Annotated in this window: 47 protein-coding genes and 2 pseudogenes (1 of these 49 running past the window's edge); 20 read left to right on the forward strand and 29 right to left on the reverse strand. The window is 61.4% G+C overall.

Features of this window, described 5'->3' with window-relative positions:
* The 3 genes from AUK77_RS14105 to AUK77_RS14115 form a co-directional block, all read left to right on the forward strand.
* The coding region (locus tag AUK77_RS14105) for a dihydroxy-acid dehydratase (RefSeq protein WP_296130688.1) at positions 1–1,091 on the forward strand (1,091 nt) is incomplete at its 5' end.
* 99 nt (positions 1,092–1,190) lie between these two features.
* Complete coding sequence (locus AUK77_RS14110) at positions 1,191–2,129, forward strand: ABC transporter substrate-binding protein (protein WP_296130690.1); 939 nt, start codon at positions 1,191–1,193, stop codon at positions 2,127–2,129.
* 159 nt (positions 2,130–2,288) lie between these two features.
* Positions 2,289–5,195, forward strand: coding sequence for an ATP-binding protein (locus AUK77_RS14115; protein ID WP_296130692.1), 2,907 nt, complete (start codon positions 2,289–2,291; stop codon positions 5,193–5,195).
* Positions 5,196–5,310: 115 nt separating this feature from the next.
* Here AUK77_RS14115 and AUK77_RS14120 read toward each other — a convergent pair whose 3' ends face one another.
* The 3 genes from AUK77_RS14120 to AUK77_RS14130 all read right to left on the reverse strand — a co-directional run bounded on the left by AUK77_RS14120 (position 5,311) and on the right by AUK77_RS14130 (position 7,973).
* Positions 5,311–5,949 carry a YitT family protein gene (locus tag AUK77_RS14120; protein WP_296130693.1) on the reverse strand — a complete coding sequence of 213 codons (639 nt, stop codon included), beginning with the start codon at positions 5,947–5,949 and terminating at the stop codon, positions 5,311–5,313.
* Positions 5,950–6,265: 316 nt separating this feature from the next.
* Positions 6,266–6,739 carry a dihydrofolate reductase gene (locus AUK77_RS14125; protein WP_296130694.1) on the reverse strand — a complete coding sequence of 158 codons (474 nt, stop codon included), beginning with the start codon at positions 6,737–6,739 and terminating at the stop codon, positions 6,266–6,268.
* A gap of 40 nt (positions 6,740–6,779) precedes the next feature.
* A complete protein-coding gene (locus tag AUK77_RS14130; protein ID WP_296130696.1) occupies positions 6,780–7,973 on the reverse strand; it encodes a diguanylate cyclase in 1,194 nt (397 codons plus the stop codon).
* A 187-nt stretch (positions 7,974–8,160) separates the two neighbouring features.
* Between AUK77_RS14130 and AUK77_RS14135 the strand changes: the two are divergent.
* Together AUK77_RS14135 and AUK77_RS14140 are read left to right on the forward strand one after the other, a co-directional pair.
* Positions 8,161–9,480 (forward strand): annotated as a pseudogene (locus AUK77_RS14135) (DUF2868 domain-containing protein); the annotation flags it as partial.
* Between the two features lie 251 nt (positions 9,481–9,731).
* Positions 9,732–11,099, forward strand: a complete 1,368-nt coding sequence (locus tag AUK77_RS14140; RefSeq protein WP_296130698.1) for a GTPase/DUF3482 domain-containing protein — start codon at positions 9,732–9,734, stop codon at positions 11,097–11,099.
* A gap of 106 nt (positions 11,100–11,205) precedes the next feature.
* Here AUK77_RS14140 and AUK77_RS14145 read toward each other — a convergent pair whose 3' ends face one another.
* From AUK77_RS14145 to AUK77_RS14155, 3 genes are all read right to left on the reverse strand, one after another.
* Complete coding sequence (locus AUK77_RS14145) at positions 11,206–12,000, reverse strand: thymidylate synthase (protein WP_296130699.1); 795 nt, start codon at positions 11,998–12,000, stop codon at positions 11,206–11,208.
* The gene (gene lgt, locus AUK77_RS14150; RefSeq protein WP_296130701.1) at positions 12,000–12,800 is read right to left on the reverse strand and encodes a prolipoprotein diacylglyceryl transferase; all 801 of its coding nucleotides are present in this window, start codon (positions 12,798–12,800) and stop codon (positions 12,000–12,002) included. Before lgt ends, AUK77_RS14145 begins: the two co-directional genes overlap by 1 nt.
* Positions 12,801–12,952: 152 nt before the next feature.
* A complete protein-coding gene (locus AUK77_RS14155; RefSeq protein WP_296130702.1) occupies positions 12,953–13,735 on the reverse strand; it encodes a sulfite exporter TauE/SafE family protein in 783 nt (260 codons plus the stop codon).
* A gap of 122 nt (positions 13,736–13,857) precedes the next feature.
* Here AUK77_RS14155 and AUK77_RS14160 point away from each other — a divergent pair, with 122 nt between their 5' ends.
* Positions 13,858–14,226 carry a hypothetical protein gene (locus AUK77_RS14160; RefSeq protein ID WP_296130704.1) on the forward strand — a complete coding sequence of 123 codons (369 nt, stop codon included), beginning with the start codon at positions 13,858–13,860 and terminating at the stop codon, positions 14,224–14,226.
* Between the two features lie 3 nt (positions 14,227–14,229).
* Positions 14,230–14,976 (forward strand): NRDE family protein, encoded by a 747-nt coding sequence (locus tag AUK77_RS14165; protein ID WP_296130706.1) that lies wholly within the window; start codon positions 14,230–14,232, stop codon positions 14,974–14,976.
* Positions 14,977–14,982: 6 nt separating this feature from the next.
* On the opposite strand, the gene AUK77_RS14170 is transcribed toward AUK77_RS14165, so the two are convergent.
* Genes AUK77_RS14170 through AUK77_RS14180 form a run of 3 tightly spaced genes read right to left on the reverse strand, consistent with a single transcriptional unit; the run spans position 14,983 to position 18,643 of the window.
* Positions 14,983–15,852 (reverse strand): hypothetical protein, encoded by an 870-nt coding sequence (locus tag AUK77_RS14170; protein WP_296130708.1) that lies wholly within the window; start codon positions 15,850–15,852, stop codon positions 14,983–14,985.
* Between the two features lie 13 nt (positions 15,853–15,865).
* Positions 15,866–18,145, reverse strand: a complete 2,280-nt coding sequence (gene ptsP / locus AUK77_RS14175; RefSeq protein ID WP_296130711.1) for a phosphoenolpyruvate--protein phosphotransferase — start codon at positions 18,143–18,145, stop codon at positions 15,866–15,868.
* A gap of 18 nt (positions 18,146–18,163) precedes the next feature.
* The gene (locus AUK77_RS14180; protein WP_296130714.1) at positions 18,164–18,643 is read right to left on the reverse strand and encodes an RNA pyrophosphohydrolase; all 480 of its coding nucleotides are present in this window, start codon (positions 18,641–18,643) and stop codon (positions 18,164–18,166) included.
* 144 nt (positions 18,644–18,787) lie between these two features.
* On the opposite strand from AUK77_RS14180, the gene AUK77_RS14185 reads away from it, so the two are divergent.
* The gene (locus AUK77_RS14185; protein ID WP_296130716.1) at positions 18,788–19,441 is read left to right on the forward strand and encodes an HAD family hydrolase; all 654 of its coding nucleotides are present in this window, start codon (positions 18,788–18,790) and stop codon (positions 19,439–19,441) included.
* Between the two features lie 232 nt (positions 19,442–19,673).
* Here the strand turns inward: AUK77_RS14185 and AUK77_RS14190 are convergent, their stop codons facing one another.
* Positions 19,674–20,114: a DUF2269 family protein gene (locus AUK77_RS14190; RefSeq protein ID WP_296130720.1), complete on the reverse strand. Its 441-nt coding sequence runs from the start codon at positions 20,112–20,114 to the stop codon at positions 19,674–19,676.
* 26 nt (positions 20,115–20,140) lie between these two features.
* Entirely contained in the window at positions 20,141–21,664 is a 1,524-nt protein-coding gene (gene ilvA / locus AUK77_RS14195) for a threonine ammonia-lyase, biosynthetic (protein ID WP_296130723.1), read from the reverse strand.
* Between the two features lie 279 nt (positions 21,665–21,943).
* On the opposite strand from ilvA, the gene rpiA reads away from it, so the two are divergent.
* Complete coding sequence (gene rpiA, locus AUK77_RS14200) at positions 21,944–22,618, forward strand: ribose-5-phosphate isomerase RpiA (protein ID WP_296130726.1); 675 nt, start codon at positions 21,944–21,946, stop codon at positions 22,616–22,618.
* 141 nt (positions 22,619–22,759) lie between these two features.
* On the forward strand, positions 22,760–24,544 hold the full coding sequence (locus tag AUK77_RS14205) for a GspE/PulE family protein (protein WP_296130728.1): 1,785 nt from the start codon (positions 22,760–22,762) through the stop codon (positions 24,542–24,544).
* 4 nt (positions 24,545–24,548) lie between these two features.
* Here the strand turns inward: AUK77_RS14205 and AUK77_RS14210 are convergent, their stop codons facing one another.
* Positions 24,549–25,268 carry a murein L,D-transpeptidase catalytic domain family protein gene (locus tag AUK77_RS14210; protein WP_296130731.1) on the reverse strand — a complete coding sequence of 240 codons (720 nt, stop codon included), beginning with the start codon at positions 25,266–25,268 and terminating at the stop codon, positions 24,549–24,551.
* 110 nt (positions 25,269–25,378) lie between these two features.
* Between AUK77_RS14210 and AUK77_RS14215 the strand changes: the two genes are divergently transcribed.
* The 3 genes from AUK77_RS14215 to AUK77_RS14225 all read left to right on the forward strand — a co-directional run bounded on the left by AUK77_RS14215 (position 25,379) and on the right by AUK77_RS14225 (position 28,445).
* Complete coding sequence (locus tag AUK77_RS14215) at positions 25,379–26,968, forward strand: L,D-transpeptidase family protein (RefSeq protein WP_296130733.1); 1,590 nt, start codon at positions 25,379–25,381, stop codon at positions 26,966–26,968.
* A 97-nt stretch (positions 26,969–27,065) separates the two neighbouring features.
* Positions 27,066–27,986 (forward strand): SPFH domain-containing protein, encoded by a 921-nt coding sequence (locus AUK77_RS14220; RefSeq protein WP_296130735.1) that lies wholly within the window; start codon positions 27,066–27,068, stop codon positions 27,984–27,986.
* Positions 27,987–27,989: 3 nt separating this feature from the next.
* The gene (locus tag AUK77_RS14225) at positions 27,990–28,445 is read left to right on the forward strand and encodes an NfeD family protein (protein WP_296130737.1); all 456 of its coding nucleotides are present in this window, start codon (positions 27,990–27,992) and stop codon (positions 28,443–28,445) included.
* Between the two features lie 49 nt (positions 28,446–28,494).
* Here AUK77_RS14225 and AUK77_RS14230 read toward each other — a convergent pair whose 3' ends face one another.
* The 10 genes and pseudogenes from AUK77_RS14230 to AUK77_RS14275 form a co-directional block, all read right to left on the reverse strand.
* Positions 28,495–29,400 (reverse strand): amino acid ABC transporter substrate-binding protein, encoded by a 906-nt coding sequence (locus AUK77_RS14230; RefSeq protein WP_296130739.1) that lies wholly within the window; start codon positions 29,398–29,400, stop codon positions 28,495–28,497.
* Between the two features lie 35 nt (positions 29,401–29,435).
* Positions 29,436–30,764, reverse strand: coding sequence for a putrescine-ornithine antiporter (gene potE / locus AUK77_RS14235; protein ID WP_296130742.1), 1,329 nt, complete (start codon positions 30,762–30,764; stop codon positions 29,436–29,438).
* A gap of 97 nt (positions 30,765–30,861) precedes the next feature.
* Positions 30,862–33,162 carry an Orn/Lys/Arg decarboxylase N-terminal domain-containing protein gene (locus AUK77_RS14240; protein WP_296130745.1) on the reverse strand — a complete coding sequence of 767 codons (2,301 nt, stop codon included), beginning with the start codon at positions 33,160–33,162 and terminating at the stop codon, positions 30,862–30,864.
* Positions 33,163–33,228: 66 nt separating this feature from the next.
* Positions 33,229–33,768, reverse strand: coding sequence for a hypothetical protein (locus AUK77_RS18950; RefSeq protein ID WP_363079400.1), 540 nt, complete (start codon positions 33,766–33,768; stop codon positions 33,229–33,231).
* A gap of 21 nt (positions 33,769–33,789) precedes the next feature.
* A pseudogene (locus AUK77_RS18955) lies at positions 33,790–35,534 on the reverse strand (Orn/Lys/Arg decarboxylase N-terminal domain-containing protein); the annotation flags it as partial.
* 319 nt (positions 35,535–35,853) lie between these two features.
* Complete coding sequence (gene gcvH, locus AUK77_RS14255; RefSeq protein WP_108487904.1) at positions 35,854–36,243, reverse strand: glycine cleavage system protein GcvH; 390 nt, start codon at positions 36,241–36,243, stop codon at positions 35,854–35,856.
* A 316-nt stretch (positions 36,244–36,559) separates the two neighbouring features.
* Positions 36,560–37,642 (reverse strand): glycine cleavage system aminomethyltransferase GcvT, encoded by a 1,083-nt coding sequence (gene gcvT / locus AUK77_RS14260; protein ID WP_296130751.1) that lies wholly within the window; start codon positions 37,640–37,642, stop codon positions 36,560–36,562.
* A gap of 147 nt (positions 37,643–37,789) precedes the next feature.
* Entirely contained in the window at positions 37,790–39,403 is a 1,614-nt protein-coding gene (locus AUK77_RS14265; protein ID WP_296130753.1) for an iron ABC transporter permease, read from the reverse strand.
* 142 nt (positions 39,404–39,545) lie between these two features.
* Positions 39,546–40,547 (reverse strand): extracellular solute-binding protein, encoded by a 1,002-nt coding sequence (locus AUK77_RS14270; protein ID WP_296130757.1) that lies wholly within the window; start codon positions 40,545–40,547, stop codon positions 39,546–39,548.
* A gap of 223 nt (positions 40,548–40,770) precedes the next feature.
* Positions 40,771–42,420, reverse strand: a complete 1,650-nt coding sequence (locus tag AUK77_RS14275; protein WP_296130758.1) for an acyl-CoA synthetase — start codon at positions 42,418–42,420, stop codon at positions 40,771–40,773.
* A 243-nt stretch (positions 42,421–42,663) separates the two neighbouring features.
* Between AUK77_RS14275 and AUK77_RS14280 the strand changes: the two genes are divergently transcribed.
* Positions 42,664–44,595 (forward strand): beta-ketoacyl synthase, encoded by a 1,932-nt coding sequence (locus tag AUK77_RS14280; RefSeq protein WP_296130760.1) that lies wholly within the window; start codon positions 42,664–42,666, stop codon positions 44,593–44,595.
* 294 nt (positions 44,596–44,889) lie between these two features.
* On the opposite strand, the gene cysQ is transcribed toward AUK77_RS14280, so the two are convergent.
* Positions 44,890–45,711: a 3'(2'),5'-bisphosphate nucleotidase CysQ gene (cysQ, locus tag AUK77_RS14285; protein ID WP_296130763.1), complete on the reverse strand. Its 822-nt coding sequence runs from the start codon at positions 45,709–45,711 to the stop codon at positions 44,890–44,892.
* Positions 45,708–46,274: an ADP compounds hydrolase NudE gene (nudE, locus tag AUK77_RS14290; protein WP_296130764.1), complete on the reverse strand. Its 567-nt coding sequence runs from the start codon at positions 46,272–46,274 to the stop codon at positions 45,708–45,710. The genes cysQ and nudE overlap by 4 nt, the downstream gene beginning before the upstream one ends.
* Positions 46,275–46,407: 133 nt before the next feature.
* Here nudE and yrfG point away from each other — a divergent pair, with 133 nt between their 5' ends.
* From yrfG to AUK77_RS14315, 5 genes are all read left to right on the forward strand, one after another.
* Positions 46,408–47,070 (forward strand): GMP/IMP nucleotidase, encoded by a 663-nt coding sequence (yrfG, locus tag AUK77_RS14295; protein WP_296130767.1) that lies wholly within the window; start codon positions 46,408–46,410, stop codon positions 47,068–47,070.
* A gap of 41 nt (positions 47,071–47,111) precedes the next feature.
* A complete protein-coding gene (locus AUK77_RS14300) occupies positions 47,112–48,005 on the forward strand; it encodes a LysR family transcriptional regulator (protein WP_296130769.1) in 894 nt (297 codons plus the stop codon).
* Positions 48,006–48,126: 121 nt separating this feature from the next.
* Positions 48,127–48,969, forward strand: a complete 843-nt coding sequence (gene fdhD / locus AUK77_RS14305; RefSeq protein ID WP_296130772.1) for a formate dehydrogenase accessory sulfurtransferase FdhD — start codon at positions 48,127–48,129, stop codon at positions 48,967–48,969.
* Positions 48,966–51,287 carry an FdhF/YdeP family oxidoreductase gene (locus AUK77_RS14310; protein WP_296130775.1) on the forward strand — a complete coding sequence of 774 codons (2,322 nt, stop codon included), beginning with the start codon at positions 48,966–48,968 and terminating at the stop codon, positions 51,285–51,287. Before fdhD ends, AUK77_RS14310 begins: the two co-directional genes overlap by 4 nt.
* 144 nt (positions 51,288–51,431) lie before the next feature.
* Positions 51,432–51,866 carry a hypothetical protein gene (locus AUK77_RS14315; RefSeq protein WP_296130776.1) on the forward strand — a complete coding sequence of 145 codons (435 nt, stop codon included), beginning with the start codon at positions 51,432–51,434 and terminating at the stop codon, positions 51,864–51,866.
* A 104-nt stretch (positions 51,867–51,970) separates the two neighbouring features.
* Here the strand turns inward: AUK77_RS14315 and AUK77_RS14320 are convergent, their stop codons facing one another.
* From AUK77_RS14320 to AUK77_RS14340, 5 genes are all read right to left on the reverse strand, one after another.
* Positions 51,971–52,414, reverse strand: coding sequence for a thioesterase family protein (locus tag AUK77_RS14320; protein ID WP_296130779.1), 444 nt, complete (start codon positions 52,412–52,414; stop codon positions 51,971–51,973).
* 116 nt (positions 52,415–52,530) lie between these two features.
* Entirely contained in the window at positions 52,531–53,694 is a 1,164-nt protein-coding gene (locus AUK77_RS14325) for an iron-containing alcohol dehydrogenase (protein ID WP_296130781.1), read from the reverse strand.
* 300 nt (positions 53,695–53,994) lie between these two features.
* Entirely contained in the window at positions 53,995–54,165 is a 171-nt protein-coding gene (locus tag AUK77_RS14330) for a hypothetical protein (protein WP_296130785.1), read from the reverse strand.
* A 181-nt stretch (positions 54,166–54,346) separates the two neighbouring features.
* On the reverse strand, positions 54,347–55,837 hold the full coding sequence (locus AUK77_RS14335; protein ID WP_296130787.1) for an NAD(P)/FAD-dependent oxidoreductase: 1,491 nt from the start codon (positions 55,835–55,837) through the stop codon (positions 54,347–54,349).
* A gap of 167 nt (positions 55,838–56,004) precedes the next feature.
* Positions 56,005–56,607 (reverse strand): nitroreductase family protein, encoded by a 603-nt coding sequence (locus AUK77_RS14340; RefSeq protein ID WP_296130790.1) that lies wholly within the window; start codon positions 56,605–56,607, stop codon positions 56,005–56,007.
* 154 nt (positions 56,608–56,761) lie between these two features.
* On the opposite strand from AUK77_RS14340, the gene AUK77_RS14345 reads away from it, so the two are divergent.
* A protein-coding gene (locus tag AUK77_RS14345; RefSeq protein WP_296130792.1) for a class I SAM-dependent methyltransferase crosses the window boundary here: on the forward strand, positions 56,762–57,671 show its 5' portion. 29 nt of this gene lie beyond the right edge of the window; 910 of the gene's 939 nt are visible here — the first part of the coding sequence; the start codon lies at positions 56,762–56,764; its stop codon lies off the right edge, out of view.

Genomic DNA, 57,671 nt, shown 5'->3' on the forward strand with positions numbered 1-57,671 from the left:
TGCCGCGCAGCATTGCCAACTTCAAAGCGTTTGAAAACGCCATCATGCTCGACATCGCCATGGGCGGTTCGACCAACACCATCCTGCACCTGCTGGCCGCCGCGCAAGAAGGCGAAGTGGCGTTTGACCTGCGTGACATTGATCGCCTGTCACGCCGCATTCCACAGCTGTGCAAAGTTGCGCCGAATATCCAGAAATACCACATGGAAGATGTGCACCGCGCCGGTGGCGTGTTCTCCATCCTCGGCGAACTGGCCCGTGGCGGTCTGCTGCACACCGACATTCCGACCGTTCACAGCGCCTCCATGGCCGACGCCATCGCCCAATGGGACATCACCCAGACCCAGGACGAGGCCGTGCATCACTTCTTCAAGGCCGGCCCGGCAGGCATCCCGACGCAGACCGCGTTCAGCCAGTCGACCCGCTGGGACAGCTTGGATGACGACCGTGAGAACGGCTGCATCCGCAGCGTCGAGCATGCTTATTCCCAAGAAGGCGGCCTGGCCGTGCTGTACGGCAACATCGCCGTGGATGGCTGCGTGGTGAAAACCGCCGGTGTGGATGAGTCGATCCATGTCTTCGAAGGCCGCGCGAAAATCTACGAAAGCCAGGACAGCGCCGTACGCGGCATCCTCGCTGACGAAGTGGTGGCCGGTGATATCGTCATCATCCGCTACGAAGGCCCGAAAGGCGGTCCAGGCATGCAGGAAATGCTCTACCCCACCAGCTACCTGAAGTCCAAAGGCCTGGGCAAAGCCTGCGCCCTGCTGACCGACGGCCGCTTCTCGGGCGGCACCTCCGGCCTGTCCATCGGTCACGCTTCGCCAGAAGCTGCTTCGGGCGGTGCCATTGGTTTGGTGCGTGAAGGTGACAAAATCCTCATCGACATCCACGAGCGCTCGATCAATCTGCTGATCAGTGATGAAGAACTGGCCGCACGCCGCGTAGAACAGGACAAGAAAGGCTGGAAGCCCGTTGAAAAGCGCCCACGCAAAGTAACCACTGCGCTAAAAGCCTACGCCCTGCTGGCCACCAGCGCCGACAAAGGTGCCGTACGCGACAAGGAGTTGCTGGATCGTTTGGTTGACTGATCGCACCATCGCAACATCCAGGCCCAGCTACGTGCTGGGCCTTTTTTTGCCTGCAGGAATGCCGTCTATAGTGAGAAAGCCCGCTGATCGGAATGCTCCATGACCAGACCCCTGCTGTTAATCCTGCTGCTACTTCTCAGCGCCTGTTCGCCGCCGGAGAAACCGCCCCTGCGCATCGCCATTAGCCCATGGCCGGGGTATGAGTTTTTATACCTGGCCGAACAACTCAAACTGTTCGAGGCGGAGGGTGTCGAGGTGCAAATTGTTCAGTTCAGCTCGCCCATCGACAGTCGCCGCGCTTATGCGACGGGGCAGGTGGATGGCTTTTGCTCATCGCCAGACGGCGTACTGATTGTCCGCGAACAAAGCCAACGTCAACCCCGCATTGTCTATGTCACCGACTACTCCAGTGGCGGTGATTTGATCGTCAGCCGTGCAGGTATTACCCATGTTGATCAGTTAGCCGGCAAGCGGGTGGGCGTCGAGGCCGGCACCATCAACAACTTCGTGCTGGCCCACGCATTGGAAAAGGCCAACCTGACCAGCAACAGCGCACAACGGGTATACCTGGCGCAAAGCGACATGCTCAGCGCCCTGCTCAGCAACGATATAGACGCCGCCGTTACCTACCCACCCTATTCAATTGCCATGCTCAAACAGCCGCACCTTCGGGAGATTTTCAGCACACGGCAAATTCCTGGGGAGATTCTCGATGTCATCGCCCTCGATGCTGAGGTTATAGCCACCCGCAAAGACGACGTGCACGCCATGCTGCGAGGCCTGGAGGCGGCCTATGAATATGCACGGCAGAATCCGCAAAAGGCCGACACCATCATGGCGGCGCGCGAAGGCATCACTGTCGACGAGTTTCGCAATAGCATCCTCAATGATCTGTACCTGCTGCGGGCCGTTGACCAAGCCTTTTACCTCGGCCCCGATCAACGCCTGCTCAAGGCGTTGCAGAGCGCTCAACGCCTCTTGCTGGACAACGGCGAGATCAAGCAAGCGGTCGATTTGACTACCCTGGTCATGGACTGATCAATGCATAAGCGCCACTCACTTTCCCGGCAAATCATGTTGCCGCTAACCCTGCTCTGGCTTGCCTCAGGCGTGGTTATTTTGCTGCTGTCCTAGCGCAGCGGTGAAACCCAACTGCAGAAACGTCTTGAGGAGCGCGCTCAGATCATTCTCAGCAGCGTGCAAATAAGCGCAGAGACCGTCAGCCAGATCAGTGACCTGCGTCGGATGGTGATGTCATTGGGTGGTGAACGCGGGGTCAAGTCTCTGCTGATCGTGGCGGGTGAGCCACCCACAATCATCGCCAGCACCCGCGCCGAGCAATACATGCAGCGACTGACTGATCTCAGCGCGACGCTTGAAGCAAAATCCATACTCAGCGATGTGTTGCACAACAACAAGATTGTCAAACATCACCAAGCGGGTCAGCACTATGACTATGCCGCGCCGCTGCGCCTGATGAACACTCAATTAATGGCGCAGGCCAACACGCAAGCCGCTATTTACGTAGAACTGGACGTGCGTGACACGCGCCAGCAATTCAACCGCGAAATTCTTCAACAAACCACCTGGCTGATGCTCGCCACTGCTCTGATGCTCGGCGCCCTGGCCATGCTGCTGCGCCACTTGGTCCTGCAGCCGATGAATACCTTGCTGCAAAGCATCTCCTCCAGCGACTCAAAAGATGTCCTGAGTAACCTGGAAAAAATCCAGCCTGGCGAATTCGGCGTGCTTGCCAGCACCCTGCACCGCCAATTGGAGCGCGAACTCAAGCATCACCAGCACGTGATCGATACAGCCGAACAACTGCGCAAGAGTGAAGAGCTGTCGCGGGCCATCATCAGTAACAGCAGCGAGGGGATCATCACCCTGACCGCCGAGGGCACCATCAGCAGCGTTAACCCGGCCGCTGAGCAACTGTTTGGTTACCAGGCCATCGAGATGCTCGGGCACAAAGTCGATATGCTTCTGCCGCTGCGTTTTCGCCAGGCCCATGACGGTTATCTGCGTCATTCCGAACTGCATGCACCGCGGATCATCAACAAGACCCGCGACCTCTATGGCTTGCACAAGAACGGCGAAGAGTTTGCCTTGGAACTGTCGGTATCGCCCTTGCAGATCGGCGGTAAAAAAGCCTTTGTCGGCATGCTGCGCGACATCTCCGCACGCAAACAGTACGAATGGGGCCTGGAGATTGCGCGCAGCGAGGCTGAAGATGCCAACCGCGCCAAGAGCGAATTTCTGGCCACCATGAGCCACGAGATTCGCACGCCGATGAATGGCGTGATCGGCATGGCCAAAGTCCTGGCCGACACCGCCATGTCCAAGCAGCAGCAGGAGTTGGTGCATACCCTGCAGGTCTCCGCCGAGTTACTACTGGCGTTACTCAACGACATCCTCGACCTGTCCAAAATTGAGGCCGGCATGCTGCGCCTTGAACAGGTGCCCTGCGACTGGGAAGAAATTCTGATCGACGCACTCAGGTTAATGCAGCCCCAAGCGCAGAAAAAGTCACTGCAACTCCTGCTGCTGATTGACCCCGACGTGCCGCTACAGGTGATGGCCGACCCATTACGTCTACGCCAGATCATTCTCAACCTGCTCAACAATGCCATCAAGTTCACCCACCAGGGCCATGTTCACCTGCACCTCAGCGCCAACCCTGCGCCTGACGGGAACACTTTTTATCGCCTGCACATCCAAGACACTGGCATCGGCATGACACCCGAGCAGCAAGCCAAACTGTTCAAGCCCTTTACCCAAGCCGACTCGTCCACGACGCGCTCGTTCGGCGGCAGCGGCCTGGGCCTGTCAATTAGCCATAAACTGTTGCGCCTGATGGGTGGTGCAATCAGCCTCAACAGCCAGCCGCAGCAAGGCAGTTGCTTCAGCCTCAGCCTAACGCTGCCCAGCACGCCAACGGCCAGCAACATGTTGGCCTTGCCGCAGTACGACAAGCGATTGCTGTTACTCGATCCGCAGCCTCTTAACTTGGCCATCGTCCAAGCCGCGCTGGGCCCACTGGGCTTTCGCGTGGAACAGCGCTACGACCTGACGCAAGCATTGCCAGCGCATGACCTGCTGCTGGTGTGTGAGTGTTTTAGAGACACCCTGCCGTTGAGCGCCAACCCCCTGCGCCTCTGGCTGTGCGATCAGCCAGCGAACAGCGAACAGGCTGACGACGCCCATTGCCTCTGCCGGCCGCTGGCTCAAGCCCAATTACGTCAGGCCGTGCAACGGCTGTTTAATGGCGAGCAGGTATCTATCAGTAAGCCGAGCCTAGAGCGCCGGCAACACCAACTGCACGGACACCTGCTGGTTATTGAGGACACAGCCATCAACCAAACCGTGCTCAAGGCGATGCTCACGCCCTTCGGCCTGCGCCTGAGCTTTGCCAACAACGGTCAACTCGGCGTAGACGCTGTGCAACGGGAAGATTTCGACCTGATTCTGATGGACTGCCTGATGCCAGTACTCGATGGCTTTGCCGCTACCCGGGCCATCCGTGCGTGGGAGCAGCAACAAGGCAAGCCACGCACGCCGATCATTGCCCTGACCGCCAACGCCTATGACGAAATCCGCCAGCGCTGCAAGCTGGCCGGAATGGACGATTTCCTCAGCAAACCGATCGTGCGCGATACGCTAATCGAATGCCTGCAACGTCACCTGCCTAACAGCCACGTGCCAGCCATTACGCCGCCGGACAACCCAACAGCAGACGTGAAAATGACCGACCCCGGATTGCAGCGAATTCTGCTCTTGGCCGAACAGCTTGGCGTAACCAACACTCTGTTTTTGCTAGAAGAGTTTCAACGACATGCCTTGGACTTTGCCGAACAGTTGCTAAAAGCGTTGCAAGAAGATGACTGGAGCAGCGCTCAACGGATGGTGCACAGCATCAAAGGCAGCTCCGGAACCCTGGGTATGGATGCGCTCAGCCAACAGGCAGCGGCATTGGAGCGCCGTATCAAGATGGGGCCAGGAGCAGAACCGCTGGCCGAGTTGCAGGCGGCTGCCAAAGCCTTCCACAGCGACCTTGCTCTTACCGCCGCTGCCGCCCTGGAAATCTGCCGAACGCATGCCTAGGTGGATGGCCGCTTCGTTCGCGCAACGCCGAGCCCATTGAGACGCGAAGTGCGCGCCGCCCAAGATTCATTTAGCGCGGCCACAACAGTGCAATGCGCGGCAACAAGCACAGCCCTCAACTCACGCCCATATAGCGCCCGGCGCGGTGGTTGATCGCCAGCACCATGTTCAACGCCAACGCACCGAGAATCGACAGCGCGACCTTGTCCAGCGGCACAACCAACACGGCACCCAACACAATCAGCACGTCGATGCCCATCTGAACTTGGCCAGCACGCAGGCCATAGCGCTCTTGCAGGTACAGCGCGAGGATGTTCACCCCACCCAGGCTGGCGCGGTGACGGAACAGCATCAGCAAGCCCAGGCCCATGGCAAAACCACCAAACAGCGCGGCATAGACCACGTTAAGTTGGGCAAACGCCACCCACTGTGGCGTCAACTCGGCCAGCACTGAGACCAAGCCCACCGCGCAAAACGTGCGCAGCGTAAACGGCCAGCCCATGCGCCAAATGGCTAGGGCATAAAACGGCAGGTTGATCAGAAAGAACACCAGCCCGAACGACCAGCCCAGCAGGTATTTCAGCAGAAAGGCCAAGCCCACAGTGCCGCCGGTGAGCAACCCGGCCTGGCTGTAAAAGGTGATGCCCAGCGCCACCATCGCAGTGCCCAGCAGCAATGCCAGGCCGTCCTCCCAAAGGGGATGGCGCATAAATAGCGCGGCAATACGATCCGGCTCGGCGTCAGTGTCATGCATGGAGCAACAACCTTTAGAAAGAAAACGAGGGTGAGGCGCATCGAGCGAAAGCCTGCATCAACAAATGCAGGCGACCAAACGCTTGGCGGCGGGCGCAGTCACGGACGCCACGCGTGAGTTGAGTCCGACGCCTATAAGCGCCGCAGCCTGCATGCTAAACGGCTGGCAACAGGTGCGCCTTGGCGGGGGTCAATGCAACGCCGTAAAGCTCAGCCCGAGCGTAATGCTGTTCACTTAAGCCCCGGGTGGACGCGATCATCCCCTCGCCCCTCCGGGTAGAGGGTTAGGGAGAGGGGAGCATTGCAGCCCGAGCGGGCTATTTGCGGTCCCAGATTTCAAACACATAGCCGGGGGTTTCCAACCCGGCGGCGTGTTCAATGGCTGAGGATAAATGCCAATCCGTTTCAGCAAACTCAGGGAAGTGCGCATCACCCTGAGGGCTGATGCCGACGCGCGTCAGGTACAAGCGCGTCGCCTGAGCCAGGCCAAGCGCATAGAGCTGCGCACCGCCAATCAGCATCAGCTCTTCGGCGTCTTCCGCCAGCGCCCATTCTTCGGCGCGCAGCAAAGCCGCTTCCAGGCTGGTGAACACTTCAGCCCCCTCAAGCTGTAAATCCGGCTGACGGCTCACTACCAGATTCAACCGGCCGGGCAGTGGCCGACCGAGCGAGTCCCAAGTTTTGCGACCCATGATGATCGGCTTGCCCAAGGTCAGTGCCTTGAAGTGCTTGCCGATCACGAGGTTTTCCGCGAGGGCCGCAATCATGCAAAGGGGGAGAGATGTTTTCATAGGCGCGAGAATACCGACTCCTAGGCGAGGATTGAAGCTTTCACCGCAACGCATGGCCCTGGTCAGCAAAAGACCTGCTCACCACGCAATTACGCCCCTGTTGCTTGGCTTGGTAAAGCGCCGCATCGGCCAGTTGCAGGGCATCGGCAAGATGTTGTTGCGGCTGCGGCACCAGGTAGGCCATGCCGATGCTCAACGTGACCACGCTGGCGGCGTCCGAATAGGCGTGACTCAGGCCCAGCGCTTCAGTGTCTTGCCGAATGTCCTGCAGGATGGCCAGCATCTGCGCCTCATCCAGGCCATACCAAAGCCCGACAAACTCCTCACCGCCGTAACGAGCGGTGCAGTCCAGCGGTCGCCGCGCGTGCGTATCAATCACCCGCGCGATCTGACGCAAGGCTTTATCACCGGCAGCATGGCCGTAGTGGTCGTTGTAACGTTTGAAGAAATCCACATCCATCATCACCACGCCCACCGGTAGCTGGTCGCGCTGCGCCTGCTTCCAGCTTCGTTCGGCACACTCGGTAAAGGCGCGGCGGTTGAACAAGCCGGTGAGGTAATCCTTCTCGGCTAAGTCCTGCAAAATGCCGTGGGCAAGAAAACTCTGCCGTGTCGCGTATTCCAGCGAATAACTGCCGACCGAGCCAACAACATTGGCCAACGCCAGAAACAGGGCATTGCTGAGCAGCACCTCGCCGGCCATACCGATACTCAGCTCCATCAACACATAGCCGAGAAACACCAACCACCCGCAGATCACCGCCGTGACGGCGCGCAGACCCGCGAGAAAGTAGAAGAACACCGTGCCCAGAATGATGCCCTCGTAGGGCAAGGTATACGCGTGATAACGGGCCAGGCCGATAATGGCCGCCACCCCCAGACCGCAGCCAAGCGCTGCAAGTGCACCAATCCACTGCAAGTGATCACGCCAGGCCCGCTGATAGGTGGCTACCCAAACCAACAATAGCGTCGGCTGGAGCACGCACACGCGCACCAGAAGCACCTGTTTACGCAACGGGTCCGGCATGCTCAGGGCGTCCATCACGACAAACAACAGGCCGATGACCATGGCCACCATCACGGCCCAGCGCACCCGGCGCAGAAAGACTTCAGCGTGGTAGCGCCTGTAAGCCGGCTCCAGTGAAGGCGCAAAACGCAGCCAGCGAAAGCCCTGCTGATGCTGACGTAAGTAGGGGGAGTCCTCACTGGCCCAGGCCAGACGGGGTAAGGTCACGGCTGTACTCGTTTACGAATCGGGTGAGTGGTTGCGGCAGGTTAACGTGATCAAGCCTAGCAGGTGGTTAAAAAACGTAGCCGAGATGCAGGCTCAACGCGTCCGACTTATCGGCGGCGCAGCCTGCGCTGCCATGCCCGCGCGGCTGGGGGTATGCTTGGTTATCAGCCTATAAACGGAACACTGCGTGAGCCCAAGCGAATATCCCACCCCCAATCGCTTCAACCGCCTGTGGCTGTGCGAGGCTCTGCGCCTGCGTGAAGAACACGCCGGACCACTGGAAGACAGCGAGGCCAACCGCCAGGCTCAACGCCTCGGCGGTGATCTACCGGCACGCATTGAAGCCCGCGCGCTGTGGCTGGCCACACGTGACGGTTTGCTTCAGGCGCAGCAGCACTGGCTGCAGGGCGCACGCCTGGCCATGGGGCTGCTGATGCTGCTGGCAGTGGTCAGCGGTGCAGGTCTGGCGTTTAGCGCGCTGGGCGACGGCCAGCGCCCGGTCAATGTGTTCTGGGTCTTGGCCAGCTTGCTGGGGCTCAATCTGCTGCTGCTTGGTGGTTGGCTGCTCAGCCTGCTGCTCGGCGGCAAGACGTTGGGGGCGCTGGGCCGTGTTTGGCTCTGGTTGAGCGAAAAACTGGCCCGTGACGCCCGCGCCGCGCAACTGGCTCCGGCCCTGCTGATATTGCTTCAGCGTCACGGCCTGCATCGCTGGTTGCTCGGACTGTGGGTGCATGGCTTATGGTTGCTGGCCCTGCTCAGCGCCCTGCTGTTCACCCTCGCCCTGCTGACGACGCGGCGCTACGGCTTTGTCTGGGAAACCACCCTGCTGAGCAGCGACACCTTTGTCAGCCTGACCCACGCCCTCGGGGCCGCACCGGCCCTGCTCGGCTTTAGCCAGCCCAACGCCGAACTGATTCGCGCAAGCGGTGACAGCGCCCTGGACCTTGAAGCCGCGCGCCATGCCTGGGCCAGCTGGCTGCTCGGCGTGCTGCTGGTGTTTGGCCTGCTGCCGCGCTTGCTGCTGGGGCTGTTTTGCCTATGGCGCTGGCGCGCCGGAAAAGCGCGTCTGCAACTGGATGTCAGCCTGCCCGGCTACAGCGAACTGCGCGAACGCCTGCAACCCAGCAGTGAGCGCCTCGGCGTATGCGATGCCGCGCCCGCGCAGCTCTATCAACCGCACGCGGGCCACTGCGTCGAAAACAGCCAAGGTGCCGTGCTGGTTGCGATAGAACTGGACCCGCAACGCCAATGGCCACCGGCCCTGCCCGGCGGCGTAAGCGATGCTGGCATCCTCGACAGCCGCGAACAGCGCAAGCGCCTGCTGGACCAACTCAACCGCTTTCCGCCGGCCCGCCTGCTGATTGCCTGCGACCCCCGCCGCTCGCCAGATCGCGGCAGCCTGGCGCTGCTCAGTGAACTGGCGCGCAGCGCCGCCGCTACGCGCATCTGGCTGCTGCCACCGCCGCCCGGTGAAGCCCTCGACAGCGTGCGCCTAGCCGACTGGCATCAACGCCACTTAGCTGGCTGGAGACCGGGCATGATTAGTCGCCATGGCGCAATTTCCCGTAGGTTGGCGCTGAGCGAAGCGAAGCCCAACGACCCGTGCACTGATCGGACCAGGATATTCACACTTCGGCCCAAGGATGCGCTTTGCGCGCCTTGTTGGGCTTCGCAGGCTCAGCACCAACCTACGAATCCACGCTCCCCGGTCAGCCGCGCGCAGCCGCACTCCGGTTATTCAGGCAGGCACCGCCCCTTATGAGCCCCCCCCTGAAACTCGCCGTCGTCGGCCACACCAATGTCGGCAAAACCTCGCTGCTGCGCACCCTCACCCGCGATGTCGGCTTTGGTGAAGTCTCGCCGCACGCCAGCACCACCCGGCACGTCGAAGGCGCACGCTTGTCGGTGGACGGTGTGGCCCTGCTGGAGCTGTACGACACGCCCGGCCTTGAAGATGCCATCGCCCTGCTCGACTACCTCGAACGCCTCGACCGACCCGGTGAGCGGCTGGACGGCCCGGCGCGGCTGGCGCGCTTTCTCGACAGCAACGAAGCCCGTCAGCGTCTTGAACAAGAAGCCAAAGTGCTGCGCCAACTGCTCGCCTCGGACGCGGGCCTGTATGTGATCGACGCGCGCGAGCCGGTGCTGGCCAAATACCGCGACGAACTGGCCGTGCTGGCCATGTGCGGCCGACCGCTGCTGCCCGTCTTGAATTTTGTCAGCAGCGGCCAACACCGCGAACAGGACTGGCGCGACGCCCTCGCCCGCATCGGCCTGCATGCGCTGGTGTGCTTCGACAGCGTGGCCCCGCCGCTGGATGGCGAGCGCCGCCTGTACGACAGCCTGGCGCTGCTGCTGGAAAAAGCCCGCCCGCACCTGCAACGGCTGATCGACGATCACCAAACGCAACGCCAATTGCGCACCCGCAGCGGCGCACGACTGATCGCTGAGTTGCTGATTGATTGCGCCGCCTGCCGGCGCAGCGTCGCCGCGCAAAGCGCGCTGGAACAGGCGGCCATCCGCGACCTGCACCAAACCATCCGTCAACGCGAACAGCGCTGCGTGGACGCCCTGCTGCGCCTTTACGCCTTCCGCCGGGACGACGCCGAAGCCGGTGAACTGCCACTGCTCGACGGGCGCTGGGGTGACGACCTGTTCAACCCGGAAACCCTCAAGCAACTCGGCATCAAAGTTGGCAGCGGTATGGCAGCCGGTGCGGCCACCGGTGTCGGCGTCGACTTGTTGGTGGGCGGCATAACGCTTGGGGCCGCAGCGCTGATCGGTGCGGTGATTGGCGGCAGTGCGCAAACGCTGCGCGGCTATGGCGCGCGCCTCAAAGGCAAACTCAAGGGCCAACGCGAACTGACGGTTGATGACGCCGTGCTGCGCCTGCTCGCCCTGCGCCAACAGCAGTTGCTGCAGGCGTTGGACAAGCGTGGCCACGCCGCCATCGCGCGCATCAGCCTGAGCACTCCGCAAGACGCCACCTGGCGCGAAGGCGAACTGCCCGAAGCCCTGCGCAAAGCCCGCGCGCACCCCGAATGGTCATCGCTTAACCCCGGCGCAACAATGGAAGATGGCGAACGGCAGGCGCTGGTGCAGGCATTGGCGATGGAGTTGCTCTAACCGCTCAAAGCGTCGCGGCTAAAGCGGAGCCTCCCACACTAACAACATCGATCTGTGGGAGGGGCCGGGCGGCGCTCCGTTTTAGCCGCGAATCAAACAACGTAGATCAGACCGCGACAGGTGCCGGGATATGCGGGTGCGCCTGGTAGCCGACCAGCTCGAAGTCCTCGAACTTGAATGCCAACAAGTCCTTCACCTCGGGGTTGAGCTTCATCACCGGCAGCGGCAGCGGCTCGCGGGTTAACTGCAGGTCGGTCTGCTCAATATGGTTGGCATACAGGTGGCAGTCGCCGCCGGTCCAAATGAAGTCACCCAATTGCAGGTCACACACCTGCGCCACCATCATGGTCAGCAGCGCATAGCTGGCGATGTTGAACGGCACGCCGAGGAAGATATCGGCCGAGCGCTGGTACAACTGGCAGCTCAGCTTGCCGTCGGCGACGTAGAACTGGAACAACGCATGACACGGCGGCAGGGCCATCTGCTCGACCAGTGCCGGGTTCCAGGCCGAGACGATCAGGCGGCGCGAGTCCGGGTTCTTTTTGATCATCTCGATCAGCTTGCTGATCTGGTCGATTGACTCGCCGTTCGGCGCGGGCCACGAACGCCATTGGTAACCATACACCGGGCCGAGGTCGCCGTTCTCGTCGGCCCACTCGTCCCAAATGCGCACGCCGTTGTCCTTCAAGTACTTGATGTTGGTGTCGCCCTGCAGGAACCACAGCAACTCATGGATGATGGATTTCAAGTGGCACTTTTTCGTGGTCACCAGTGGAAAACCATCGGCCAAATTGAAGCGCATCTGGTGGGCGAAGATGCTGTAAGTGCCGGTGCCGGTGCGGTCGCTTTTGAAGGTGCCGGTTTCCCGCACCAAACGCATCAGGTCGAGGTATTGCTGCATTACACGGCCTCCTGTGCAGCCTGACGTTTGTAGGCATAGGCGATCAGGCCAATGCCGCCGAGGATCATCGGCAGGCACAGCACCTGCCCCATGGTCAGCCAGCCACCGGCCAGGTAACCCAGTTGCGCATCCGGCACGCGGACGAATTCAACGATAAAGCGGAAGATGCCGTAACACAGGGCGAACATGCCGGAAATGGCCATGGTCGGGCGCGGCTTGCGCGAGTAGAACCAGAGGATGGCAAACAGCGCCACGCCTTCCAGCGCCACCTGATAGAGCTGCGAAGGGTGGCGAGCCAGTTGTTGCGGGTCGGTCGGGAAGACCATCGCCCACGGCAAATCGGTGGCTTTACCCCACAGCTCGGCGTTAATGAAGTTACCGATGCGTCCGGCACCCAGGCCAATCGGCACCAGCGGGGCAATAAAGTCCATCAGCTCGAAGAAGCTCTTGCCGTTGCGCTTGCCAAACCACCAGGTGGCCAGCATCACGCCGATCAGGCCGCCGTGGAACGACATGCCGCCTTCCCAGATGCGCAGCATGCGCGCCGGCTCAGCAATGTAGGCCGCCAAGTCATAAAACAGCACATAGCCAAGGCGACCACCGAGAATGACGCCCATGGCCACCCAGAACACCAGGTCGGAGAGTTTGTCCTTGTTCCAGGTCGGCGCAAAGGCGTTGACGCGGCGCGAAGCCAGCCACCAGGCCCCGCCAATGCCGATCAGGTACATCAGGCCGTACCAGTGAATTTTGATCAGACCAAGGTCAAGGGCTACGGGGTTAATCTGCGGGTAAGGCAACATCAAAAACTCCTTAGAACCTGTTCACGATCTCGCGAGCTAGAGCCATGCAAGGCAAAAACAGGCGAGGAAGCGCAGTGTACGAACTGTACATGAGCATTCCGAGCCTGTTTTTAACGCAGCAGGGCCGACGCGCAGCAGATCGTGACAGGTTCCTAAATCAGAAAACTTAAGCCCACACTTAACAACAGCAGGGCAAATAACCGCTTGAGCAGGCGCGGCGACAGTCTGTGCGCCAGGCGCGCGCCAAGGCGAGCGAAATACATGCTGGGAATGGCGATACCGACCAGTGCGGGCAGGTAGACAAAACCCAGACTCCACTGTGGCAGCGCCGGTTTTTCCCAGCCCAGCCAGATAAAACTCAAGGCACTGGCGAATGCAATCGGCAGACCGCAGGCCGACGACGTGGCCACCGCTTGTTGCATCGGCACACTGCGCCACGTCAGGAACGGTACGGTCAGCGAGCCACCGCCAATGCCGAAAATCGCCGACGCCCAACCAATCACGCCACCGGCCACCGTCAAACCCGGCTTGCCTGGGACCGTGCGACTGGCCTTGGGTTTCAATTCCAGGGCCATTTGCACGGCAATGATGATGGCGAAAACACCGATGATCTTCTGCAAGAGCGGCCCCTGAATGGCGGTAGCCGTCATCGCACCAAGCCCCGCTCCCAGCAGAATACCCAGGGTCATCCAGGCAAACACCGGCCACAACACCGCCCCTTTGCGCTGGTGCTCCAACACCGAGTTGATCGAGGTGAAGATGATGGTGGCCAGCGATGTGCCGACGGCCAGATGAGTTAACACCTGTGCGTCAAAGCCCTGCGCGGCGAAGCTCAGCACCAGCACCGGCACGATGATGATGCCGCCGCCCACGCCAAACAGTCCGGCCAGGGTGCCGGCAGCGGCCCCCAAGACCAAGTACAAGAGCAGCTCCATTCAACACCCCCGAAAACAGTGCGGCATGGTAACGGATGCACAGCCCCGGACTCTAGTTTGCGCGATGGATGTACGCCGAGGCTTTGCGTAAAGTGCTTGCATCCTGTTTGGAATAGACCACCGTGCGCCCGAGCCTGTACCTCAAACTGAGCTGTAATCAGATGCACCTGACGCATGTGCAAAGCGCGCGCACACTGCACCTGCACGCCGACCCGGCGTTCAGCAATGTGCGCCTGCTGGTGGCCGACTTCGCCGCCGCGCAGCAACTCTTGCAAAGCGGCGTCGCTGAATTGCTGCCACGGCGCTTTCTACGTTTGAGTTGGCCGCCGCAGTTGCTGATACAACCGTTGGAACGCTTGGAGGGCGGCTTGTCACAAATCGAAGAGCGCATCCTGCTGGAGCTAGGGCTAGGCTGTGGCGCGCGCAAGGTGCGTTTGCACCTGGGCGCAGAACTGGACAGCGCTGGCGTTATCGCCAAACTGCGGCGCTAAGCCATGTGCCTGATCGTTCTGGCCTGGCGGCCCAGCCATACACAGCCCTTGCTGGTGGCGTCCAACCGCGATGAATTCTATGCCAGGCCAAGTCAGGCACTGGCGCAATGGCACGATGCACCCGGTGTATTCGCCGGGCGTGACCTGCAAGCCGGCGGCACCTGGCTGGGCGTAGGCCAAGGCGGACGCTTCGCCGCGCTGACCAACATCCGCGACCTCAGCCTGCCGCAGGGCGCGCGCTCGCGCGGCGAACTGCCCAGCGCCTTTCTGACAGGTGAGCTGAACATCGAGGCGTTTCTCGCCACGCTGCGCAGCCAACGCCAGGCTTACAGCGGCTTTAACCTGCTGCTGGGTGATGGCCAGCAACTCTGCCACTTCAACTCCCGCAGCGGCCTGACCACCGTATTGGAGGAAGGCGTGCACGGCATCTCCAATGCCGACCTGAACACCCCTTGGCCAAAACTGCAGCGCGCCAAACAGGCCCTGCACGCGTGCCTGCCTGACCCGCAGCCAGAGGCTCTGCTGCGGCTGCTCAGCGACAACCGCCAAGCCGCCGACGAACACCTACCCGACACCGGCATCGGCCTGCCCAGCGAGCGCCTGCTCTCCAGCGTTTTTATTGCCAGCCCGGCTTACGGCACGCGCGCCAGCACGGCACTAATCATGGCTAGCCACGGCAGTTGGCAGATGGTTGAGCGCAGTTTCGGCAGTAATGGCAGTTGTTTGGGCGAGGTCGAACTGCACAGTTAAAGCCGCTTAGTCCCTAGATGCGCAGTCGCTGATTAGGTCGAGGGCATACAGCGGCGAGGCAATCGCTGGGTCATCCGCATCGGCTACCAGCAGGAGCCGGCCATCGTTTTGAAACGCCAGGCCTTCGATCTTGACCACAGGTGCCAGGCGGTTCAGCTCAATGACGCTCAGTTGCTCATCAAATCGCCCAAGCACGCTGCCAAGACACGTACCATCCAGGTAGCTGGACTCGGTGGCCTCCGCTGTCGCCGTGAAATACAACGCCCCACTGGGCGAAACGCTGAGGTCAGTCAGGCTTAAAGGCACGCCCTGCAACGCTGGCAGCAACACGGGCACAACCCGCTGCAGCGCCGCAGCACTCAGTTGCCCATCTTGCAGATCGCGCAACACCTGCGGCAAATCGAGCAGCACCAACGCATTTTCCCGCCCGCGGCCATTGCCACGTTGCGCCAGCACCAGATGTTCGCGGCACACCACACCGCCCTCGATATTCAGATCTTGAAAGTACCCGGCGAGGGTTTGATACAAGGGGGCGAGGTCAATGATGTGCACACTGCTCTCCTCGACCAGGCACCCACGACAACGCCGCTCAGTTGAACCTGAACCCAGAGCCAGCAAGTGATCCTTAGGTAATGACACCAAGGCTTCAAAATCGGGCTTGTGCCGCTTGCGCTGCTTGGCATCGGTAGGCAGCTCACCAGGTAACAGGACCCGTTCAGCCTGCCAATCACCACTCAAGTTGTAGCGTTGCAGCACCAGCGCATCGTCCGCCAACACCCACACATTTTGCCCCTGACAGACCAAAGCGCTGGCTGCAGACAAGCGCAGGGTAGCCAGTTGACGAAGCGTTTGAACGTTATCTGCCAGCATCAGCATGAGCGGCGAGCGCTCACGCCTGAATATCAGAGGCGGGGTTGATCATGCGACCCAGGCCCAGGTTGCGCAGGGCCAGTTGCAAGGTGCTGTGGATCACTTGCGGGTTGTCTATGCTCATCACCTGATTCAACAGCTCCTGCGCCTTGGTCAGGCTGAGCTGACGCAACAGCCACTTCACCTTGGGCAGGTTGGTGGCGTTCATCGACAGGCCATCAAAGCCCATGGCCATCAGCAGCACGGCGCAAGCCGGATCACCGGCCATTTCACCGCAGATGCTCACCGGCTTGCCTTCGGCGTGGGCACCCGCCACCACCAGACGCAGCGCTTGCAGCACCGCCGGATGGAGGAAGTCGTACAAGTCAGCAACGCGCGGATTGTTGCGATCCACGGCGAGCAGGTATTGGGTCAGGTCGTTTGAACCGACCGAGAGGAAGTCCACTTGGCGCGCCAATTCACGCACCTGATAAACCGCAGCGGGGATTTCGATCATCACCCCAACAGGCGGCAGCGGCACATCGGTGCCTTCATCGCGCACTTCACCCCAGGCACGGTGAATCAGGTGCAAAGCCTCTTCCAACTCCTGCGTGCCGGAAATCATCGGCAGCAGAATGCGCAGGTTATTCAACCCAGCGCTGGCCTTGAGCATGGCGCGGGTTTGCACCAGGAAGATTTCCGGGTGATCGAGGGTGACGCGAATGCCACGCCAGCCGAGGAACGGGTTTTCCTCTTTAATCGGGAAATAGCTCAGCGCCTTGTCGCCACCGATGTCCAGGCTGCGCATAGTTACGGGCAAGGGGTGAAAGGCCGCCAACTGCTCGCGGTAGATCACCATTTGCTCTTTTTCGCTGGGGAAGCGTTCCTTGATCATGAACGGCACTTCGGTGCGGTACAGACCAACCCCTTCAGCGCCGCGCTCTTGAGCACGTTTCACATCCGCGAGCAGGCCGGTATTGACCCACAACGGCATGCGATGGCCGTCAAGGGTTTCGCAGGGCAGCGCACGTAGCGCATCTAGGCCTTGTGCCAGTTGCCGCTCTTCTTCCACCACCTCGGCGTATTGCTTGCGCAGCAATTCGCTGGGGTTGGTAAACACTTCACCGTGGTAACCGTCAACGATCAGCTGAATGCCGTCGATCTTCGAGTACGGCAGGTCAACCACGCCCATGACCGTAGGAATGCCCATGGCGCGGGCAAAAATCGCCACATGCGAGTTACCCGAGCCCTGTACTGAGATCAGGCCAACCAGCTTGCCTTCCGGCACTTCACCGAGCATGGCCGGTGACAACTCTTCGCTGACCAGAATGCAGTTATCCGGGTACACCAAGGTCTGTTGGCGCGCCTGCTGCAAGTACGCAAGCAAGCGCCGCCCGAGGTCTTTGACGTCGCTGGCGCGTTCGCGCAGGTAGGCGTCGTCCATCAATTCGAAGCGGTTGACGTGCTCGCCGACCACATGGCGCAGCGCACCCTGCGCCCATTGCCCGGTACGGATGATCTTGACCACCTCGTTACCGAGGGCGGCGTCTTCCAGCATCATCAGGTAGACATCAAACAGTGCACGCTCTTCCGGGCGTAACTGGGTGGCCATCTTCGCCGAAAGCGCACGCATGTCACTGCGAACACCTTCCAGCGCGGCATTGAATAATTCCAGTTCGGCAGCGATGTCATCGACGGCTTTATCCGGCACTACATCCAGATCAGCCGGCGGCAACACCACCACAGCAGTGCCCACGGCCGCACCGGGCGAACCCGGCACGCCAATGAATTTAGCTTCCTGAATGCCCTTGCCTTGGCGCCCAAGGCCGCGAATCGAACCCGTCGCCTCGGCGTGGGCAATCACCCCGGAGAGCTGCGCGCTCATGGTAACGAGGAAAGCCTCTTCGCCTTCGTCGAACTGGCGCTGCTCTTTCTGCTGAACCACCAGAACACCCATCACCCGACGGTGGTGGATGATCGGCGCACCGAGGAAGGAGGCATAACGCTCTTCACCGGTCTCGGCAAAGTAGCGGTAGCGCGGGTGTTCGGAGGCATGTTCGAGGTTGAGCGGCTCTTCACGGGTGCCGACCAGGCCAACCAAGCCCTCGTTGGGGGCCATGCTGACCTTACCGATGGCCTTTTTATTCAGACCCTCGGTGGCCATCAGCACGAAGCGATTGCTTTCCGGGTCCAGCAGGTAGACGGAGCACACCTGACTGCCCATGGCTTCGCGCACACGCTGCACAATAATGCCCAGCGCCGCCTTGAGGTCCTTGGCGGCGTTTACTTCCTGGACGATCTTGCGCAGCGTATTGAGCATGCTCGGCTTTAGCCTGTGTCAGTCCCGCGCCAATAGGCGCGGAGCAAGTTCTTTAAGGGCGCGACGGTACACTTCGCGCTTGAATGTCACCACCTGGCCTAACGGATACCAATAACTGACCCAACGCCAGCCATCAAATTCAGGCTTGCCGGTCAGGTCCATGCGCACCCGCTCTTCCGAGCCAGTCAGACGCAGGAGAAACCATTTCTGCTTCTGCCCGATGCACAGCGGTTGGCTGTGCGTGCGCACCAGACGCTGCGGCAGACGATAACGCAACCAGCCACGCGTGCAGGCGAGAATTTTCACATCCTGCTGCTCAAGGCCCACTTCTTCATTCAATTCGCGGTAGAGCGCTTCTTCCGGGGACTCATGGTCATTGATCCCGCCCTGCGGGAACTGCCAAGCGTCTTGGTTTATCCGACGCGCCCACATAACCTGGCCCACATCATTGGTCAGAATGATGCCGACATTAGGGCGAAAACCATCAGGATCGATCACGGCGCACAACCTCGTAAACGCATGTTTTGGCATTGTTCCACAAAGGTTGCGACAGCAGCAACGCGAGCGGGGCGCGTAATAGGAATGACCTATAAAAGCCGTTAATCTGACAACCTTTCGAAGCGACTATGCAAAGGTGCCTCTGTGCGTTTGGCTTTATTTGATCTCGACAACACCCTGCTTGGCGGCGACAGCGACCACGCGTGGGGTGATTACCTATGTGAACGCGGCATTCTCGACGGGATTGCCTACAAGGCGCGCAACGATGATTTCTATCAGGATTATCTGGCCGGCCGCCTGAACATCACCGATTACCTGAATTTCAGCCTGGAAATCCTCGGCCGCACGGAAATGGCCCAACTGGATCAGTGGCACCGCGAGTTTATGCGCGATTGCGTCGAGCCCATCATCCTCGCCAAAGGCGAGGCGCTGCTGGCCGAGCACCGCGAAGCAGGCGACAAACTGCTGATCATCACCGCCACTAACCGCTTCGTCACCGCACCGATTGCCGCGCGCCTGGGCGTCGACACGCTGCTGGCCACCGAATGCGAAATGGCGGATGGCCGCTACACCGGGCGCACCACTGACGTGCCGTGTTTCAAGGAAGGCAAGGTCACCCGCCTGAATCGTTGGCTGGCAGACAGCGGCCTGAACCTCAACGACAGCTACTTCTACAGCGACTCGATGAACGACCTGCCGCTGCTGGAACAAGTCACCCACCCCTTCGCTGTCGACCCCGACGCGAAACTGCGCGCCGAAGCCGAACAGCGCGGCTGGCCGGTGATTTCGTTGCGCTGAATAGTCGGCGGCTCTTCGACCTGTAGCCCGGATGCAATCCTGGAATCGGTTGCGCGGCCGCCATTGTTGCCCCGGATTGCATCCGGGCTACGCCGCTGAAGCGCCTCACACCTTGGCCGGCTCAGCATGGTGGGAGGGGCCGGGCGGCGATCCGCTTTAGCCGCGACGACTGTATTCGGGCCCCAACAAAAACGCCGCCTAATCAGGCGGCGTTTTTTGTTTAAGCGGCCGATCAGACCGGCTTAGCACCCATCAGGGCCATGATCACCAGCAGCAACAGCATAATCACCCCGGCATAAGCCGCGCAGAAGCCCAACAGGCGCTTCGGTGCCGGCGCACCATCGAGGGCTTGCCAGGCACCCAAACGACCGGCCAGCAGCAGGCCCACCACCATCAGCACGACAAACAGCACGCTGCTCAGCAGCAGCCAGGTTTGGCTCAACGGCCAGCCGACGATGCCCACCAGCGCCATGCCGGTTACCGGCAGGCTCAGGGCCAGCAGGCCGAGCACCGGCAGGCTGATCAGGCGGGTACGCTTGAGCTTGCGTTGCAACACAGCGGCATCGCCACTGCGTGAGGCTTTCCACAACATAAACAGGTGCACGGGCACGCCGATCAGCAAGAGGATGCCGGGCAACATGTGCAGCATTTTCAGCAACGGGTAATGTTCCATTAATTCGTTCCTGCCGGGTTTCCGGCTTATCCAAGAAAAAGTTTGTAGGCCGGGTTATCGCTTTCATCCCAGTAGGGATAACCGATGGCTTCGAGCGCGGCCGGCAGCAGATGGCGCTCGTCGCTCGGCACTTGCAGGCCGGCGACCACACGCCCGTCGGCAGCGCCGTGGTTGCGATAGTGGAACATTGAGATGTTCCAGCGGCCACCGAGTTTTTGTAAGAAATTAAACAGCGCGCCTGGACGCTCAGGAAACTCAAAGCGCAGCACCACTTCATCCGGCACGGCCGCCGCATGCCCGCCGACCATATGGCGAATGTGCAGCTTGGCCAGTTCGTTCTCGGTCAGGTCCAGCACCGGGAAGCCTTGATCGCGCAGCCCTTGCACCAACGCAGCACGCGGATCGGTGTCCGGGTGGGTCTGCACACCGACAAAAATGTGCGCTTCTTTGTCTTGGTGGAAGCGGTAATTGAACTCGGTGATCTGCCGCTTGCCGATAGCTTCGCAGAAGGCCTTGAAGCTGCCTGGCTGCTCGGGAATGGTCACGGCGATGATCGCCTCACGTTTTTCGCCCAACTCGGCGCGCTCGGCGACATGGCGCAAGCGATCAAAGTTGACGTTGGCACCGGAGTCGATACCCACCAACACCTGGCCGCTGCAGCCTTCGCGCTCCACGTACTTCTTGATCCCGGCGACACTCAGCGCGCCGGCCGGCTCGGTGATTGAGCGGGTGTCGTCGTAAATGTCCTTGATCGCCGCGCAGATTTCGTCGGTGCTGACGGTGATCACTTCATCGACATAGTCTTTGCACACGGCAAAGGTGTGCTCGCCGATTTGCGCCACCGCCACGCCGTCGGCAAACAGCCCGACCGAGGACAACACCACACGCTCGCCAGCGGCCATGGCGGCCTGCAGGCAATTGGAATCATCCGGTTCGACGCCGATCACCTTGATTTCCGGGCGCAGGTATTTCACATACGCGGCGATCCCGGCGATCAGCCCACCGCCACCGCACGGCACGAAGATGGCGTCGAGCGGCCCCGGCTGTTGGCGCAGGATCTCCATGGCCACCGTGCCCTGCCCGGCGATGGTGTGCGGGTCATCGTAGGGATGGATATAGATGTAGCCCTTCTCATCCACCAGCTTCAATGAATAGGCCAGCGCCTCGGGGAAGCTGTCGCCATGCAGCACCACCTTGCCGCCACGCGAGCGCACGCCCTGCACCTTGATCTCCGGTGTCGTTTTAGGCATCACGATGGTCGCTTTAACGCCCAGCACTTTGGCCGCCAGCGCCAACCCCTGCGCATGGTTGCCGGCCGAGGCGGTGACTACGCCACGGGCCTGCTCTTCGGCCGAAAGCTGCGCCAGCTTGTTGTAAGCCCCGCGAATCTTGAACGAGTACACCGGCTGCAGGTCTTCACGCTTGAGCAAAATCTGATTGCCCAGACGCTCGGACAGCTGATTGGCGACGTGCAGCGGGGTTTCCACCGCCACGTCGTAGACGCGCGAGGTGAGGATTTTCTTAACGTACTGTTCGAGCATGGCGGGCATCGCAAACGAATTTCGGGGAGTGCGCGAGTCTACCCCAGGGCTGCGTTAATCGACCACATAAGCAGGCCACGCGAGAGCTACTGCGCTCGGTGATGCGGCGTTAAAAACAGGTTCGGAATGCTCATGTACAAAAGTACACTCCGCGTCCTCGCCTGTTTTTGCCTTGCCTGACCTTCGCTCGCTACGCTCTCACGCGGTCTGACAGGCAGGGTTTTAACGTCGCCGACGCAGCCGCGCTATAATTCGCGCCTTTCCTCTATTCCCACGCCAGGCCCCATGATGAACCAGGATCAACTCAAGCAAGCCGTCGCCCAGGCTGCCGTCGATTTCATTCTCCCCAACCTCGACGCCAAGAGTGTGATCGGAGTCGGCACCGGCTCCACCGCCAATTGCTTTATCGATGCGCTGGCCAAGCACAAATTTGACTTCGACGGCGCCGTCGCCAGCTCCGAAGCCACCGCCGCACGCCTCAAAGGCCACGGCATTCCGGTGTATGAGCTGAATGACGTCAGCCATCTGGAGTTCTACGTGGACGGTGCCGACGAGAGCGATGCCCAGCTCAACCTGATCAAAGGCGGTGGCGCAGCCCTGACCCGCGAGAAAATCGTTGCGGCCGTGGCCCGCACATTTATCTGCATCGCCGACGTCAGCAAGCTGGTGCCGGTGCTGGGCAACTTCCCCCTGCCGGTGGAAGTCATCCCGATGGCGCGCAGCCATGTGGCCCGTCAGCTGGTCAAACTGGGCGGCGACCCGGTGTACCGCGAGGGCGTGGTGACCGATAACGGCAACGTCATTCTTGATGTGTTTAACCTGTCGATCAGCAACCCGGTCGAACTGGAAAACCAGATCAACGCCATCGTCGGCGTGGTCACCAACGGCCTGTTCGCCGCACGTCCGGCCGACTTGTTGTTGCTGGGCACAGCCGAAGGCGTGAAAACCCTGAAGCGCACCTGAACACCAACGGGCTGCCTGTGGTACGTCAGCCCTGAGCACAGCCATTGCCGGATGGCTGTGCAAAAATGGATCAAGTCGGCAGACAGCCCGAGCACTTGGCGTCATGCTGCCGGCATTGCTTAGCTGGATCAGGAAATCTTCATGTCTGCATTCATCTCGACCGCCCATGATCGCCCGCTGGAACTGGCTGACCTGCTCCGTGAGCTGGTGACGCAAGGCCGCATTGATCAGGACAGCGCCGAGCAATGCCTGACCATTCGCCGCAGCGCGGTCAACAACAAGCAGCACCCGCTGGAATTCCTTGCCGCCCAGCAGCTCGACGACCGCAAACAGCCGGGCAAAAAACTTGAGCTTGAAGAGTTGACCGTCTGGCTGGCCGAACAAGCCGGGCAACCCTACCTGCGCATTGATCCACTGAAAATCGACGTCGCTGCCATCACGCCGCTGATGTCCTATGCCTTCGCCCAACGCCACAAGATTCTCGCCGTCGCGGTGGACAATGACAGCGTCACCATCGCCAGCAGCCAGCCCTTGGTGCACAGCTGGGAAGCAAACCTGGTGCATGTGCTCAAACGCCCGATCAAGCGCGTGGTGGCCAACCCGGCCGAGATCCAGCGCTTCACCGTGGAGTTTTACCGCCTGGCCAAGTCGGTCAGCGGGGCCTCGGCAGGCGACATGAAGATCAGCAGCACCGGCAACTTTGAGCAACTGCTCAACCTCGGTGCACAGGATCAGGAACCCGACGCCAACGACGCGCACATCGTCAATATCGTCGACTGGCTGTTTCAGTACGCCTTCCAGCAGCGCGCCAGTGACATTCATATCGAGCCGCGCCGCGAACAGGGCAGCGTGCGTTTTCGCATCGACGGCGTGCTGCACACCGTTTACCAATTCCCGCCGCAGGTGACCATGGCCGTAGTCAGCCGCCTGAAAAGCCTGGGCCGGATGAACGTCGCCGAAAAGCGCAAACCACAGGACGGTCGCGTTAAAACCAAAATCCCCAACGGCGGCGAAGTGGAGTTGCGCCTCTCGACGCTGCCCACCGCCTTTGGCGAAAAGATGGTGATGCGGATTTTCGACCCGGAAGTGCTGCTGAAAAGCTTCGATCAGCTGGGTTTCTCCGCTGACGACTTAAAGCGCTGGCAGAGCATGACCAGCCAGCCCAACGGCATCATTCTGGTCACCGGCCCCACCGGCTCGGGTAAAACCACCACGCTGTACACCACGCTCAAGCAACTGGCGACGCAAGAGGTCAACGTCTGCACCATCGAAGACCCGATCGAGATGATCGAAGGGGCCTTCAACCAGATGCAGGTGCAGAGCAATATCGACCTGACCTTTGCCAGCGGCGTGCGCGCACTGATGCGCCAAGACCCGGACATCATCATGGTCGGCGAAATTCGCGACTTGGAAACCGCCGAAATGGCCATCCAGGCGGCGCTGACCGGGCACTTGGTGCTGTCCACGTTGCACACCAACGACGCGCCCAGCGCCATCACCCGCTTGCTGGAACTCGGCGTGCCGCACTACCTGCTCAAGGCCACCCTGCTCGGGGTCATGGCTCAGCGTCTGGTGCGCACCCTATGCCCGCACTGCAAAGCGCCGCACACGCTGGATGAAGACGGTTGGCAAAGCCTGACCAAACCCTGGAGCGCGCCGCTGCCGACGCAGGCGCACAGCGCCGTGGGCTGCCTGGAATGTCGCGACACAGGCTACAAAGGCCGCGCCGGGGTGTATGAAATCATGCTGATCAATGATGCGATGAAGCCCTTGATCACCGCAGATACCGACCTGATTGCCCTACGCCGCCACGCCTTCAAAGAGGGCATGCGCAGCCTGCGCCTGTCCGGCGCGCAAAAGGTCGCGGCAGGGCTGACCACCATCGAAGAAGTGCTACGGGTGACGCCGCAGAGCGAGCAGAAATAAGCGCTTAGCTTCTCGGCAAGCGTTGCTGGCGGGCCACGATATCCGCCACACGCTGCGGTTCACATTGCAGATAGGCCGAGTGCTGCTGCCAGCGCGGGTCGTTATGCCAGGCAAACAGAAATTGCCCGCCCTTGAGTTGGTCCACCACCATGCGTGCTACTTCCGGGCGCACCGCCGGGCAACCCAGGCTGCGGCCCAAGCGACCATGTTTTGCCACCCAGTTTGGCGTTACATAGGCCGCACCATGAATCACGATGGCACGCTCGCGGGCGCGGTCATTCAGGCCCGGCTCCAGACCGTCCATACGCAGGGAATAGCCGTGTTTACCCCGATAACTTTCGGCGGTGCGGAACAGGCCCAGGCTGGTTTTGTGGCTGCCCAACTGGTTGGAAAAAACCTGCGCAAAGTTCTCCCCGGATTTACGCCCATGGGCGACGTAATCCTGCAGCAACAAGCGCTTGCGTTGCAGGTCAAAAATCCACAGACGCCGCTGGCTAGAGGGCAACGAGTAGTCGATCACCGCCAACCGGCGCGCCGGCTCAGCGCCATGATTGACCGCGCACTGCATCGCCGCCAGCGCATGGCGCAAGGCCTGCGAGTTGAGCGCCGGGGCGATTCGGCCCAGGTCACGCAGCAAGGCTTCGGGCGCACTGGCGAACGCCGACAGCGGCGTGGCGAGCAAACACAGCGCCAACAGGCAAAACCGGGCAATGGGACGATGCATAGGCACCCTTACTTCCGAGTCTGTCACAGGAGCCAACAACGGCTCTGTCTATACTGTTCAGGTTGATCGACGCGCAGCATTCACGCAACGCCAAGGACCGGAGCAGACGATTGTTCAAAAAACGATCATATTACCTGAGCCTCTGCCTGCTCTTCCTGCCACTGGTCGCGAATGCGGGCACCCCGCTGTTTGCCCCAGCCAACGACTTGCGCCCTTTGCTGGCAAGGCTCGGTACCGACTGCGCGCCCCTGCCGGCAAGCCTAGACGAGAAAGCGCAGGCGCGGTTGCAGCAGTTTTATGAGCAACGCAACGGCCTGCCCGCCTGGCAAACCCGCGCACAACTGTTGCAACTGCATGAGCAGATCGAACAGTTGGCCGACGATGGACTGAACCTCAGTGACTACCCGCTGCCACTGCTCACCCACACGCCGATCGAGCGCCTCGACTGCGCCGACCTGCTGACCAGCCACAGCTACCTGCAAGCGCTGCTGCACCTGCGCCAGGGCCGCTTGCCACAACAACGCTTGGAACCGATGTGGCGCGCGCCGGCTTTACCGGCTGCCGATGCCCAATTGGCGGCGCTGTCACTGGCCCTGCTGCATGTGCAAACACCGGCGCAGGCCTTTACCGAGGCACGTCCGGACAACCCGCACTACCTTCACCTGCGCCAGGCGTATGCGCAGCAGCGCCTGCAACCTCTGCGCGAATGGACACCCCTTAACGGCGGCGTATTGCTCAAGCCCGGTGGCCGTGACCCTCGCCTGCCGGCCTTGCGCACCCGGCTCATCGCCCAAGGCTACCTGAGCGCTGACGCGACGCCTGAGGCGGCAGATGACTACGACCCGGCGACGCAGCGCGCAGTGCAACAGTTCCAAACCGATCACGGCCTGAATCCAGACGGCATACTCGGTCCCGCCAGCCTGGCCGCGCTCAATGTCAGCGCAGCGGTGCGTCGCGCGCAGTTGCGCATCAACTTGGAGCGCCTGCGCTGGCTCGCCGATGACCTGCGAAATATGCACGTGCTGGTCAATATCGCAGCAGGCGAGTTGCAGATTTATCAGCAAGGGCAACTGCAATGGCGCAGCCGCGTGCAGGTGGGCCGCAGCGAACGGCAAACGCCGCTGCTGGTTTCGCGCATCGACCGCCTAAGCCTCAACCCCACCTGGACCGTACCGCCGACCATCCTGCGCGAAGACAAACTGCCGGCGATTCGCGCCGATCTGAGTTTTCTGCAACAGCAGCAGATGAGTGTGCTCGACCGTGACGGCAATGTCCTCGACCCCAACACGCTGGACTGGAACAACCCCGGAGCCATCCGCTTGCGTCAGGACGCTGGCCGCCATAACCCGCTCGGCAAGGTGGCGCTGCGTTTCGACAACCCCTTTGCCGTGTACCTGCACGACACGCCCAGCCAGCACCTGTTTAGCAAGGCACCCCGCGCGTTCAGTTCCGGCTGCGTACGGGTTGAGGGCGTCGATACCCTGTTGGCCTGGCTGCTCAGCCCGGACGAGCTGCAACAGGTGCAAACGCAGATCAGCAGCGGTCACACCCAGTCTTACCGGCCGCAACACCCCGCGCATTTACTGATGGCCTACTGGACCGCCGAGGCCAGCGCGGATGGCACGCTGCGCTATTACCCGGACATCTATGACCGTGACCAGCACCTGATCAGCGCCATGATGCAGGCAACCGCCTTCTGATCAACGGACCCTGCCACCCGGTCGACAGCACCGTGGCCGGTAACTGTGCTTAGATAGCCGAAATACTCAACAACCCACCCCACAGGAGCTTCAGCACATGGAAATTGGCAGCGTTATTTTTCTCTTTGTCGGCCTCGCCGTCGCCATCGTATTTATGGGATTCAAAGTCGTGCCACAGGGGTTCGAGTGGACGGTGGAGCGCTTCGGCCGCTACACCAACACGCTCAAACCGGGCCTGAACATCATCGTGCCGGTGATGGACAAGATCGGCCGCAAACTCAACGTCATGGAAAACGTGCTGGACATCCCGCCGCAGGAAGTGATCACCGCCGACAACGCCACGGTGCAGATTGACGCCATCTGTTTCTTCCAGATCATCAATTCGGCGCAAGCCGCCTACGAGGTGAACAACCTCGAACACGCCATCCGCAACCTGGTGATGACCAATATCCGCACCGTACTCGGCTCGATGGAACTGGACGCCATGCTCGGCCAGCGTGACGCGATCAACGAACGCCTGCTCAAGACTGTGGATGAAGCCACCGCACCTTGGGGCATCAAGATCACCCGCATCGAAATCAAGGACATCAGCCCGCCCGCCGACCTGATGGCCGCTATGTCCGGGCAGATGAAAGCCGAACGCATCAAGCGCGCGCAGATTCTCGAAGCCGAAGGCCTGCGTGCAGCGGCCATCCTTACCGCTGAGGGGCAGAAGCAAGGCGACATCCTCAAGGCCGAAGGCCAACGCCAAGCGGCCTTCCTAGAAGCCGAAGCGCGCGAGCGTGCTGCACAGGCCGAAGCCGAAGCCACACGCATGGTTTCCGAGGCGATTGCTCAGGGTAACGTGCAGGCCGTCAACTACTTCGTCGCACAGAAGTACATCGAAGCCCTTGGCCAACTGGCCAGTGCCAACAACAGCAAGGTCATTCTTATGCCGCTGGAAGCCAGCCAGGTGATTGGCGCGGTGGGCGGTATCAGTGAAATCGTTAAAGCGACCTTCGCCGAGAAGAAGGGGTAAACCATGTGGGACACGCTGCAGCACCTGTCGTACTGGAACTGGCTGGCCATCGGCACCCTGTTGCTGATTCTTGAAGTGTTCGGCGCAGGTGGCTATCTGCTGTGGATCGGCCTGGCCGCCGCCAGCGTCGGCCTGCTGACCTTTATCTTCCCGGGCTTGCCCTGGGCGGCGCAGTTTATTCTGTTCGGCCTGCTGTCGGTGCTGACGGCAGTGTTCTGGTGGCAGCGCCAGCGCAGCGCCGCCAAACCCTCCGACCAGCCGGGGCTGAACCAGCGTGGCAGCGAATTTATGGGGCGCACCTTTGCCCTGCATGAAGCCATCCATGAAGGGCGCGGCAAGATAAAAGCCGGAGATTCATTGTGGTTGGTCAGCGGCCCAAACCTACCGGCAGGCACGCCAGTGCGCGTGGTGGGCCAGGACGGCGTGGTGCTGCGGGTTGAGGCCGAGCAATCAGCCTGACACATGACCCGGCACTAGCGGACAACGCCCAGTGCCGGTTTGCTGCCTGTCACTCAGGCAGGGCGTATACCTTGAACAGGGCCTTGACCATCTCCCCCGGCTCGCCGAAGTAGCGGCTGTAAATCTGCTCCAGCTCGCCCGAACGTTGTGCCTTGCTCAGGGCGGTGTCGACCAGCAAACGGAAGTCTTCGTCACCGCGCGGCAACGCCATGGCCACCGGGGCATATTCGTAGATACGCTCCAGCACCTGCATGGCGCTGGCGTCATCACGCTTGGCCAGGTAATTCTTCAGCAGCATTCGCTCGGAAAAGAAGGCATCGGCCTTACCCTCGGCCACCAATTGCACACCCTCCTCCTGACTGCTGACGGTCACCACCGTGGCGACCACACCCAGCATGCGTTGCTGCTTGCGAATCCAGGCTTCTGTAGCCTCACCCTGTTTAACCGCGTAGGTGTGGTTGGCCAAGCCGCGATTGACCGTGGCGCGCCAGGTCGGCCCACTGTGCGCGACCTCACCGTTAAGCACTTTGAGCAGTGCTTCGGGGGCATCCTTACGTACCAATACCGCCAGACCTGCCGTGTAAATTGGTAGCGAGAAACTGACGTTTTTGCGCTGAGTGAGGCTCCCCAGCGTCGGCGAGCAGAGCAGATCGAGCGAGCCATCACGCACCGCTGCCAGCCCTTGCGCTTCAGCTACCGGCTGAAAACGCACCTGCAGATCAGGGAGGTTCAGCTCGGTTTTGACCTGCTCAACCACCTTCTGGCACAGCTCGATGGCATAGCCGCTAACTTCACCGTTTTGCAGGCTGCTGAAGGGGGCAATGTCGTCGACGTAGCCCAGATTAAGCGTGTTGCTGCTTTCGATGCGCTGCAAGGTATCAGCATGGGCAACAGGCGACAGCGCCAGGAGGCAGGCCAATAGCAGATTGAACGGATTACACAGGTTAAAATTCATATCCATATCCCCAGATTCAAAGGGTTTACTGGCCATTAGGCCTTACCTGATGCGGGTTGCTCAGCGACAAAGCGCTTGGCGATAAAGCCATACAGTAGGTAGCCCAACGCCAGCACCAGCATGGATCCGAACACGGCATCCTTGCCTGAGGCATATAAGGCGTAGAAGCAATAAACCATCGCCACCATCAGCACCATCACGTTGCGCATGTAGATCGTTGCGCTGACCCGTGCCTTGTACATGATCACCATCAAGCCGGAGAGCGCCGTGATGTAGGGAATCAGGTTGGTTACCGCCGCCAGATTCACCAGTTTGCTGAACTGCTCGCTGGCATTGGGTGAGATGGTCGAAAGGGCCAGCAGGGTTTGCAGCACACCGCATACGATCATGCCAATCACTGGCGCGTTGGCCGCCGTCACCCTGCCGAACAGCTTGAAAAACATGCCCTGATCGGCTGTGACCTTGGCGGTTTGCGCCAAGGTGAATTGCCAGCCCAGCAGCGAGCCAATGCAGGCCATCACTGCCAACCCCATGATGATGTTGCCGATAAAGGGGTTGAACATCTGCGCATAGACGTAGGCAAACGGTGCGCTGGAGTTGGCCAACTCAGCGTTGGGCACAATGCCCTGAATCACCGTTGTCGACAGCACATAGACCACCGCTGCGCCCAAGGTGCCGAATAGGCAGGCCAGTGGCACGTTGCGCTCGGGGTTTTCCACCGCGTCGGAGTTTTGCGCCGCTGACTCCATACCGAGGAAGGCCCATAAGGTCAGCGGAATACTCTGTGCGATGGCATCGCTGAGCGGCATGTTGTGTGGGTTCCAAGCCTCCTTGAGGATCTGGGCGTCAAACCAGAACCAGCCAATCACACTCAGCCCCGCCACCGGAATGATCACGCCCCACACGGTGATGGAGCCGATTTTGCCGGTGATGTTGGGGCCACCGAAGTTGGCCACCGTGGTCAGCCAGATCAGCCCCACAGTGCCGACAAACAGCGGAATCGCGCCCGTGCCGAGCCAGGGGAAGAATGGTGTGAGGTAACCCACCGCGGAAATACCGATGGCCACGTTGCCGATGGCCAACGAAAGGAAGTACAGAAACGAACAGAGGAAGAACGCCGACTTACCGTGCGCCTCCTCGCTGTAAGCAGACATGCCGCCCGAGCGATGGCAGTAAATCCCGCACTGGGCAAAACAGTAGGCAATGGCCATGGAGCCAACGGCCGTAATGATCCATGACAACAGCGAAACGGCCCCCAACTGGGCCATGCTCGACGGCAACATGATGATGCCCGAGCCCATCATATTGACCGCCACCAGGGTGGTGAGCCCCACCAGGCTCATCTTCTTACTTGACCCAGCCATCGACCTCTCCTTGTTCTTCGCAGCACTGACTCAGCCAGCACCACCTGATGTGGCAAAGAACCTGTCGGCGGCCTCAACCGCCAGCAGGCTCAAGCGCTTACTGTTTGACCACATACACCTTGTAAGTCAGCCCGCCGAGACCATCGCGCTCGATCTCGACGCCATGATTATCGTGCTCAAAACCGGGGAAGTGGCTGTCGAACAGCTCCATGGCCAGCAAGTAGTCAATGATCGCCTGCTTGTCTGCGCCGGCCTTCTCGCCCGGCATCATCAACGGAATGCCCGGCGGATAAGGGACTACCTGCACGGCCACGGTGCGATCCTGCATATCACGCACGGCAATTTGCTCGACCTGGCCTTTCACCAGGCTGGCAAAGGTGATGCGCGGCGACGACACCACATCGGGCAGCAAGCTGAAGGCGGCGTCCATGTTGTGCAGCAGCTTGGAGGCGAGCATGTCCGCATGCATGGCATCGGCCAGGTCTTTGAGGCCCATGCCGCTATAACGCTCGGGGTGGTTGGCGACCAATTCGGGCATCACCAGTTCCAGCGACGCGTTGTGGTCGTAGTGCTTCTTGAACTCCAGCAAGCCGGCCACCAGTGAACCCCATTTGCCCTTGGTCACGCCCAGGCTGAACAACAGCAGAATCGAGTACGGCTCGGTTTTTTCCACCACGATGCCGCGGCTGGCGAGGAAGGACGACACCAGCGGTGCCGGAATGCCGCTGTCCTGCATCTGCCCTTCAAGCGTCTGGCCGGGCGTCAGTACGGTGACTTTGATCGGGTCGAGCATGCAGTAATCGCTGCCCAAATCGCCGAAACCATGCCAGTTGGCCGTTGGCTTGAGTACCCAGGCATCGCCATGGTGCAGGGTCTGTGGGTCAATTTCAGCAAAAGGTACACCGTTGACTTCATCCGGCTGCCACACGCCAAACCACCAATCCTGCGGGTTGCGTTTGCGTACTTCGGTGCCCAAACGAACCATGGCCTGGCGAAAGCTGATGGCCTCACTGATCGACTCATCGGTGAGGTACTCGCCAGCATCGTCCATCATCTTCGCCGATACATCGGTGGAGGCGATGATGCTGTACTGCGGCGAGGTCGAGGTGTGCATCATGAAGGCTTCGTTGAACAACTCTGGTTTGACCGGCACCTTGCCCGAGCGGATATGGATCATCGACGCCTGCGACAGCGCCGCCAGCAGCTTGTGGGTGGAGTGGGTGACGGTCACCGTGGCGTCGTCGGCATGCCGTTCGCCGCGATGCATACCGTAACGGCCTTCATACAAGGGATTGAAGCGCGCGTAGGCGTACCAGGCTTCGTCGTAGTGGATACGGTCGACGCTGCGGCTCAGCTCGCGGGTGGTGGTTTGCACGTTGTAGCAGAGGCCGTCATAGGTCGAGTTGGTCAGCACGGCCAAAACCGGACGCGCCTGTTTGTCACCCATCAACGGGCTTTCGGCAATTTTCTGCGCCACCGCCTCAGGCGTCAGTTCGCTGCGCGGCACCGGACCGATCAGCCCGCGCGCATTGCGCCGTGGGCGCAGGTACAGCGGCACCGCGCCGGACATGTTCAGCGCGTAGTTCAAGGATTTGTGGCAGTTGCGGTCGACCAGCACCGCATCGCCATCGGTGACGGCCGAGTGCAAGACGATCTCGTTACTGGCTGAACTGCCGCCGACCGAGAAGAAGGTGTAATCCGCGCCGAACACCCGCGCCGCATATTTCTCGGCTTCGGCAATCGGCCCGCTGTGGTCATTCAGCGAACCCAGCTCACCCACCGACACACTGAGGTCGGAGCGCAGCATCTGTTCGCCGTAAAAATCCAGAAAACTGCGGCCCACGGCGGTTTTCATAAAGGCCGTGCCACCGGTATGCCCCGGTGTGTGCCAAGAGTATTCGTGGATGTCGGCGAAGTTCACCAACGCGCCAAAAAACGGCGGCAGGATGCTGTCCAAATAACGCCGGGCGGCGGCCTCGATGCGCCCAGCGACAAAGTCCGGGCTGTCTTCGGGCTGCCAGATAAACCCATCGATATTCTCGACAAACTCCAGCGGCACCTGGCTGTGGTGGGCCTGGCTCATGCCGAGCATGATCGGCAACTGCGCGGTGCGCTGACGGATCAGTTGGATCAGGCTCATCGCCTGCGGCAGATTACCCTCGCACGCGCCCCAACCAAGGATGACGCAGCAATAGGCCGGGTTGGCGCGAAAGGCGATTTCGGCATCTTCCAGGGAGCTGACACGCGTCACCCCCAAACCATGCTGCTGCAAGGCCTGAGCAACCGCTTCGGCACTGCGTATGACGATGCTGTCAGGATTTTGCTGGGCGTTGACCACAATCAACACCGGGTAACGTTGGGCCAGTGAGGCCGGCAACGGCAATTTGGCGTGACTCATACAGAACTCCTTCTCAATGAATGCCGCTGCGCGGGTAACCGACTTGTTGCGCTTACCCGCGCCTGATTACGGGTTAAGGCACCAGAAGTGGTAGTCACCGTCTTTGTGCACAGCGCCCTCCACTTCTTTCTCAAAACCGGGGAAGTGGTTGCCCCAATCCTGCAGGGCCTGGATATAGCGAATCCAAGGGCCATCCAGCGGCCCCAGGTTCTCACCGGGCATAACAATCGGAATACCCGGCGGATACGGCATGATGCCAACGGCGGTGACGCGCCCGGCTGCCTGATGCAGCGGCAGCAGTTGCGCCTCGCCAGCTTGCAAGGCCTGAAACGCCGCGCGTGGGGTGGTCTCGATGTGCGGCAGGTTGCCAAAGGCCTCGGCCTGTAGCGCATCCATGCGGCTGCTGCGCATGTACTCGAACATCTCGTTGCTCAGGTCCCGCAGGCCCATGCCGGCATAACGCTCTGGGTTTTGCGCAAGCAGGTCCGGCAGCACGCGCTGCAGCGGCGTGTTGTTGTCGTAATGGCGCTTGAAGGCCAACAACACGTTGATCAGCGTGGCCCACTTGCCTCTGGTCACGCCGATGCTGAACAGGCACAGCACCATAAAGTCGGTGATGCGCGACGGCACGATGTTGTTGCGGTAGAGGAAGGCACCGAGGATCGGCGCGGGAATGCCCTGTTCAAGCAGCTGCCCGTCAGCACCCATGCCCGGCACCATAATGCCGACCTTGATCGGGTCGAGCATGCACCAGCCTTCTTCTAGGCCGTCAAAGCCGTGCCACGAGGCACCGGGTTCCAGTGTCCAACAGGCCGGGTCGCTGACCAGTTGCTCGGGGTCGGCGTCAGCGAAATCAACTTGGTTGCCGGTTTTACTGTCGCGGACCTGTGGCGCGTTCCACGCCTGGAAGAACCAGTCGCCACGGCTGGCAAACTCGCGGTGGGTGCGCGCCAGCGCCTGACGAAAATCCACAGCCTCGCGTATCGAGTCCTGGGTCAGGGTGTAGCCACCTTTGCCGTCCATCATCGCCGCGCCCACTTCGTTGGAGGCGAACAGGGCATACAGCGGTGAGGTGCTGGCCTGAATCACAAACGACTCATTGAAGCGGCTGTGCTCGACCGGGTTGCGGCCATTGCGAATATGGATAAACGAAGCCTGCGACAGCGCCGCCAGCAACTTGTGGGTGGAATGGGTGGCGAACACCGTCGGCGCATCGGTTTTGTGGCTGCTGGGCTCACCGCGCATGGCGAAGCGATTCTGATACAACGGGTTAAACCGCGCATAGCCGTACCAGGCCTCGTCGAAGTGGATACGGTCGCTGCTCTGCGCCAGCAGATTTTCTGCGCGCTCGGCGTGCAGGCACATGCCGTCATAGGTGCAGTTGGTGACCACCGCGTAGACCGCTTTGTCGCCTTTGGCCTGCGCGCGCAGCGGGTGATTGGCAATGGCCGTTTGGATACGCTGCGAGTCAAACTGCGCGGGCAATAACGGCCCGATGATGCCGTAACGGTTGCGCGTGGGGTCATGTACAGCGGCAGCCCGCCACTCAGCACCAGGCCTTGCTCGATGGATTTGTGGCAATTGCGGTCGCACAGGGCGAACTGATTTTCGCCGACGCAGGCCATAAAGATCGCCCGGTTCGAGCCCGAGGTGCCATTCAATACCGAGTAGGAGGCATGGGCGCCGAAGATGCGCGCCACGTAGGCTTCGGAGTCCGCTACCGGGCCGCTGTGGTCCAACACTGAGCCGAGGTTACCGCGCTCAATGCCACTGTCGGCACGAAACAGGTTTTCACCAAAAAAGTCGAAAAATACCCGCCCAACCGGCGATTTGGTAAAGGCAATACCGCCCTGATGCCCCGGCGCGGCCCAGGAATGCTCATCTTTGCTGGTGTAGCGCAGCAGCGCGTCGGTGAAGGGTGGCAGCAGGTGCTCGAGGTAGCGGTTGATCGCGGCAATCACCCGGCCGACAACAAAAGGCGCGGTGTCTTCAAGCATCCAGACAAACTCGTCGGCCAGTTCCATGGCCTCGACCGTGATGCTTTTTTTCGCGTTGCGATCGGCCAGCAAAAATACGGGCAGGTTCTCGTTGCGCTGACGGATGGTGCGCAGCAATTCCAGCGCCTGGGCATGCGAGGCATCGTCGTTCTTGCCCAAGGTCCAGTCGACGCACACGCAGTGCAGGGCGGCATCGGACACCACGGCCGCCAGGGCGTCATCAAAAGAGATGGCCTTGATCAGCTCAGCATTGCGCTCGGCGAACTCCTCGACCAATTCGTTCAGCACACGGCCACGCATGCTGCCGGGGTTGCCTAGGTCATCGTCGACCAGCAGCACGCGCATTTTCAGGGTTTTATTGGTGCGTCCAATCATTGCTTTGCCTCCACAGTCCTTTGGCGCAAATTCGACTTACATTTTGTAACCATACGCCGATTGAAAGATTCACAGAATAGTCAGATGGGAATTATTCCTACAAAACATTCCGCAGACTATGCGCCAGATGCACGACGCTTCTATGACATGGGTCAACAGCCTAGCCAGTATCGCGGGAGGCGCGAACTTTCTGACCAGACAAACAGATTGGTGTGATAAACGGCCGGGCTAGAGCGGCACGGTGCCACTACACCAGCGTTTACTCGGGCCCAGAAACAACAAAGCCCTGCTAGGCAGGGCTTTGTTCAGCGCGGGACGCTTACGCGTCGCTGTCGGCGACCGCTTTGTAGGCGGCGGCATCCAGCAGCTTGTCCAACTCGCTGGCATCGGCCGGCTTGAGCTTGAAGAACCAGCTGCCGTACGGATCGCTGTTTACGCTTTCCGGGCTGTCGGCCAGGCCATCGTTGATCGCGATCACTTCGCCGGAGATCGGCGCGTAGATGTCGGAGGCGGCCTTGACCGACTCCACCACACCGGCTTCCTGACCGGCGCTGAGGGCTTTGCCCACTTCCGGCAGTTCAATGAAGACCACATCACCCAGGGCTTCCTGCGCGTGATCGGAAATGCCCACGGTAACGCTGCCATCAGCTTCCAGGCGCGCCCACTCGTGGCTGGCGGCGTAACGCAGATCGGCGGGGATAGTGCTCATGTGTCGTTCCTCATCTGACATGACGGCGACCACGCCGTCAGGGAAATTTAGCAGGCCGTGGCCATACCGAAAGAAAGTCTTTAACTCGTAACGAGCGCACTCGCAGAAATTAGCTAGCAGTGCTTCCCAGATCCATTGGGTTGCAAGTCTGATGCAAAAATTCGCATCAGCTTGATGTTCAAAACCTGTTTCAGGATCTCGCGAGCTAGAGCGAGACAAGGCAAAAACAGCCGAGGAAGCGGAGTTTACTGGTTGTAAATGAGCATTCCGAGGCTGTTTTTAACGCAGTATCGCCGACGCGCAGCAGATCCGGGATTCAGATCAGGGCTTTGCCGTTACGCACAAAGCTGGGCTTCACCACGCGCACCGGGAACCACTTGCCGCGAATTTCCACCTCAGCACGCTCACCGGTTGCCGCCGGCACACGGGCCAGGGCGATGGATTTGCCCAAGGTCGGGGAGAAACTGCCGCTGGTGATCTCGCCTTCGCCAATACCCTCAACTCGCACCACCTGATGGGCGCGCAGCACGCCGCGCTCTTCCAGCACCAGGCCAACCAACTTGGATGCCACACCTTCGGCCTTCTGCTTTTGCAGCGCAGCGCGACCAACAAAGCCACGGCTGCCCGGCTCCCAGGCAATCGTCCAAGCCATGTTGGACGCCAGCGGGGTGACGCTTTCGTCCATGTCTTGGCCGTAGAGGTTCATGCCCGCTTCCAGACGCAGGGTGTCGCGCGCGCCCAAGCCGATGGGCGAAATACCCGCGCCCACCAATTCATTAAGAAAGGCCACTACTTCGCTGGCGGGCAGCATGATTTCCAGACCGTCTTCGCCGGTATACCCGGTGCGGGCGATAAACCAGTCGCCGTCGGGCTGGCCTTCAAACGGCTTGAGGCTCTGGATCAGGCTGGCGCGGGACGGACTCACCAGTTCGGCGGTCTTGTGACGTGCCTGCGGCCCCTGAATCGCCAGCATGGCCAGTTCGGCGCGCTCCTGCAGGTGCACGTCGAAATCAACGCTCTGCAGGAGCATCCAGGCCAGGTCCTTGTCGCGGGTGGCGGCATTCACCACCACACGGTAACCAAAGTCGGTGAGGTAGACGATCAGGTCATCCACCACGCCGCCCTGCTCGTTGAGCATGCCGCTGTACAGCGCCTTGCCGATGTCTTGCAGGCGCTCGACGTCATTGGCCAGCAGGTGTTGCAGATAGCCCTTGGCCTGATGGCCGCTGACATCCACAACGGTCATGTGCGACACATCAAACACCCCGCACTCGCGGCGCACCTGATGGTGCTCCTCGACTTGCGAACCATAGTGCAACGGCATGTCCCAACCGCCGAAGTCGACCATTTTTGCACCCAAAGCGAGGTGCAGGTCATAAAGCGGTGTGCGCTGTCCCATTAGTGTCTCCTTGCGGGCTGGGCAGTGCAGCGGCAACCCGTCCGGGCGCTGGCACGGGCTATCGAGAGGATCAGCCGCTGCGAATGGCGCGCATTGTAGCCGCAACACCGGGGGCGGTCATCCCAGCGCGGCAGCCTGTCGCGTGCGCTAGCCGATGCGCCGGGCCGAACGGCGAATCAGCAGAATCACCGGCAACAGGCCGACCAGCACCAAGGTCAGCGCCGGCAGCGAGGCCCGCGCCCATTCACCTTCGCTGGTCATTTCAAACACCCGCACCGACAGCGTGTCCCAACCAAAGGGGCGCATCAGCAGGGTGGCGGGCATTTCCTTGAGCACATCGACAAACACCAACAGCGCCGCCGACAGCGCACCCGGCACCAGCAAGGGCAAGTAGACCTTGAAGAACAGCCCTGCGCCGCCAACGCCCAAACTGCGCGAGGCTTCGGGCAGGGATGGCCGGATGCGCGCCAGGCTGTTTTCCAACGGCCCGTAGGCCACGGCTAAAAAGCGAATCATGTAGGCCAACAGCAAGGCCGAGAGGCTGCCGAGCAATATAGGTTTACCTGCACCGCCGAGGAACGTGGAGAGCGGGATCACCAGTTCACGGTCCAGGTAACTAAACGCCAGCATGATGGCCACGGCCAGCATCGAGCCGGGTAAGGCATACCCCAGATTGGCCAGCCCGACCGTCGAGCGCATCAAGCGGGTCGGTGCCATACGCCGGGCGAAGGCCAGCAGCAGTGCCACGCTGACGGTGATCAGCGCCGCCATCGCGCCCAAATAGAGGGTGTGCAGGATCAGCGCGCTGTAGCGCTCATCCAGATCAAACCGGCCGCGTTGCCAGAACCAGGCGACCAACTGCAGCAGCGGAATGACAAAGCCGCAGGCAAACACCAGGCCGCACCAGGCGCTGGCAGCCCAAGCCTGAGCGCCCTTGAGGTGATACAGCGCCTTGCTTCGTGGGCGCTCGTTCACCGGCCTTACTGCACCACGCGCGCGGCGCTCACCGTAGAGCACCAGCATCACCGCCAGCAGCAACAGGCTGGCCAGTTGCGTGGCGCTGGTCAGGCTGTAAAAGCTGTACCAGGTTTTGTAGATGGCCGTGGTGAAGGTGTCGAAGTTGAACACCGACACCGCACCAAAATCTGCCAGGGTTTCCATAATCGCCAACGCCAGACCGGCACCAATGGCCGGTCGCGCCATCGGCAGAGCTACGCGCCAGAATGCGCGCCACGGGCTGAGGCCGAGCACCCGCGCCGCTTCCATCAAGCCCTTGCCCTGGGCCAGAAAGGCGTTGCGCGCGAGCAAATAAACGTAAGGGTAAAACACCAGCACCAGGACGATGATCACCCCGCCGGTGGAGCGCACCCGGAAGCGCACGTCGTTGCCAAACCACTCACGCAACTGGGTTTGCAGCGGGCCGGCAAAGTCCAGCAGGCCGACGAAGACAAAGGCCAACACATAGGCGGGAATGGCAAACGGCAGCATCAGCGCCCAGTCCAGCCAGCGCCGGCCGGGAAATTCACACAGGCTGGTCAACCACGCCAGGCTGACGCCCAGCAGCGTCACGCCCACGCCCACGCCGAGCACCAGCACCAAGGTGTTGCCGAGCAACCGGGGCAGCTGGGTTTGCCACAGGTGCGTCCAGATTTGCCGGTCGACGTCGTGCCAGCTGAACAGCAGCACACTCAACGGCAGCAGCACCAACAAGGCAACGGCAAAGGCGATGGGGTACCAACGACGCTGGGCAGGATGAGCCACGCAAATTCCTCAGACTGAAAACACAACGCCCCGGACTGGGCCGGGGCGTCGAGTATACCTGCAAGCTTTAATAACAGTGGCCACCCTGCGTGCAGCGTACAGCCCTGAGACTCTGGCGCTGCACAACGGGGCGGCTACGCGGTTACTGCCAGCCGGCGCGGTCCATCAGCATGGTGGCTTCAGCCTGACGCTTGCCCGCGACTTCAGTCGGGATGTTGTCAGCTTTGAACGTGCCCCAGGCCGCGACTTCAGGCGATACGGCCACAGCCGGGTTGGCTGGGTATTCCTGGTTCACGCCGGCGAAGATGGTTTGCGCTTCTGCAGTGGTCATCCACTCCAGCAGTTTTTTCGCCGCTTCCGGGTTTGGTGCGTACTTGGTCACACCAGCACCGGCCAGGTTGACGTGAACGCCACGGTCGTTCTGGTTCGGCCAGAAGGCCTTCACTTTCAGGTCAGGCTGCTGCTTTAGCAGACGGCCGAAGTAGTAAGTGTTGGTGATGCCCACGTCGCACTGACCGGCGTCGATGGCTTGCAGCAGTGCGGTGTCGTCCGGGAACACGTCAGTGGCCAGGTTGTTCACCCAACCCTTGATCAGCTCTTCGGTTTTAGCCGCGCCGTGGGTTTCGATCAGGGTGGCCGTCATCGACTGGTTGTAGACCTTCTTGCTGGTGCGCAGGCACAGGCGGCCTTCCCAGTTTTTGTCAGCCAAGGCTTCGTAGGTGGACAGTTCGCTCGGTTTCACGCGCTCGGTGGAATAGAAGATGGTGCGTGCGCGCAGCGACAGGCCGGTCCAGCTGTCGGTGCTGGAGCGGTATTGCGCCGGGATGTTCGCGCTGATCAGCTCGGATTTAGTCGGCTGCAGCACGCCTTCCTGCTCGGCTTGCCAGAGGTTGCCGGCGTCGACGGTGATCAGCAGGTCAGCTGGGGTGTTGGCACCTTCCGCTTTCAGGCGCGCGATCAGCGGGGCTTCTTTGTCGGTGATGAATTTGACTTTGACACCGGTCTTGGCGGTGTAGGCATCGAATACTGGCTTGATCAGCTCGTCGATACGCGCGGAGTAAACCACCACTTCATCGGCGGCTTGCACAGTAGTGGCCAACGCTGTGAGAGAGAGTGCAGCGAACAACCCTTTGCTGACCTGCATGGATAGAGCCTCTTGGTATGGACGAGTGAAAGGTGCCAAATAGTAGTGAATGCCATTTAGTTTCTCAACTCGCTATTCATTTAAACCTGTAACAAGCCTCTACAGGTTATCGCCTACTGCTCCGGGCGGCATAAGCGTGCGCAAGCGCGGAACGGCAAAACGCCCAGTGCGACCACTAAGGCCGACTGGGCGTTGTGTTAAACGCAAGCGCGTCGAGGGTGAGTCAGGCCACGGCTTGCTGCGCGGCCAGTTGCTTAGCCTGCTCGCGCAACACAAACTTCTGCACTTTGCCGGTGCTGGTTTTCGGCAGGTTGGTGAACACCACGCAGCCCGGCACTTTGAAGCGCGCCATGCGCTGCTGACAGAAGGCAATCACCTCATCGGCCGTCAGTTCGGCACCCGGTTTCAGGGTGACAAAGGCGCATGGCGTTTCGCCCCATTTGGCATGGGCCATGGCCACCACGGCGGCTTCGAGGATCTGCGGATGGCGGTACAGCACGTCTTCCACTTCGATGGAGGAGATGTTCTCGCCGCCGGAAATGATGATGTCTTTGCTGCGGTCCTTGATCTCGACATAACCATCGGCGTGCCACACGGCCAAGTCGCCGGAGTGGAACCAACCGCCGGCAAAGGCTTCGGCGGTGGCTGAGGGGTTTTTCAGGTAGCCCTTCATCACCACGTTGCCACGCATCATGATCTCGCCGATGGTCTGGCCGTCTTTCGGCACCGGCTGCAGGGTATCGGGGTCGGCCACCATCAGGCCATCGAGCAACGGCGCACGCACGCCCTGACGGGATTTGAGCCGCGCGCGCTGCTCAGGGGTTTCGCTGTCCCACTCGCTTTTCCATTCGCAGGCCACGCTGGGGCCGTAAGTTTCGGTCAGGCCATAGACGTGAGTGACGCGGAACGCCAGCGCCTCCATGGCTTCGATCACGGCGGCGGGCGGCGCAGCCCCTGCGGTCAACACCTTGACCGGCACCGTCTTCAGCGCTTTCAGGCCGTCATCGGCGTTGGCCAGCATATTCAGCACAATCGGCGCACCGCAGAAATGGTCAACGCCATGCTCGGCAATCGCCGGATAAATCGCTTCAGCGCGCACATGGCGCAGGCACACGTTAACGCCGACATACGCCGCCAGCGCCCATGGAAAGCACCAGCCATTGCAGTGGAACATCGGCAGCGTCCACAGGTACACCGGGAAGCGGCTCATGTCCCAGCACATGGCGTTGGACAGGGCATTCAGGTGCGCGCCACGGTGGTGGTAAACCACGCCTTTAGGGTTGCCGGTGGTGCCCGAGGTGTAGTTGAGCGCAATGGCTTGCCACTCATCCTCCGGCAACTGCCAGGCGTAGTCCGGGTCGCCTTCGGCCAGCAGCGCCTCGTACTCCAGCTGACCAATCAGCAGGCCGTCGGCGTATTCCGGGTCATCAATACCAATCACCAGCGGCGGTTGCGGTAAATGGCCGACCACACGCTGGGCCAGCTCACCGAACTCCTTGTCCACCAGCAGTACCTTGGCTTCGCCGTGCTGCAGGATAAAGGCGATGGCTTCGGCATCCAGACGGGTGTTGATGGCATTCAGCACCGCGCCGCACATCGGCACGCCAAAATGCGCCTCGAACATCGCCGGGCCATTGGGCGCGATCACCGCCACCGTGTCACCCAAACCGATGCCACGCTGCGCCAGCGCCGAGGCCAAACGAATACTGCGGGTGTAGGTGTCACCCCAGGTCTGACGCAGGCTGCCGTTGATCAGCGCCAAACGCTGCGGATAGACGCTGGCGGCGCGCTCAAGAAAGCTCAGCGGGCTGAGTGCCTGAAAATTCGCCGCATCACGCGGCATACCGTACTCGTAAGGATTGACGCTGTGCATTGTTGTTCTCCAGCAGAACCTTGGGCTGGAGAAACCATAGCAGCGGCAGGGTTTTAAGGATGCGCTACCTTGGTCGAAACCGTGACTTGCAAGTCAGTAATCACGTCAGCATAGGCACCCGAACAGCCATGCTGGGCGCTTGATCGCGGCGTAATAACCGCCGCAGAGCGCTCCGGCCTGAATGACAAGCCTTCGCAGCCTTATCTCGGTTTGTCTGACGTTATCTTTTCAAGGAGTTATCGAGTGACTTCACGTTTACCTGTGATCGTTGGTTTTGGTGGCTACAACGCGGCTGGACGCAGCTCTTTCCATCACGGTTTCCGCCGCACGGTGATCGAGTCCATGGACACGCCGGCGCGCCAGCAGACCCTCGCCGGCCTCGCCGTGATGATGAAGCTGGTGCGTGTAGTCGAGGGCGACTATCAGGATGACACCGGCCAGCGCCTGAGCCTGGCCGAGATCGACGCCCGCTTCGCCGAGCAGATTCTCGCGTCGACCCTGGTGCGCCGCATCGAAAAACAACACCTCGACGTCGATGCTGCGCACTGGCAAAAAACCATCGACATCAGTGCCACCGCCGGTCAGCCGCTGAGCTTTATCACCCTGCGCAAACACCTGCCCGAGCCGCTGCCGAGCGACTGGACGGTGGACGAACTGAACGCCAGCGAAGTGCTGGTGACCCTGCACGACAACTGCGAATTCAAGGTCGACAGCTACCGCGCCCTGCCAGTGAAATCCGCTGGCCAACTGCCCACCGGTTTCGAGCCCAGCGAGTTGTACAACGCGCGCTTCCACCCGCGCGGCCTGGCCATGACCATCGTCGGCGTCACCGATGCCCTGCGCGCCACCGGTATCGACTGGCAAACCATCATGCAGCACGTGGCCCCGGATGAGGTGGCGGTGTTCGCCGGCAGCGTGATGAGCCAGCTCGATGAAAACGGCTTCGGCGGTCTGATGCAGTCGCGCCTCAAGGGCGGCCGCGTCACTGCCAAGCAGCTGGCCCTGGGCCTCAACACCATGCCGGCGGATTTTATCAACGCCTATGTGTTGGGCAGCGTCGGCACCACCGGCAGCGTCACCGGCGCGTGCGCCACCTTCCTCTATAACCTGCAGAAAGGCATCGAGCTGATCGGTGCCGGCAAAGCGCGGGTAGTAATAGTCGGCAATAGCGAAGCGCCGATCACGCAGGAGTGCATCGAGGGTTACGGCGCCATGGGCGCGCTGGCCACCGAAGACGGCCTGCGCCAGATCGAAGGCAACGAGGCCGTGGCCCAGAGCGACAGCGAGGTAGACTGGCGCCGCGCCAGCCGCCCATTTGGTCAGAACTGTGGCTTCACTCTGGCCGAGGCCTGCCAGTTCGTGGTGCTGATGGATGACGAACTGGCGCTGGAGCTGGGCGCAGACATCCACGGCGCGGTGCCGGATGTATTTATCAACGCCGACGGTTTCAAAAAATCCATTTCCGCCCCCGGCCCCGGCAACTACCTGACCGTGGCCAAAGCCGTGGCCAGCGCCGTGCAACTGCTGGGCATTGATGCAGTGCGCGAACGCAGCTTCGTCCATGCCCACGGCTCCAGCACCCCGGCCAACCGGGTGACCGAATCGGAAATCCTCGACCGCGTGGCGGCAGCCTTCGCCATTGAGCAGTGGCCAGTGACGGCCGTGAAAGCCTTTGTCGGCCACTCATTGGCCAGCGCCAGCGGTGATCAGCTGATCTCGGCCCTGGGCAGCTTCAAGTACGGGATTATTCCGGGGCTGAAGACCATCGACGCGGTGGCCGACGACGTGCACCAGCAACACCTGAGCTTTGCCACCACTGATCGCACCCGCGCGCCCGAGCGACTGGACCTGTGCGTGATCAACTCCAAGGGCTTTGGTGGCAACAACGCCAGCGCCCTGCTGCTCGCCCCGCACGTGGCCGAACGCATGCTGCGCAAACGCCATGGCGAAACGGCCTTTGCCGCCTACCTGCAGCGCCGCGAAGCCACGCGCAACGCCGCTCAGGCGTATGACGCGCAAGCGCTGCTCGGTGAGTTGGGGATCATCTACAACTTCGGCCAAGACATGATCGACGATCAGCAAATCGAGATCAGCGCCGAGCAGATCAGCGTACCGGGCTTCGCCCAGCCGCTGATGTTCAAGAAGGATGAGCGTTACAGCGATATGCTCGACTGAGTGAGCGGCGGGTGGATATAGGCAACGACATCCATCCAACTCGGTTCGGCCTTCGCCGCTAAAGCGCCTCCCACGAGGTGACGCCGCAATTCGCCGCGACGTAGCCCGGATGCAATCCGGGGCTGCCTTGACCTTATCCCCAGACTCCATCCGGGCTACTGCAGTTGCAGCAATCACCGTTGGGCTTCGCTGCGCTCAACACCAACCTACAGCGCCTACCAACGGCTGGCGCGGCGGTCTGTGGGAGGGGCTTTAGCCGCGACGGGGCCAGCCAGGTCACAGCAGGCTCAGCACTCAATCCAACGCGCGGGCCAGTTGGATCAGTTCGGCGCGCCAGGCAGCGGCCGCAGGCAGCGCCAGAAAATACGGATTGAGCAACGACTCACGCGCTTCATAGGTCAGCGCCTCGCCCTTGAGCGTCAGCACCTCGCCGCCCGCCCCTTCCAGCACGCCCTGCGCTGCAGCGGTGTCCCACTGCGAGGTGGGGGCCAGACGCGGGTAGCAATCGGCATTGCCTTCGGCCAGCTGGCAGAACTTTAGCGAGCTGCCGACATTGGCCAGTTGCAGATCACCAAAACGCTCGCTCAACCCGGTCAACAACGCTTCCTGCGCCGGGCTGGAATGACGGCGGCTGGCCACCAGAGTAAAGGCCTCCTGCGGGGCCAGACGCACACGAATCGGCTCAGCCTTGCCCGCCGCATCCGCGCGCCAAGCACCAAGACCGGCACCGCCGTAATAACACTGACCGGTGGCCGGAATGCCGACCACGCCAAACACCACGCGGCCCTGTTCGATCAACGCGACGTTGACGGTGAACTCTTCGGAGCCGGCGATAAATTCCTTGGTGCCATCCAGCGGGTCAACCAGCCACCAACGGCTCCACTGCGCACGAGTGCTCAGTGCAATATCGGCCGCTTCTTCGGACAACACCGGAATATCAGCCGCTAAGGCCAGCAGGCCGTCATTCAGAATATGGTGCGCGGCCATATCGGCAGCCGTGACCGGCGAGGCGTCGGCTTTTTCATTCACCGTCACATCGGCGCGCCAATGCGGCAATGTCGACGCGCCAGCCTGGCGCACCAGTTCAATCACAGCAGGGATCAGCGGATGGCTCATGGCTTAAAGACCCCACGCTGAGTCAGTACATCGCGGGCCAGGTACAGCGCGGCCAGGGCGCGACCTTCGGTAAATTGCGGGTGTTGGATCAGGCTCGACAGCTCGCGCAGGCTGGTTTGGTCGACGCGCATCGGCTCCGGCTCATCGCCGGGCAGGCGTTCTTCGTAGAGATCCGAGGCCAGCACCACCTGAATCTTCTGGCTCATATAACCCGGCGACAGGCTCAGCTCGGTCAGCAGCTCAAGCTTATGCGCGCCAAAGCCGGCTTCTTCCTTAAGCTCGCGGTTAGCCGCGTCCAGCACGTCCTCGCCCGGTTCGATCAGCCCTTTGGGCAGGGACAACTGGTAGTCATCGGTGCCGCCGCAATATTCCTCGACCAGCAGCGCGTGCTCGGCATCGACCATCGCCACCACCATCACCGCGCCATAGCCGGAACCCTTGCCCACCAGCCGCTCGTAGGTGCGCTCCACGCCGTTGCTGAAGCGCAGTTGCAGCTCCTCAACGCGGAACAAGCGGCTGCTGGCGACAATTTCGCGAGCGAGTACGGTGGGTTTCTGACGCATGGGGCGGCTCCTGGGCAGGACATAGCGGGTTATCATAGCGCGGCTTTTCCTATTATCTGCGTAGGAGATTGCGCGATCACGACGCCTGCGGCGCAAATCGCGACCGCCTGCGCATCTACCAGAAGAACTGCGCATGCCTGCCTTGCCCTGGAACGCCATCGACACCGTCCTGCTGGATATGGACGGCACCTTGCTCGACCTGCACTTCGACAACCATTTCTGGTTGCAACACCTGCCGCAGCGCTACGCCGAGCACCACGGCGTCAGCCGCGCGCTGGCCGAAGCCGAACTGCTGCCGTTGTTTCGCGAGCACGCCGGCACGCTCAACTGGTACTGCACGGATTTCTGGAGCCGCGAGTTGAACCTGTCGATCCGCGACCTCAAGCGCGAAGTCGCGCACCTGATCGCCCTGCGCCCGGACGCCGACACCTTTATCCAGGCGCTGCGCCAGGCCGGCAAGCAGGTGGTCATGATCACCAACGCGCACCGCGATTCGCTGTCGCTGAAGCTGGAACGCATCGAGCTGGCGCCCTACTTCGACCGGCTGATCAGCTCCCACGACTATGGCTTCCCCAAGGAAGACCAGCAGTTCTGGCACGCCCTGCAGCAGGACATCAGCTTCACACCTGCGCGCAGTTTGTTTATCGATGACAGCCTGCCAATCCTGCGCAGTGCCGGACATTTTGGCGTCGGCCACCTGCTCGCCGTGCGCCAACCGGATAGCCAAGCGGGGCCGAAAGACACCGAGGAATTTGCAGCCGTCGAGGACTACCGCGCACTGGTGCAAGGGCTTTAACCTCACACCCGTTGGCCGCCCCAGGACGTTGAGGATGCATCATGGATATCAAACAGCTGAAGTTCCTCATCGCTCTGGATGAAACCCGCCACTTCGGCCAGGCCGCCGCGCGTTGCCATATCACCCAACCCACCCTGTCGATGCGCCTGCGTCAGCTGGAAGACGAGCTGGGGCTGGAGCTGGTGCGCCGTGGCCAACGTTTCGAAGGGTTCAGTGCCGAGGGTGAGCGCATTCTGGCCTGGGCGCGCAGCCTGATGGCCGCGCACGATGGCCTGTATGCCGAAGCAGCGGCCTGCCGTGGCCAGCTGGTCGGCACCTTGCGTTTGGGCGTGGTGCCACTGGCCGGTTTCGATCCCATGCGCCTGGTGCAGTTTTTCGCTGAGCAGCATGCCGGGCTGCGCTTTCAGTTGTTTGCCCTGAGCAGCGAGGAAATACTCGAACGCCTCGGGCGCAATCAGCTCGACCTCGGCCTGTCGTATCTCGACCGCCTCAACCCGGATCATTTCGACAGCCTGGAGCTGGCGGAAACGCGCATGGGCCTGCTGCATGACCGTCGACATTTTCAGTTCACCGACCCGGCCCTGCGCTGGGAAAGCCTGATCGACCTGCCGCTGGGCCTGCTCTCGGCCGGTATGCATTTTCGCCAATCGATCGACCATAGCTTTCGCTCCCGTGGCCTGACGCCCAGCCCACGGCTGGAAACCGATGCAGTGCATCAACTGCTGCAAGCGGTCAGCGCCGGGCTGTGTTGCGCAATCATGCCGCTCAACAGCGGCCTGGCCGAGTTCACCGAGCACTTGGCGCTCACGCCGATTGAGGATGCCCACACCCTCGCCCCGCTGGGCCTGATCCTGCGCCGCAGCGAGCCGCGCTCGGCCCTGGCCGAGGCCTGCTTTGCCGAAGCGCAGAAATTTTTAGCAGACGCGACAGGCTGAAAGGCCCAAGCTTGAAGCCTTGATAGATGCTGTCGATCACTAGATCGGCAACAGCGATTAGACGCCCCCCGTTAGAGCGGCCTAGGCTGGCGCTATTGCCTCGCTGCCGGGAAGCCTGCTCATGCCACGTCACTCCCCGACCATCACCACAAATACCGCGCCGATCCTGCTGCCAGCGCCCACTTACAGTTACATCGAACTGGCGGACGCAAAGCAGGATGGTGCTGCCGCGCTGGCCAGCGAAACGGCGCTGGCGATCAGCTACAACGGCATCAGCCACAGCGTGATGATGGTTTCGCCCAGCGACCTTGAAGACTTTATCTACGGTTTCAGCCTGAGCGCCGGCCTGATCGACAGCTTCGATGAGGTCTACGATATTCGCCTCACGCCACATGCCAGCGCCATCAGCGCCGAGGTGCAGGTCAGCAACCGCGCGTTCTGGGCGCTCAAGCAGCAACGCCGCACCTTGGCCGGCAACAGCGGCTGCGGCCTGTGCGGGGTGGAGGCGCTGGAACAAGCGCTGCCGCAATTGCAAAGCCTCACGCCCAGTCCGCTACCTGCAGCCGCCCATCTGCAAGGTTTGCGCACGCGGATTCAGGCCGTGCAAACCATGGCCAGGCACAGCGGTGCGGTACACGCCGCGCTGTTTGTGGATACAAATGGGGCCATCCAGCTCTGCCGCGAAGACATCGGCCGGCATAACGCCCTCGACAAGCTGCTCGGTGCCCTGCACCGCGAAGGGGAAAACCCGCGCGAGGGCTTTGCCGTGGTCACCAGCCGTTGCAGCCTGGAGCTTATCCACAAGGCCCTGCGCGCCGGTATCGGCACTCTGGTCAGCCTGTCCGCGCCGACCACCCTCAGCGTGCAGTGGGCGCGACAGCACAACCTCAACCTGATTCACCTGCCCCAGCACAGCGCGCCACGGGTCTACAGCCCGGCCGCACCCGGAGTCGCCCAGCCATGAGCCTGCAACCGATCAAGCCACGCTATCAACCCTACACCGGCGCAGCCGCCGGTTGGGGCGCGCTGCGCAGCGTGACGCACTTCTGGCTGGACAGTAAGCAGCCGTTCAAAAACCTGCGCGCCCTGCTCAAAACCAACCAGCACGGCGGCTTCGACTGCCCCGGCTGCGCCTGGGGTGATTCACCGGAAGACGGCCATATCAAGTTCTGCGAGAACGGCGCCAAAGCGGTCAACTGGGAGGCCACCAAACGCCGGGTGGACGCCACCTTCTTCGCCCGTTACAGCGTCAGCCAACTGCGTGAGCAAAGCGATTACTGGCTGGAATACCAGGGCCGCCTGACCGAGCCGATGCGCTATGACCCCGCCAGCGATCATTACCAACCGATCAGCTGGGACGCCGCCTTTGCCCTGATCGCCGAACATCTGAGGGCGCTGAAAAGCCCCAACCAGGCCGAGTTCTACACCTCCGGTCGCGCCAGCAACGAAGCGGCCTACCTGTATCAGCTGTTCGTCCGCGCCTTTGGCAGCAACAACTTTCCCGACTGTTCAAACATGTGCCACGAAGCCAGCGGCGTGGCCCTCGGGCAGAGCGTGGGCGTCGGCAAAGGCAGCGTGACCTTCGCCGATTTTGAGCACAGCGATGCGATCTTCGTGCTCGGGCAGAACCCCGGCACCAACCACCCACGTATGCTTGAACCGCTGCGCGAGGCGGTCCAACGTGGCGCGCAGGTGGTGTGCTTCAACCCGCTAAAAGAGCGCGGCCTGGAGCGTTTTCAGCATCCGCAACATGCGCTGGAGATGCTCAGCAACGGCTCCGAGCCACTGAACACCGCGTTCTTCCGCCCGGCCTTGGGCGGCGATCTAGCCGCCCTGCGCGGCATGGCCAAGTTCCTCCTGCAATGGCACCGCGAAGCGCTGGCCCAGGGCGAACCAGCGGTGTTCGACCTGGCCTTTATCGCGGAACACACCCACGGCGTGGACGACTACTTAGCGCTCTTGGATACCAGCAGTTGGGATTCGCTGGTCGAGCAATCCGGCCTGAGTCTGGACGAACTGAAGCATGCCGCCCTGCTCTACCGCCGTGCCGAGCGGGTGATTATCTGCTGGGCCATGGGCATCACCCAGCACCACAACTCGGTGGCGACCATTCAGGAAATCGTCAACCTGCAACTGCTGCGCGGCAACCTCGGCCGCCCCGGCGCCGGCCTGTGCCCGGTGCGCGGCCACAGCAACGTGCAGGGCGACCGCACCATGGGCATCAATGAGCGCCCATCGGCGGCCTTTCTCGATGCGCTGGAGCAACGCTTTAACTTCCAGGTGCCGCGCGCGCAGGGCCACAACACCGTCGAGGCGATCAACGCCATGCTCGACGGTCAGGCCAAGGTGTTTATCGGTTTGGGCGGCAACTTTGCCCAGGCCACCCCGGACAGCCCGCGCAGCCATGCCGCCCTGAGTCGCTGCGCGCTGACGGTGCAGATCAGCACCAAGCTCAACCGCAGCCATCTGACCATCGGAGCCGACGCGCTGATTCTGCCGTGCCTCGGGCGCACCGATATCGACCAGCAGGCCGGCGGCCCGCAGGCGGTAACCGTGGAAGACTCGTTCAGCATGATCCACGCCTCCTACGGCCAGCTCGAACCGCTGTCGGCGCAGATGCGTTCGGAGCCGGCGATCATTGCCGGTATCGCCAAGGCCACGCTGGGCAATCATCCGGTCGACTGGGACGCACTGATTGCCGATTACCGGCGCATCCGCGAGCTGATTGCGGACACCATTCCTGGCTTCAACGACTTCAACCAGCGCCTGCAACACCCCGGTGGCTTCTACCTGGGCAACCCCGCCGCCGAGCGCCGCTGGCTGACCGCCAGCCACAAGGCCAACTTCAAAGCCAACCCGCTGCCCGCCGATCTGCTGCCGCCGCAAGTGCGCAGCAGCGGGCAAACGCCGGATCTGATCCTGCAGACGCTGCGTTCCCACGATCAGTACAACACCACCATTTATGGCCTGGATGACCGTTACCGTGGGGTCAAGGGCCAGCGTCAGGTGCTATTCGTCAACGAAGCCGACATCCTGCGCTTGGGCTTTCTGCCGGGACAGCAGGTCGATATCCAGTCGATCTGGGATGACGGCATCGAGCGCAAGGTTGCTGGCTTTACCCTGCTGGCCTTCGACATTCCCGCTGGCCAAGCGGCGGCCTACTACCCGGAGGCCAACCCGCTGGTGCCGCTGCAGAGTTTTGGCGCGGGCAGCTTTACCCCAACCTCGAAGTACGTGGCGATTCGCCTGCAGGCGCATCAGGCCGAAACACGCATCCTTTGATGCGAATGTGTGGCGGCGATCACACCGGCGAACCGCAGCAGGGAATTTTTCGGCTAAACGCCCTCTAATGCTGTGCGCGGATAAATCATCCTTTAAAAACAAAGGCCTAGGTCCGCACCCTGTTCAATCGAGAAGGTCTGCCGCATGCGTACATTATTTTCAGCGCTGGTATTCAGCGCCCTGGCTTCGCCCCTGGCCCTGGCGGGCGATACCGGCAAGGTCGCCATCGGCGGCGGTATTGGTGGCGCCCTGGGCAACGTAATCGGTCAACAAGTCGGTGGCAGCACCGGCGCGGCGATTGGTGCAGGCCTGGGTGGCGCTGCAGGTGGCGTCATTACCGCACGCGACGGTAACAAGACTGAAGCCGCATTGGGCGGCGGCCTGGGCGCAGCCGGTGGCTCGGTACTGGGTAACAAGGTCGGCGGCAGCACCGGTTCAACGATCGGCGCCGGCCTGGGCGGCGCAGCCGGTGGCGCATTGGCTAATGAATACGCCGGCGGCAGCGAACGTGATCGCGGCTACTCCAACGGCAAGAAACACAAGAAGCATAAAAAGCATAAAAAGCACAAACATCACTAAGTGCCGAGTGCTGACAACAAAAAGCCGCCTAACAGCGGCTTTTTGTGTATGTGGTAAGCACCTTAGCCGCGACGCCAGCCTGGCGGCGCACAGCTCAAACGCCGCTACGCAGCCGGTTCCATCAGTAGCACCGTCAGCGCCGCCCGCAGGTTCTCGGGAATGCTCATCGGGCGGTTGCTGCTGCGGTCAACGAAGACATGCACAAAACGTCCGGCCGCGCAGGCTTCGTCTTCATCGGCCTTGAACACCGCCAGTTCGTACTGCACCGAACTGTTGCCCAGCTTGCCGACGCGCAGGCCGATTTCGATGCGTTCGGGAAAGGCGATGGAAGCGAAGTAATCGCAGCTGGAGCTGACCACAAAGCCCACCACATTGCCGTGATGGATATCCAGGCCGCCGACCTCAATCAGGTAGGTGTTCACCGCGCTGTCGAAGAAGCTGTAGTAGGTGACATTGTTGACGTGGCCGTAGACGTCGTTGTCATGCCAGCGCGTGGTGAGCGGCTGGAAGTGTCGGTAATCGCTGCGCAGGTGCTGGGGTTGGTTCATGGGGAATCCTTGTAATGTGCAGGGAAACACAAACGTCGCGGCTAAAACGGGGTGCCGCCCAGCCACTCCCACAGGCGCGCGGTGCCCCGTGGGAGGGGCTTTAGCCGCGAAACAGCCTAGTAAGCTACTTGGTAGATGGCCAGCGCATGGGCTTCGTTCACTTCGCGCGGGTTATTCACCAGCAAGCGCTGTTGCTGCATGGCGTCGCGGGCCAGCGTCGGCAGCATGTCCTGCGGTACGCCGGCATCACGCAAGCGCGTCGGCAGGCCACTGCGCAGGCTGAAATCGGCCAGTGCGCCGATCAACTGCTCAGTCTGCTGCAACACGCTGCCCGCACGCAGCTGATCGCCCAGCACCAGCGGAGCCAGTTCGGCATACAGCGGCGCAGCCACGCTGGCATTGAAAGCCAACACATGCGGCAGCACCAAGGCATTACTCAGGCCGTGGGGAATATGAAAATGCCCGCCCAGCGGGTAGGCCAGCGCATGCACAGCTGCCACGGGTGCGTTGGCAAACGCCTGACCGGCCAGGCATGAGCCCAGCAACATGGCCTGACGCGCCTCGCGGTTGCAGCCGTTGTGCACCACTTCATCCAGATTGGCCGCCAGCAGGCGCAGCGCTTCGCGGGCCAGCAGGTCGGACAGCGGGTTCTTTTTCAGCACGCTGGTGTAGGCCTCGATGGCGTGCACCATGGCATCGATGCCGGTAGCGGCGGTCACGGCGGGCGGCAGGCCAAGGGTCAGTTCGGCATCCAGCAGAGCCAGATCCGGCAGCAGCAGCGGCGAAACCACGCCCATTTTGCTGGTTTCACCGGTGGTGATGATGGAAATCTGCGTGACTTCCGAACCGGTGCCGGCGGTGGTCGGCACCAGAATCAGCGGCAAGCGCTGGCCTCGGGCATTGCCAACGCCGTAAATCTGCGCCAGCTCCTGGCAACAGTTGGGATGGGCAAGCAATGCCACCAGCTTGGCCACATCCATCGAGCTGCCGCCGCCAAAACCGACAATCAGCTGCGCGTTAAGCGCACGAGCCTGCGCAACCGCTGCCAGCAAAATCGCCTCGGGCGGGTCGGCGACCACCTGATCGAACACCTCGACCATCAGTTCGGCGCGGGTAAAGCCTGGCAACACATCCGCCAGCAAGCCGAGCTTACTGATGCCCGGATCGGTGACGATCAGCACCCGCTGCGCACCGCGCTCGCGGCACAAGTCGGCCAGACGCCGGGATGCACCGATTTCGCAGAGCATCTGCGCCGTGGTGGCAAAGCTGAAAGGCTGCATGGCGTCGTCCTCATGTGACAGCTACGGGCACAGTACCGGCTGAATCACCGGGACACGCCACTACTATTTGGCAAATGAGCCCCGGCGATAAGCCGCATTCAACCGCTGAATATGCCGAGCATGGCTGACGGACGGTAACGCGCGAAACGCCTCACGTGACGGAAAAATCGACAGGTAGGCCAATGACGATGCAGATCTGGCTTGCGTGCTGCCCGGCTATCACCCAACAAAACGCAGCAACAAAAAAACCGCCGCTGATCGCATTGACCAGCAGCGGCTTGGGAAAACGAGGGGCGGGACTTAGAACGCTGCGTCACCAATGAGCATGCCGTGCATGACTCTGTAGGTCTTGCGACCCGACTGCAACGTCAGCGGGTTGCGGCCGGCAATAATCCAGCCTTTGGTCAGCAGCTTGTCGATGTGCGCCCGTAATTCGGGCAGGTAACGCTGTTCTTTCTGAAGGGCTTCCATTCTGCGCATCCTCTTGAGGACTCCTCTGCGACAACTGCTTTTGTCGTTTGACGCATTCATCCGTGATAACTGTCACAGAGCATAGTGGCCAGATGCCCACTGAGGAAGCGGCAAAGGGCCACACCCTTGTAGGCCTGCCGCACCGGGTTTCTATGGCGTTTGGCTTACATTCATCTTGATCTTAGACCGCCTCGGCCGCTGCAGGTGCTGAGCCGACCTGCGGTGAGCTGAACTCCAGATAACCGTCCACCACCCGGCCATAACGCAGCAGCAGCAAGTCCAGCAGGTAGTTCTGGTAGAGCTTCCACGGTGCGCGATCACCCTGGCTGGGGATTTTGTCAGCGGCACGCTGGATATAGCCGGAGGCCAGATCCAGAAAAGGCGCTTGTTTAACCTTGCGCAAGGCATCACGTGGCGTGCACTGGCGCATACCGCTGGCGTCCATGTGGTTGATCAGGCGGCAGAAGTACTCGCTGGACAGGTCCGCCTTGAGCGTCCAACTGGCGTTGGTATAACCCAACACCACGGCGGCGTTGGGTAAGTCGCGCAGCATGATGCCGCGATAGCCCATGCTCTTGGCCGCATCGAAAGGCACGCCATCCACCGCCACCTGCATGCCGCCAAACAGCTGCAGTTCCAGCCCAGTGGCGCTGACGATGACATCGGCCGGCAACTCTTCACCCGATTTCAGGCGAATGCCCTTGGCGGTTAAGCCATCGATAGCAGCTGTCACCACCGATGCCTTGCCTTCACGCAGCACCTTGAACAAGTCGCCATCGGGCACGGCGCATACGCGTTCGTCCCAAGGCTGGTAGCGCGGGGTGAAATGGCGCATGTCGTAACCCGCGCCGAGTTGGCGCTTGGTCAGGCTCAGCAACACCTTGCGCACCAGATTCGGCAGGGTTTTCGAGAGTTTGTAAAAGCCCAGTTGCATCGCCACATTGCGCGTGCGGGCCAAGCGGTAGACCCAGGTTTCCGGCAGAAAACGGCGCAAGAAGGCGGAAATCGGATCGCCCTGCGGCAGGCTTACTACGTAGGTCGGCGAGCGTTGCAACATGGTCACGTGCTTGGCTTTGTCAGTCATGGCCGGCACCAGTGTCACGGCGGTGGCGCCGCTGCCGATCACCACCACGTTTTTGCCGCTGTAATCGAAGTGTTCCGGCCACAGCTGCGGGTGGATAAAGTCGCCCTGGAACTGCTCGCGGCCTTTGAATTCCGGGGTGTAGCCGGCCTCGTAGCGGTAATAGCCGGTGCACATCAGCAGGTGCTGACAGCTCAGCTGGATCGGCTCGGCGTCTTCGCCGCGTTGCACCTGCAGGGTCCACGTGGCGCGCTCGCTGCACCAGTCGGCCTTGAGCACCTTGTGCTGGAAGCGGATTTTGTCCTGAATGCCGTTTTCTTCCGCCGTTTCAGCGATGTAACGGCGGATCGACGGGCCGTCGGCAATCGCCAGCGGGTTGGTCCAGGGTTTGAAGTTGTAGCCGAGGGTGAACATGTCCGAGTCGGAACGGATGCCCGGGTAGCGGAACAGGTCCCAGGTGCCGCCCAATGCCGCGCGGCCTTCGAGGATGGCGAAGCGTTTGCCGGGGCAATGCTTCATCAGGTGATACGCCGCACCGACGCCGGACAACCCGGCACCAATGATCAACACATCCAGATGTTCGGCAGGCATGGGGGCTACTCCGGCGGCATGGGTTGTAACGAGCCGAATAACCTCGGCCCGTTCGTGCCACCAGATTCACCCGCATGCGTGCGTTTGTCATCCAACCTTTGTGGTGTCATCGCCCCCGCAATGACACACACAGCGTCGCGGCATTGACCAAACCGCTTAGCGGTCCGTTAGAAACGGTTACGCAGCACCACTTCGTTGAACGGCAGCTTACCGATGCGCGGCTTGGGTTCGAGGGTCTTCTTGCCCACCGCGACCATCAACGCGATGACGTGGTTGTCTGGCAGGTTGATCAGCTTGGCCACCGCATCAAAGTCAAAACCGTCCATCGGGCAGGAATCCAGCCCTTTGCCACGGGCGGCGAGCATCAGGGTCTGCGCCATCAGGCCACAGCTGCGCATGGTTTCGTCGCGCTGCACCTGCGATTTGTCGCGGTAGTAGGTGTCGATGGCACCCGCCATGTACGCCTGAACTTCTTGCGGCGCACCTTCCCAGACGCGGCCGACATTCTGCTCCCAGCTGTCGATCTGCGCACAGACCACCACCAGCATTGAGGCGTCTGTCACTTGCGCTTGGCCCCACGCCACTTCACGCAGTTGCTGACGCAGAGCCGGATCGCTGACCTCGACAAGGCGCACGTGCTGCAAGTTAAAGGCCGACGGCGCAAACAGGGCCAATTGCAGCAGTTCGTCTTTCTCGGCTTCGCTCAGGGTAAAGGCCGGGTCATAACCTTTGACGGCGCGGCGGCTGCGGATGGCTTCGTCGATGTGCATGGTGCTTGCCTCAATGCTGGTGATAGTGGCTGCAATCCTAGGCGCGCGCGCGAGGCAAAACCAAACACGATTACCGATAACAGTTATCAAGACAGACGATAGCAACGTGACGCCTGATAACATTTGCGCCCGCATTCAGACTCAACGACTCCCTATGACCCCCAGCGCCCTCGCCACCCTGCACCAGCATCTGCTCGATGCGCTGACAACCGCGCCAGCCGAAACCCGTCGCCTGTTCCACGGCCGGGGCCGCTGCTGGCCGGGGCTGGAGCAGATCACCGTGGACTGGCTGCAAGGCGTGCTGCTGGTGGCACTGTTCAAGCCGGTGAGCGATGCCGAACTGGCCGCACTGCAACAGATGCTGCGCGACCTTAGCCAATCCAATGCCTGGCAACAGAGCGGCGCACACAGCCTCTTGCTGCAGCAACGCTACCTGCCCGAAAGCCCCACGCAATGGCTGATCGGCGAACCAGTGGAACACTGGGACATCCGCGAACACGGCCTGCACTACCGCCTTGATCTGGGCAAAAAGCAGAACACCGGCCTGTTCCTCGACATGCGCCACGGCCGCCAGTGGGTTCAGGCCCAGGCGGCGGGCAAGCGCGTGCTTAACCTGTTCGCCTACACCTGTGGTTTTTCCGTGGCGGCCTTGGCGGGCGGCGCGCAGCAGGTGGTCAATCTGGACATGGCCAAAGCGGCCCTCAGTCGGGGCCGTGATAACCATCGGCTGAATCAACACGACCTGAGCCAGGTGGTGTTTCTCGGCCACGACCTGTTCAAGTCCTGGGGCAAGGTGGCCAAGTACGGGCCGTACGACCTGATCATCATCGACCCGCCCTCCTTCCAGCGCGGCAGCTTTGTGCTGAGCAAGGATTACCCCAAGGTGCTGCGTCGCCTGCCGGAACTGTTGAGCGCGAACGGGCTGGTGCTGGCCTGTAGCAACGAGCCGGAAATCGGCCCGGATTACCTGATTCAGGCCATGACCGCTGAAGCGCCGGGCCTGCGCTTTGTCGAACGCCTGAGCAACCCGCCGGAATTCCCCGACAGCCAGCCAGACAGCGCAC

It is taken from the genome of Pseudomonas sp. Ga0074129 (assembly GCA_001465025.1).
Classification (GTDB): domain Bacteria; phylum Pseudomonadota; class Gammaproteobacteria; order Pseudomonadales; family Pseudomonadaceae; genus Aquipseudomonas.

What these genes read in the sequence shown, in the direction of transcription:
- AUK77_RS14110 (WP_296130690.1), top strand. Translation starts at nt 1,191, where the DNA reads ATGACCAGACCCCTGCTGTTAATCCTGCTGCTACTTCTCAGCGCCTGT.
- AUK77_RS14120 (WP_296130693.1), bottom strand. Translation starts at nt 5,949, where the DNA reads ATGCATGACACTGACGCCGAGCCGGATCGTATTGCCGCGCTATTTATG.
- AUK77_RS14125 (WP_296130694.1), bottom strand. Translation starts at nt 6,739, where the DNA reads ATGAAAACATCTCTCCCCCTTTGCATGATTGCGGCCCTCGCGGAAAAC.
- AUK77_RS14140 (WP_296130698.1), top strand. Translation starts at nt 9,732, where the DNA reads ATGAGCCCCCCCCTGAAACTCGCCGTCGTCGGCCACACCAATGTCGGC.
- AUK77_RS14145 (WP_296130699.1), bottom strand. Translation starts at nt 12,000, where the DNA reads ATGCAGCAATACCTCGACCTGATGCGTTTGGTGCGGGAAACCGGCACC.
- lgt (WP_296130701.1), bottom strand. Translation starts at nt 12,800, where the DNA reads ATGTTGCCTTACCCGCAGATTAACCCCGTAGCCCTTGACCTTGGTCTG.
- AUK77_RS14155 (WP_296130702.1), bottom strand. Translation starts at nt 13,735, where the DNA reads ATGGAGCTGCTCTTGTACTTGGTCTTGGGGGCCGCTGCCGGCACCCTG.
- AUK77_RS14165 (WP_296130706.1), top strand. Translation starts at nt 14,230, where the DNA reads ATGTGCCTGATCGTTCTGGCCTGGCGGCCCAGCCATACACAGCCCTTG.
- AUK77_RS14170 (WP_296130708.1), bottom strand. Translation starts at nt 15,852, where the DNA reads ATGCTGATGCTGGCAGATAACGTTCAAACGCTTCGTCAACTGGCTACC.
- ptsP (WP_296130711.1), bottom strand. Translation starts at nt 18,145, where the DNA reads ATGCTCAATACGCTGCGCAAGATCGTCCAGGAAGTAAACGCCGCCAAG.
- AUK77_RS14190 (WP_296130720.1), bottom strand. Translation starts at nt 20,114, where the DNA reads ATGGAACATTACCCGTTGCTGAAAATGCTGCACATGTTGCCCGGCATC.
- ilvA (WP_296130723.1), bottom strand. Translation starts at nt 21,664, where the DNA reads ATGCCCGCCATGCTCGAACAGTACGTTAAGAAAATCCTCACCTCGCGC.
- rpiA (WP_296130726.1), top strand. Translation starts at nt 21,944, where the DNA reads ATGAACCAGGATCAACTCAAGCAAGCCGTCGCCCAGGCTGCCGTCGAT.
- AUK77_RS14205 (WP_296130728.1), top strand. Translation starts at nt 22,760, where the DNA reads ATGTCTGCATTCATCTCGACCGCCCATGATCGCCCGCTGGAACTGGCT.
- AUK77_RS14210 (WP_296130731.1), bottom strand. Translation starts at nt 25,268, where the DNA reads ATGCATCGTCCCATTGCCCGGTTTTGCCTGTTGGCGCTGTGTTTGCTC.
- AUK77_RS14220 (WP_296130735.1), top strand. Translation starts at nt 27,066, where the DNA reads ATGGAAATTGGCAGCGTTATTTTTCTCTTTGTCGGCCTCGCCGTCGCC.
- AUK77_RS14225 (WP_296130737.1), top strand. Translation starts at nt 27,990, where the DNA reads ATGTGGGACACGCTGCAGCACCTGTCGTACTGGAACTGGCTGGCCATC.
- AUK77_RS14230 (WP_296130739.1), bottom strand. Translation starts at nt 29,400, where the DNA reads ATGAATTTTAACCTGTGTAATCCGTTCAATCTGCTATTGGCCTGCCTC.
- potE (WP_296130742.1), bottom strand. Translation starts at nt 30,764, where the DNA reads ATGGCTGGGTCAAGTAAGAAGATGAGCCTGGTGGGGCTCACCACCCTG.
- AUK77_RS14240 (WP_296130745.1), bottom strand. Translation starts at nt 33,162, where the DNA reads ATGAGTCACGCCAAATTGCCGTTGCCGGCCTCACTGGCCCAACGTTAC.
- AUK77_RS18950 (WP_363079400.1), bottom strand. Translation starts at nt 33,768, where the DNA reads ATGGTGCTGTGCCTGTTCAGCATCGGCGTGACCAGAGGCAAGTGGGCC.
- gcvH (WP_108487904.1), bottom strand. Translation starts at nt 36,243, where the DNA reads ATGAGCACTATCCCCGCCGATCTGCGTTACGCCGCCAGCCACGAGTGG.
- gcvT (WP_296130751.1), bottom strand. Translation starts at nt 37,642, where the DNA reads ATGGGACAGCGCACACCGCTTTATGACCTGCACCTCGCTTTGGGTGCA.
- AUK77_RS14270 (WP_296130757.1), bottom strand. Translation starts at nt 40,547, where the DNA reads ATGCAGGTCAGCAAAGGGTTGTTCGCTGCACTCTCTCTCACAGCGTTG.
- AUK77_RS14275 (WP_296130758.1), bottom strand. Translation starts at nt 42,420, where the DNA reads ATGCACAGCGTCAATCCTTACGAGTACGGTATGCCGCGTGATGCGGCG.
- cysQ (WP_296130763.1), bottom strand. Translation starts at nt 45,711, where the DNA reads ATGAGCCATCCGCTGATCCCTGCTGTGATTGAACTGGTGCGCCAGGCT.
- nudE (WP_296130764.1), bottom strand. Translation starts at nt 46,274, where the DNA reads ATGCGTCAGAAACCCACCGTACTCGCTCGCGAAATTGTCGCCAGCAGC.
- yrfG (WP_296130767.1), top strand. Translation starts at nt 46,408, where the DNA reads ATGCCTGCCTTGCCCTGGAACGCCATCGACACCGTCCTGCTGGATATG.
- AUK77_RS14300 (WP_296130769.1), top strand. Translation starts at nt 47,112, where the DNA reads ATGGATATCAAACAGCTGAAGTTCCTCATCGCTCTGGATGAAACCCGC.
- fdhD (WP_296130772.1), top strand. Translation starts at nt 48,127, where the DNA reads ATGCCACGTCACTCCCCGACCATCACCACAAATACCGCGCCGATCCTG.
- AUK77_RS14310 (WP_296130775.1), top strand. Translation starts at nt 48,966, where the DNA reads ATGAGCCTGCAACCGATCAAGCCACGCTATCAACCCTACACCGGCGCA.
- AUK77_RS14315 (WP_296130776.1), top strand. Translation starts at nt 51,432, where the DNA reads ATGCGTACATTATTTTCAGCGCTGGTATTCAGCGCCCTGGCTTCGCCC.
- AUK77_RS14320 (WP_296130779.1), bottom strand. Translation starts at nt 52,414, where the DNA reads ATGAACCAACCCCAGCACCTGCGCAGCGATTACCGACACTTCCAGCCG.
- AUK77_RS14325 (WP_296130781.1), bottom strand. Translation starts at nt 53,694, where the DNA reads ATGCAGCCTTTCAGCTTTGCCACCACGGCGCAGATGCTCTGCGAAATC.
- AUK77_RS14330 (WP_296130785.1), bottom strand. Translation starts at nt 54,165, where the DNA reads ATGGAAGCCCTTCAGAAAGAACAGCGTTACCTGCCCGAATTACGGGCG.
- AUK77_RS14335 (WP_296130787.1), bottom strand. Translation starts at nt 55,837, where the DNA reads ATGCCTGCCGAACATCTGGATGTGTTGATCATTGGTGCCGGGTTGTCC.
- AUK77_RS14340 (WP_296130790.1), bottom strand. Translation starts at nt 56,607, where the DNA reads ATGCACATCGACGAAGCCATCCGCAGCCGCCGCGCCGTCAAAGGTTAT.